Here is a 55,384-nt window from a genome sequence, read left to right as displayed (position 1 = left end):
CAGGCCCAGGCCGGGGCCGTTGCCGTCCACGCCGACGGTGTCGATCAGCGCCTCGCCCAGCATCTGCAGCCCGCCGCACACGCCCAGCACCCGGCCGCCGCGCGCAGCGTGGCGGGCGATCGCGTCGTCCAGCCCCTGCGCGCGCAGCCAGGCCAGGTCGGCGGCGGTGGCCTTGCTGCCGGGCAGGATGACCCAGTCGCAGCCCTCCAGCTGCGCCGGGTTGCGCGCCCAGCTCAGGTGCACGCCGCCGGCGCTGGCCAGCGGCGCGAACTCGTCCAGGTTGCTGATGCGCGGGAAGGCGACCACCGCCACGCGCGTGTGCACCGCGCCGCCGCGGCTGCCGCCCGGGCCGCTGTCGTACACGCCGTCCTCCTCGGGCAGACCGTGGTGGTACTGCATCGGGATGGTGGCGACCACCGGAACGCCGGTGCGCTTTTGCAGCATCTCCGGCGCCGGTGCCAGCAGATCGGGGTCGCCGCGGAACTTGTTCAGCACGAAGCCGTGGATCAGCGCGCGCTCGTCGTCGGGCAGCAGCGCCCAGGTACCGTACAGGTGCGCGAAGGCGCCGCCGCGGTCGATGTCGGCCACCAGCAGGCAGCGCGCGTCGGCATGCCGCGCCACGCGCAGGTTGACCACGTCGCTGGCCGACAGGTTGATCTCGGCCGGCGAGCCGGCGCCCTCGATGACGACGATGTCGTGCTCGGCGCGCAGCTCGTCCAGCGCCTGCGCTATTCGTGGCCACACGCGCTGGCTGCGCCCGCGCCAGGGCAAGGCCGACAGTTCGCGGTCGACCTGGCCGAGCAGCACCACCTGGCTTTTCGTGTCGGCCTCGGGTTTCAGCAACAGCGGGTTCATGCGCACGTCGGGCACGGCGCGCGCGGCCAGCGCCTGGAAATACTGCGCGCTGCCGATCTCGCCGTAGCCGCCCTCGGGCGTGGCGACCACGCGGGCGTTGTTGCTCATGTTCTGCGCCTTGAACGGCGCGACCTTGTAGCCCTGGCGCGCGTACCAGCGGCACAGCGCCGTGGCCAGCCAGCTCTTGCCGGCGCCGCTGCTGGTGCCCAGCACCATGATGCAGCGGGCGGTCATGGCGCGCCTCCGTCGGCGCTCTGCCCGGGACAGGCGCGCAGGATGAGCGGGCGCACCATGCAGTCCATCAGGTGTGCCAGCAGCGCCTGAGCGTCCTCGCAGCGGCCGGTGTGCACTGGCGAGGTCTGGATGATGGCGCTGCGCCGCGCCGTCAGCCAGTGGAAGCGCGCGCGGTGCGGCAGCTGGGCGATGGGGCCGGCGTGCGGCTCGCCGGCGCAGATGTCCGCGAGCGCCTGCAGGTGCCGCGCCACCTGCGCCACGTCGGCCCAGGGGTCGAGGGCGCGCAGCCGCGCCTCGTCCAGATCGATGGCGGCGGCCAGATAGCCGGTGCGCTGGCACGAGACGATGGCGCCGGCGTTGATGAATTCACCCCGCTCCACGCGCGGCACCACGCGCACCAGCGCGTAGTCGTACAGCTGCAGCTCAGGCACGGGCATCGATCGCCCCCTGCAGCCAGCGGCCGCGTTCGCCCAGGCGCGCCTGGAAGTACCGCAGGTAGGCCTGGCGGTGCTGCGCAGGTTCCGCCAGCAGGCCGTCGCCCTGCTGCGCGGCGGCCTGCTGCAGAAAGCCGTCCGGCACGGCGGCCAGCGCGGCCTGCAGCACGGGCGCGGGCAGGCATGCGGCCAGATCGCCATCCACCTCGGCCAGCCGACTGGCGCGCGGCAGCAGTACGTGGTCGGCGATCGGCGCGAAGGGCTTGGCCGGGTCGGCCACGCTGCCGTTCCAGGCGTGGTGGAACGTGAGCGCCGCGCCATGGTCGATCAGCCAGGGGCGGCGGTGCCAGACGAGCAGGTTGGTGTTGCGCGCGGTGCGGTCGACGTTGCCGACCAGCGCGTCGAACCACACCAGGCGCGAGGCGAAGTCCTCGCTGGCTTCGTCGGCCGCCGGGTCGAAATTCACCGCGCCGGGCAGATAGTCCAGCGCCACGTTCAGTCCGTCGCTGGCGCGGATCAGGTCCTGGATTTCCGGGTCGGGCTCTGTGCGCGCCAGCTCCGCATCCAGCGTAGCCAGCACCAGTTCGGGCACGGGCAGCGCCAGCGCGCGCGCCAGCTGGGCACAGACGATCTCGGCGATCAGCGCGCGCACGCCCTGCCCGGCGCCACGGAACTTGAGCACGTACTGGCCCAGGTCATTGGCCTCGACCACGGCGGGCATGGAGCCGCCCTCGCGCAGCGGCGTGACGTAGCGGCGCACCTCGATGCGTCGCAGTGGAACAAGAGAAGGCAAAGTCATGCTGGATGGTAGCCCTGCCGGGACGCATCGGCAGCGCGCTGGTCGGCCAGCCCACACGCCCAGGCCGCGCCTAGCGCCTGTTGCGACGCGGGCGGCAGCACGCCCAGGCGCACATGACCGGCCAACCCGAAGGACGCGCAGTCGCGCAGCTTGACGCCACCCCCGCGCAGCGCAGCCAGCAGCGCCGCCACATCGGTGCCGGCTGGCAGGCGCGCGGTGAAGAAATTCGCCAGGCTGCCCGGCAGCACCTGCCAGCCGAGCGACTGGCACAGCGCGGTCTGGAGCGCCTTCCAGTCGCGCAGCAAAAGCAGTGAATCGGCCAGCCAGCGCTGCGCGTCGGGCCGCACCCAGGCGTCCAGCAGCGCCACGCCGTCGGCGCCCAGCGGCCAGGACGGCGCCAGGGCGCGCAGGCGCGCGGCCGTGCCGTCCTCGGTGGCGGCTTGCGGAGCGATGGCGTAGGCGCCGCGCACGCCGGTCAGGCCCAGCGCCTTGTTGGGCGAGAACAGCTGCCACACGCCGTCCGGCGCCGGGCGCGCCGGCGCGGCCAAGCGCAGGGGGGCATAGGCGCGGTCGAGCACACGCCAGGGGGCATGCGGGTGGTTAGGCCAGGCGTCCAGCGCCGCATCCGGCGTGCCCAGCGGGCTGGCGGGTTCGCACGCCCAGTGCAGCGTGGCGCACGCCGATTCCATGCCTGCGCCGCATCCACCTTTTGCTCCCTCTGCCGCCTGCGGGAGAGGACTGGGGCGAGGGTCTTCCCCGCTGTCCGCCCATTCGGCACACCGCCCGGTGCCACTCGCGTCATCCGCAGGCGCCATCCCCCACAACCGCGCCGCCCGCGCATAGTCGCCATAGCCATGCGCCGGCAGCACCACCTGGCGCACCCCGGCGCGCGCGGCCAGGGCGGTGATGCGGTGGATGAACTCGCTGGCGCTGGCGGCCAGCACGATGCGCTCGCGCGCCACTTCATGGAATGCAGACAGCGCCGCGGTCAGCGCGGTGTAGGCCGGGTCGGGGTAGCGCGCCCGGTTGGCCTGCGCCAGCGCGGCCAGCGCCATCGGGCACGGCCCGCAGGCGTTGGCGTTGGTGGAGAAGTCGTGCCGCGGTACGCCCAGCGCGTCCGGTCCGCCATGCAGCAACGTGCCCATGCCTGAATCTAGATCCATGAATCAAAAACCATAGCTACAAGCTCAATGAATATCAGGGCCAGCACCACATTTCTTGCAAAAAACACGGCCTGGGTCACTTGCGGCGCTTCTGGCGCCTGCCCTGCGGGATTCAACACATACGCCCCCGGCTTGCCCAGCCGCACGCCCAGCAGCTGCGCCATCGCGCCCATCGGCCAGCCGCCATTGGGTGATGGGGTGGCGTGCGCGTCCTGGCGCAGCCGGCGCAGGTACACGCGCCGCCCGGCAGTGGCCAGCAGCAGCAGCGCCGTCAGCCGCGCCGGCAGCCAGCTCAAAGCGTCGTCGGCGCGCGCGGCCCACTTGCCAGCCCACTGCCAGTGGCGCCGGGCCGCACCCGCGCCGCGCCAGCCGGGGTAGCCCCACATGGCGTCCGCCGTGTTGGCGAAGCGGTACAGCGCCGCGCCCGGCAGGCCGGCCACGGCGAACCAGAACACCGGGGCGACCACCGAGTCGCACAGGTTCTCCGCCAAGGTCTCGATGGCGCTTTCGCGCACCTCGGCGGCGCTCAAGGCGGCGGTGTCGCGGCTGACCAGCCAGGACAGGCGCTCGCGCCCGGCGGCCAGCGACTGGGCCAGCGCGCCTTCGACCGCCAGTACCTCGACGCGCAGCATGCGCCAGGCGAGCAGGGGTTTGAGCAGCAGCCCCAGCGCCAGCGCTGCGCCCCAGGGCGGAAGGTAGCGCAAGACCAGCGCCTGCAGCGCCACGGCTGCTATTACCGTGATAGCTGCAAGCGCTGACCAGACAAGGGCTGCAAGGATAAAAGTCTTGTGGTCGCGGTCACGCGCCACGGCCGGCGCCAGGCGCGCGCCCCAGGCGCCCAGCGCACGGCCCATCCAGACCACCGGGTGCAGCGGCGCCGGCGGCTCGCCCCATAGCGCGTCAACGGCCAGTGCCAGCAGCAGCGCCGCGCCGAGCAGGCTCGCCGAGGCGGGCAATGCGGCCTCCGTGCCCCAGCCGATCAGCATGGGCGGTCGCCCCGCAGCGCGGCGCAAACGTCCTGCCTCGCCAGCACTGTCACGCACCGCGCGCTCCCTGCCCTGTTCGCCTTGCCAACCCTCGCCATCGCCCATCCATCCTCACCACGCTAGAGCCGCCAAGCCTAACCGCCCGCGCGCTGCCTACAGGGCGGGCGCGTGCGCGCTGACAGGCCGCCCGGCGCGGCCCTCCTAGATTGACCGCTTCGCCCGGCCGCTGTGCCGCCGTTCCCAGTCCCCACCCCCGTAAGGAGCCTGCCCATGAAAGCCCTGACCTACCACGGCGCCAAGGACGTGCGCGTCGACAACGTGCCCGACCCCTTCCTGTCCGACCCCGAGGACATCATCCTGCGCGTGACGGCCACCGCCATCTGCGGCTCGGACCTGCACATCTACCGCGGCAAGATTCCCGGCATGGAGTCTGGCGACATCCTGGGCCACGAGTTCATGGGCGTGGTCGAGGAGGTGGGCACGGGCGTGACCGCCCTGTCCAAAGGCGACCGGGTGGTCGTGCCCTTCGTGATCGCCTGCGGACGGTGCTTCTACTGCGACAAGACGCTGTTCGCCGCCTGCGAGAACACCAATACCGGCCGCGGCGCCATCCTGAACAAGAAATCAAGCACGCCCGGCGCCGGGCTGTTCGGCTACTCGCACCTGTACGGCGGCTACGCCGGCGGCCAGGCCGAGTATGTGCGCGTGCCCAAGGCCAACAGCGGGCCCATCGTCATCCCGGCCGGGCTGGAGGACGAGCGGGTGCTGTTTCTGTCCGACATCCTGCCCACAGGCTGGCAGGCGGTGGTGAACGCCGAGGTCGGCCCCGGCTCGACGATCGCCATCTTCGGCGCCGGGCCGGTGGGCTGCATGGCGGCCATGTGCGCGCGCCACCTGGGTGCGCAGACCATCTTCATGATCGACCACAACGACTACCGGCTGCAGTACGCGCAGCAGGAGTACGGCGTGATTCCAATCAACTTCGACAAGCACGACGACCCGGCCGAGATCATCCTGGAAGGCACCGGCGGGCATGGCGTGGACGCCAGCATCGACGCCGTCGGCTTCGAGGCCAAGGGCAGCGCGCTGGAGACGCTGCTGACCACCATCAAGGTGGAAGGCTCCAGCGGCAAGGCGCTACGCCAGTGCATCGCCGCCACGCGCCGCGGCGGCATCGTCAGCGTGCCGGGGGTGTATGCAGGCTTCATCCACGGCTTCCTGTTCGGCGATGCATTCGACAAGGGCCTCACTTTCAAGATGGGCCAGACGCATGTGCAGCGCTTCCTGCCCGAGCTGCTGGCGCTGATCCAGGACGGCAAGCTGCGCCCGGAAAACCTCATCACCCACCGCATGCACTTGGCCGAGGCGGCGCGCGGCTACGAGATCTTCGAGAAGAAGGAAGAGGAGTGTCGCAAGGTGGTCCTGGTGCCGTGAGGCCGCGCGCCAGGGCCGGATCCTCTTCGCCGGAAGGCGCCCGAATCGCTGCTACAATCGCGGGCTTCGGAGAGGTGGATGAGCGGTTTAAGTCGCACGCCTGGAAAGCGTGTGTGGGCTAATCCCCACCGCGGGTTCGAATCCCGCCCTCTCCGCCATACACCTGCAAAAGCCCTGTGAGTCGATGACCCACAGGGCTTTTGTTTTGGCTCGGGTCTTGCGAGGGCAACCCGCCAGCGAACGGCATAGCGTTCAGGGCGGCGGATGGTTACTGCCCGGCTCCCTCCACATCGCACAGCGCCGTGCGCTCGCCGGGCTGTTGCACGCGCCGCAGCACGCTGAAGTCGCCATTGGTCTCCAGCACCACCGCCTCCACATCCTCCAGCGCCGCATGGCCGGCGCCCCGGATGGCGGCGCGGATTTCCGAGTGCGTCACCCGCTGCGTGCGCATCGGCCCTTCAAGAAACTCGCCTCGGTCGAACAGCAGCGTCGGGCGTGCCTTGACCACGCCGCGCACCCGCGCGGAGCGCACCATCGTCCAGCTGATGGCGAACTGCAGCGCCACCATCACCACAATGGCCGCCAGGCCCTGTGCCAGCGACACGTCCTTCGACAGGAACGCGCTGGACAGGGTCGAGCCCAGCGCCACGGTGATGACCATGTCGAAGGCGTTCCACTTCGACAGCGTGCGCTTGCCCGCCAGGCGCAGGCTCAGGATCAGGCCGAAATACACCAGCACGCCCACCACGGCGACGTGCAGCAGATCCATCCAGCTGTTGAAGAACATGGCGCTTGCCTCGAGGAACCGAATGGGTGGAAAGGAGGGTGTATCGCCTGCGCGGGGCCCTTCAGCCAGTGCGCGCATCGGCGCCGTGCGCTGGCAGCACGGCGCGCACCACACGCCCGATGCTCAGGCCCTGCACCAAGATCGAGAACACCACCACGCAGTACGTCAGCGCCAGCAACGTCTCGCGCAGCGGCCCCAGGGGCAGCGACAGCGCCAGCGCCACCGAGATACCGCCGCGCAACCCGCCCCAGGCCAGCACGTGTGCAGCACCATCCGGCAGCGCCTGGGCGCCCGCGCGCGCCGGCACCGCGACGGTGAGCCAGCGCGCCAGCAGCGTCACCGCGATCGCCAGCGCTCCACCTGCCAGCAACGCCGGCGAGAAGGCAATCAGGATGACCTCCAGCCCGATCAGCACGAACAATACCGCGTTCAGGATCTCGTCGAGCAGCTCCCAGAACATGTCGATGTAGCGCTGGGTGTGGTCCGACATGGCCTGCGCCCGGCCCCGGTTGCCGATCATCAGCCCGCTGATCACCATGGCCAGCGGCCCGGACACGTGCAGGTGGCTGGCCAGCGCATAGCCGCCCATCACGGTCGCCAGCGTCAGCAGCACCTCGACCTGGTAGTGGTCGATGCTCTTGAGCAGCCGGAAGGCGATATAGCCCAGGATCAGCCCGAAGGCCAGGCCACCGCCCGCCTCGCGCAGCAGCAGCATGCCGGCCTGCGCTGCGTCCGGCACCTCGCCCGTGGCCAGCACGCCCACCAGCAATGCGAACAGCACCACACCAACGCCGTCGTTGAACAGCGACTCGCCAGCGATGACCAGCTCCAGCTCCTGCGGCGCGCCGGCGGACTTGAGGATGCCCATGACGGCGATCGGGTCGGTGGGCGAGATCAGCGCGCCGAAAACCAGGCAGTGCAGCAGCGGCAGCGGCAGGCCGACGAGCGGCAACGCCAGCCACATCGCCGCGCCCACGACGAGCGTGGACACCAGCGTACCGCCGATGGCCAGCGCCGCCACCTGCCAGCGCCAGCGCCGCAGCGCGCTCAGATCGACCTGCAGGGCGCCGGCAAACAACAGGAACGACAGCATGCCCTGCATCAGCACCTCGGAAAAATGCACCGAGCGCACGAACGACGCCTCGTATTCGCGCAGGCCCGACGCGATGCCGGCGGCGTCCAGCGCCACCAGGGCCAGCGACAGCGCCAGGGCGATGACCATCACCCCGATGGCCGTGGGCAGACGCACGAAACGATGGTTCAGGTAGGCCAGCAGCGCCGTGACCACCAGGCACAGGGCGGCGATGTCGAACGTGGTCATCGGTCTGGCTCCTGCCCGGCCGTGGATCGGGCTGCAGCGGGCCGGACGCCCGGCGGCTGCGCCAGCGCGCGCTGCAGCGCCTGGTAGCGTCGGCCGATGTCCTGCACGTCCGACGGGTTGGGCACGCTGCGCTGCGCGTCCGCCCAGACCAGTGCGGCATGCCGGGCCAGCGCGGCGCGGCGCGCTGCGTCACCCTCGCAGTGCAATACAGCGGTCAGCACCTGCAGCAGGCGCAGCAGCACGGCCGGGCTGGTGCTGGCGTTTTGCCGCACCATGTGGAACATGGCGTCCACCAAGCTGGCGTAGCGCAGCACCGGCACCACCAGCGCCACGCGCCCCTCACGCTGCCATACGCCGGTGGGCAAGGAACGGCCCGCCAGATCGCACAGCGCCGCGCCCAGCTGATCCAGCACGCCCAGTGCGGTGTGCGGGTCGTTGACACCGGGCGAGAGCGCGCGCACCGCTACCTCCACCAGCTGGCGCACCGCGTGGCCGGCGTCGCCGGCGCTGCCGCGCACGTCCTCCAGCGCGGTGGCGCCGCGGATGGCCTCGGCCGCGCCGGGCACGTCACGTGCGAGCAGCGCGATGGGGGCGCCGGGAAATACATAGTCGCCCTGGCGCACCAGCAGTCGCAGCGCGGTGCCGTGCTGCGCCGCCCAGTCGGCCAGCGCATCCGCGTCCAGCTGCTGCAGATAGCCGCGCCGGGCGTCGCACACCGGTGCAGCGTGCGCCCAGAAGGCCTCGGCGGGAGGCTCGGGATGCGGCTCGTCCCGCACCAGGGCCAGCACTGCGGCGCGCATGTCCTCGCTCACCAGGTTGACCACCGTGCCGACGTTGATGCGGCTGGCCATGTGCGCGACGAAGTACACCAGCGTGCCGATGCAGCCGAACGCCAGCACGATCCCAAAAGTGAGCGCCAGGTGTGGCGTGAACACGCCCTCGTCCTGCGTGCGCACGGTGCGCAGCACCATCAGCGCATAGGAGAAGGTGCCGAGGAAGGCGCCCAGCGTGCACTGCACGCCCCGGTCGCGCGTGAAGTTGCGCAGCAGGCGCGGGCCCATCTGCCCCGCGGCCAGGGACAGGGCCGCGATGGTGATGGAAAACACCGTGCCGGCCACGCCGATGGCCGATGAGGCGATGGCGCCCAGCAGCGTGCGTGCGCCGGTGCCGCCGCCGTTGTAGAACCAGTCGCTGGCCGTCAGCCAGTGCGGCAGCTGGCCGCCGCGGTCGAGCTGCACCAGCAGCACCGCCAGCACGCTGGCACCGGCGACCATGGCCGCCGGCACCAGCCAGAAGGCGTCGGCCAGGGCGTTCAGGAAGTAGCGCAGTCGGGCTTTCATGGGCGGCAGGGCACGGGATTGGCGGCCATCATGCCGTGCCAGAGCGGCGCCGGGGCCGCCCTGTACCGATCGCCAGACAGAACCAGCGCCTGTCCGGGGTGCAGGCGCGCGTCGCGCTTACGCAGGTACGGCTGCTGCGCCGGCGTGCCGGCCGGTGGGCAAGGCGATGCGTTCCGCCTCGAAGGCCAGGACCTGCTGCAGTTCGTCGCCACGCCGCTCGGCCGGGTGCAGGGCGTGCTCGCTCCAGCCCTCCAGCGCCAGCAGCGCCCGCTTGCGGTTCAGCCCGCCGGTGAAGCCGGTCAACCGCCCGTCGCTGCCGATCACGCGGTGGCAGGGCACGACGATGCTGACCTTGTTGCGCCCGTTGGCGCCCGCCACCGCGCGCGTCGCCGTGGGCTGGCCGATGGCGCGTGCATGGTCGGCATAGCTGCGCTGCTGTCCGAAGGGGATGGCCAGCAGCGCGGCCCAGGCGCGCTGCTGGAACGGCGTGCCGACCAGATCGAGGGAGATCGAAAACGCGCGCCGCTGACCGCCGAAGTACTCCGCCAGTTCGCGCGCCGTCTGCTGCAGCAGCGCCTGCGCGCCCTGCCCGCCCATCCCCATGCGGGCGGCATGCACTTGGGCCAGTTCGCGCTCCAGGCCGTCTTGGCCGACGAATTCGAGCAGGCACAAGCCGTGGCTGGAGGCCACGGCCAGCATCTCGCCCAGCGGCGTGGCGATGTGCAGGGATGGCAGGGTCATGGCGGCGCTCCGGCTTCAGGCGATGGATGGGGCATTGTGCGCCCGGCCGTGGCCAGGGCCCGGCGCTGCGCGGCCGTCAATCCTCAATGCCGCGCTGCGCCGGCACGCCGGCCTGGAAGGCGTGCTTGACCATCTTCATCTCCGTCACCGTGTCCGCCAGGTCGATGAGCTCCTGCGGGCAGCGCCGGCCCGTCAGGCACACATGCACGTCCTTGGGCCGCTGCGCCAGCGTGTCCAGCACCTCCTGCAGCGGCAGCCAACCGTAGATCAGCGGATAGGTCACCTCATCAAGTACCACCAGGAAGTACTCGCCCGACAGGATGGCCTCGCGCGCCTTGGCCCAGCCATCGCGCGCCAGCTGGGCGGACTGTTCCAGGTCCTTGCTCTTCCAAGAAAAGCCGTCGCCCAGGCCCTCCACGGGCAGGCCGACCTGCTCGGCCAGGCGGTGCTCGCCGAAGCGGGCGGTCGGCACCTTCATGAACTGGAACACCTTGACCGTCTTGCCCCGGCCGGTGGCGCGAAACGCCAGGCCGAAGGCGGCCGTGCTCTTGCCCTTGCCGTCGCCAGTGTTGACGATGACCAGGCCGCGCCGCTCGCCCTCGGGCTTTTCATAGGGCTTGGCGCTGGGTGGGGTTTCGATCTGCATGGCGAAGGGTTCTCCTGAAAGGCAAACCGGCGACGATACAAGAATCGCGAGGGGCGGCCGGCGGGCGAGGCATGGGCCATTCCCGCTGGCCGCCCGTACGGCGGCTGGGCCGGGGCGTCAGAACGCCACGCGCATGCCCAGCACCACGCTGCGCCCGGCCAGCGGGGCCGCGTCCTTGACGAAGGAGACGTGCGAGTACGCCAGCCGGTCGGTCAGGTTGCGCGCCTTCAGGTAGACCTGCCACGGCGTGGCCGTGCTGGTGCCGCCGTGGTAGGCCAGGCCCAGGTTCAACATGCCATACCCGGGCGTGGCGCTCTCGAACTGCGCCACGCGGCTTTGCCGCGCCACCTGCAGCCACTCGATGTCGCCCTGCCAGGACTGCCACTGCGCGTCCAGCTTCAGGCCGACGCGCGCCGGCGCGATGCGCGGCAGGCGTCCGCCGCCGTCCAGCCGCGCGCGCACGCTGTCGCCCCACAGCGTCAGGCCGATCTGGCGCGTCAGCGCCTGGCGTACGCGGCCTTCGATGCCGGTGAAGGTGGCGTCAGCCTGGCTGAACTGCAGCAGCTGCAGGCCATCCAGCTCGTCCAGCGTGCGGCCATGGATGTAGTGGCGGATGCTATTGCGGTACACCGACACGTCGAAGGTGGTCGGGCCGCTGGTCTTGCGCAGCGTCAGATCGACGTTGCGCGAGATCTCCGAGCGCAGCTCGGCGTCGCCGCGCTCGTAGGTAGCGGTGGCCATGTGCAGGCCGCGCGCATACAGCTCCTCGGCCGTGGGCGCGCGGCTGGCGCGGGTGACGGTGGTGCCCAGCGAATAGCCCGGCGCCACGCGCCAGACGGCACCTAGCGAGGCCGAGGTGCCGTGGTGCGAGCGCTCCACATCGCTGTCCAGTGCGCGGGCGCTCTGCCGGTCGTGGCGCAGCGCGCCCTCGATGCGCCAGTCGCCCAGGCGGTATTCCTCCAGCAGGAACAGGCCGGTCGAGCGCGTGCGCGTGGGCTGCACGTAGGCCTCCTCGCCCACGGCGCTGAACTTGCGCTCGGCGGTGCGCACGCCCACCAGGCCGCGCAGGCCGGCGATGGGCTGGTGCTGCAGCTCCACACGCAGGTCATGCGCCTTGTTCTTGAAGGTGGTGGCGACTTCGCCGCCCTCGATCTCGTCGTGCACGTAGTCGGTGAAGCCGCCGCGCAGGCGTAGCGCGGCCACGCCGGCGAATGGGTTGCGCAGCTCGCCGCGCAGGTCGATGCGCTCGCTGCGCAGGTCCACCACGGGCACCGCGCCGTGGTCGTGGTCGTTTTCGTGATGGGCATGGTCGTGCTCTTCGTGCCCCTCGCCATGATCGTGGTCGTGGTCGTGCGCGCCGCAGTGCAGATGGTTGCCGTGCGTGTGGCAGCCCTCGAAGCCGTGGCTGTGCCCGGGCAGGCCATAGCGCGCTGTCTGGCGCGTGAAGGCCAGGCCCAGGTAGCCGCTCTCGCCGACCCACGACAGGCCCAGGCTGGCGCTGCGCGTGTCGTTGAAGCTGCCGGGCACGCGGCGTCCGCCCTCCCAGCCGCTGCCGACCCGGTAGTCGCCCGCGTCGCGGCCCGCGGCCTCGACGTGGACGGCGAATGGCCCGGTGCCACCGGTGACGGCCACGGCACCGGCCTTGTCGCGCGCGGCGCTGCCGGCGCGCACCTCGGCGCTCCCTTCGTAGCCCTTGGACGGCACGGCCGTCGGCACCTTGCCGTCCAGCACGTTGACCACGCCGCCCACCGCGCCCGCGCCATGCACCAGCGCCGAGGGGCCGCGCAGCACCTCGATCTGCGTGGCCAGCAGCGGCTCGGCGACCACGGCGTGGTCCGGGCTGATGGTAGAGGCGTCGTGCAGCTCGGCGCCATCGGTCAGCACGCGCACGCGCGCGCCGTCCATGCCACGGATCACCGGGCGGCTGGCGCCGGCGCCGAAATGGCTGCCGGTGATGCCGGGCTCGCCCTCCAGCGTCTCGCCCAGCGTGGCGCCCCGCTGTCGCACCAGCGCGTCGCCTTCGAGCACCGACACGGGCTGCGTCATCTCGGACACGCCCAGCTGCAGGCCGCTGGCGGAAACGGTGACCGCAGGCAGGCTGGCACCGACGCCCGTGGTGGATGCCGCCGGCCCGGGCGCGGGCGCCGCATCGGGTTGCGCCGAAGCAGCGCCGGACGCCAGGAGGGCCAGCAGCGCGCAGGCCAGGGGACGGAATGCGCCCGGGGCGGTGGAGGGAAAAGCCATGAGAGAGGTCATGTGTCGACTCGATCAGGAAGGCGCGCCATGCCGCCTGCCGCTCGCGGCACAGGCAAGGCGCTGCACGCGACGCAATCGGCGTCGCGGCGGGGATGGATGAATAGGGGTCAAACAGGCCACCAGCCCTTGCAGAACAAGGGCGAGCAGCTGTCAAAAATGATGTCTGGAGCGTGCGTGGCGGCCCGGCAGCGGCCAGCGGCGCAGCGGCACGCAGGTGCCCCAGCGCTGCGCTCCGGGCGCGGCGCAGGCACCCGGCCGGGCCGGGCAGCGCCCGATCAATGCACGCTCAGGCGGCGTTGGGCGGGGCGCGCGCCTGGAACGGCGCCGCCCGGCGCGGCGCGGGCGCGGCGGCAAGCGGTGCGGCCGGCGCCGGCTGCGGCGCCGCGTGCGCCAGCGCCAGCAGCGGCGCGGGCGCGGGGCCGCCCAGCGTCTGCTGGTCCAGCACCTGGCAGTCGGCGCTGCCGTGGCCGGCAAAGAGCGCGTGCAGCGTGTCCAGCGCACGGCCGGCGGAACCGTGTGCGCTGGTGTGGGCAGTGGCCTGCGCGCCCCCCGTGCCCAGACCGTGGACGATCTGGTGCACCCGCCCCAGCGCCGGCGCCAGGACCAGCGCCAGCAGCAGCCAGCCGAGCGCGCAACGGCGCGCGCGGTCGGCAAGGCGGGTGGAGGGCTGAAGGGGGCTGGTCATGGGGCGAACCGGCAAGCGTAACCGAGACAGCCGCACGGTTCATGCAAGCCGCGCGCGGCGTTCGCACCGCGCACGCTGCGATGCAGCGCCCTGCCCCGTCCTCTGCCGGTGCGGCTTACACGCACGGCAGCGCCATCCACACGCCGTCGATCTGGCGCACGCGGATGCGCCGGTCGAACACCCGCTCCAGTGCCGCGTGCGTGGCCGGATCGGCGCAGGCGCCGTGGTGCGCCACGCACCCGCCGGCCATGATCAGCAGGTCGTCGGCCTGCAGCGCGATCGAGATCTCGTGCAGCACGCTGACCACCGTGCGTCCGCCGGCCACCAGGGCGCGCACGGTGCGCACCCAGTCGGCCTGGTGCGGCGGGTCCAGGTTGGCCAGCGGCTCGTCCATCAGCGTGATCGGCGCCTGCACCGCCAGCGCGCGCGCCAGCAGCACGCGCTGGCGCTCGCCGCCCGAGAGCTGCGACAGCGGCCGCGCGCGCCAGTCCCATGCCTGAGTAGTGACCAGCGCCTCGCGCACGGCGACGTGGTCGGCGGCGGACGGCGGCGCCATCCAGGCGCGGTGCGGCAGGCGGCCGAGCATGGCCACGTCGTAGGCCGGCAGGTCGTCGGCGACGCTCTCGTTCTGGCCCAACCACGCCAGCTGGCGCGCACGCGCGCGCGCGGGCCATGCGTGCAGCGGCCGGCCCAGCAGCTGCACCTCGCCCTCGACGCGGGCGTGGCGCAACAGGCCAGCCAGCACCTTCAGCAGCGTGGACTTGCCGGCGCCGTTCGGCCCGACCACGCTGGTCCAGCGCCCGGCGGGCAGCTGCAGGTCGATGCCGTGCAATATCAGGCTGTTTTGCACGCCAGCCCTGATGCAGCTTGCGCCGACAGCTATCGAATCCGCAGCTACCGCGCTCACGCCCCGCCCCCGAATCCGCGTCGGTGCATCAGCCACAGCAGGTAGCTGCCGCCCAGCGCGGCGGTGAGCACGCCCACCGGCAGCTCCTGCGGCGCGACCAGCCAGCGCGCCAGGATGTCGGCCGCCAACAGCAGCACGCCGCCCATCAGGCTGGCCAGCCAGACCTGCCAGGGGTGCGTGGCGCGCGCCAGCGAGCGCACCAGGTGCGGCGCGGCCAGGCCGACGAAAGCGATCAGCCCGGTGTGCGCCACCGCGGTGCCGGTGGCCAGGGCGAGGGCCAGCACCAGCCCGGCGCGCATCGGCCCCAGCGGCAGGCCCAGGCTGGCAGCCGTGGCCTCGCCCAACACCAGGCCGTCCAGCAGGCGCGACAGCGCCCAGGCCGCCAGCACGCACACCAGCCACAGCACGGCCATCAGCAGGCACGCCTGCCAGCCGACAAAGGCCGAGCTGCCCAGGGTGAAGACCTGCATCGCCTCCAGGATGTTCGGATGCGCCACCTGGATCAGGTCGCGCGCGGCGCTCAAGACCACCCCGACCACCACGCCCGCCAGCAGCAGGCGCAGTGTGTGCTGCACGCCGCGCGCCAGCACCAGGGTCAGCAGCACCGCGCCAGTGGCGCCGAGGAAGGCCGCGCCGGTCATGCCCAGCCGGGCCCACCAGCCGGCGCTGGACAGCGACACGCCCATCAGCGCCAGCGCCAGCGCGCCGCCCAGCGCCGCGCCCGAGGCGCTGCCGAGCAGGTACGGATCGGCCAGCGGGTTGCGGAACAATCCCTGCGCGATGGCGCCGGCCAGGCCCAGCAGCGCGCCGGCCAGCCACGCTCCCAGGGTGCGCGGCAGGCGGATGTCCCAGACGATCTGCCACGCCAGGGCATCGCCGCCCATGTGCAGCGCGCTCTCGAAGCCGGTGCTGCCGACGCTGGCGCCCAGCAGCGCGAGCAGCAGCGACAGCGCCAGCAGCCAGGCCAGCAGCGCGGCGGCGCGGCGCCGGCCGGTGGCGGGCGCAGCGTCGTCAGGCAGGTCGGCGGTGGGCAGCACGGCGCTCATGGGGCAGAGAATTTCTCGCCCAGGCAGCGGGCCATGATGCGCGCCGCCTCGGCCATGCGCGGGCCGGGGCGCACCAGCACGTCGGCCTGCTCGGGGCCGAACACGCACAGCCGTCCCGCCTGGATGGCGGCCAGATTGTTCCAGCCGGGATAGGTCGCCCGCGGCTGGCCGCTGCGGTTGGACACCATGACCAAGTCCGGCCGTGCGCGCAGCACGAATTCCGGACTGAGGCGCGGAAACGGCCCCAGCTCAGCCGGCACCACGTTGCGCACGCCCAGGCGCGCCAGCGTCTCGCCGATGAAGGAATGCTGCCCCGCGACATAGGGCCCGCGGCTGACCTCGAAGTACACGCGCGCGCCGCGCGCCGCTGGGGGCAGCGACTGCGCCGCCGCCTGCACCGAGGCGTCGATCACGCGCCACACGCGGTCCACGCCTTCGGCACGGGGCACGGCAAACAGGTCGCCGATGGTGGCCAGGATGCGGCGCACGTCGGCATGCGTCTTGGGCTCGAGCGCGACCACCTTCACGCCCAGCGCCTCCAGCCGGTCGCTGACGCGGCTGGCGGTGGACAGCAGCACCACATCGGGCCTCAAGGCGACGATGGCCTCGATGTTCGGATCCAGCCCGCCGCCCACGCGCGGCAGCGCCTGCACCGACGCGGGCCAGTTGGAATAGCGGTCGACCCCGACCAAGCGATGGCACTGCTGCATCTCGCACAGGCTCTCGGTGCTGGACGGCAGCAGGCTGACGACGCGCTCGGGCGGGCGCTCGAAGTGCAGCGTGCGGCCGCGGTCGTCGGTGATGGTGATGGCGGCGTGCGCGGCGCCGGCCGCCAGCAGCAGGGCCAGCGCGGCGCTGGCGGGGCGTGCGAACGCGCGGCTTGTGCCCGGCCCGGCTTTTCCAGGGGCCGCACAGGACAGCAGCCACGCAGCAGCGCGGCACAACAGGCTCAGCATGGCGAATCCTTCAAGGTCAGCGGCAGGCCAGCGGCCATCAGCGTGACGCGCTGGCAGGCGGCGGCGGCGCGCTGGTTCAGCAGGCCCAGGGCATCGACGAAGGCGCGCACCTCGCGGCCCAGGGGGATGACGCCCAGCCCGATCTCGTTGCCGACCAGCACCACCGGGCCCGGCGCCTGCTGCAACACTGCAAAAAAGTGAGCTGCCTGCCCTTGCCAATCAAGGGCTGGAGGCGGTTTTTCCCCCAAATCGGGCTGCCCGGCCTGCTGCTCGGCGCCCTCTCCCGCTCCTCCATCCAACGGCATCAGCCAGTGCGTCAGCCACAGTGTCAGGCAATCCACCACCAGCAGGGTGTCGGCCCGGCCATGCCGCGCCAGCGCGCCGGCCAGGTCGCGCGGTTCCTCGACCAGGGCCATGCCGGGCACGCGCTGCGCGCGCTCGCGCTGGTGGCGCTCGATGCGCGCGCGCATCTCGGCGTCGTGCGCCTGGGCGGTGGCGATCAGCGTGGCGCGGTGACCGGGCGTGGCCAGCCAGCTGCGCGCCAGCAGCTCGGCGCGGCGCGACTTGCCGCTTTTCTGGCCGCCCAGGATGAGTTCGCTGCGTGCAACGTGCAGGCTCATGGCGTTGCGCCCAGCAGCCGTGCCACGGCGCGCGGCGCGGACGGAAACCAGGCGTGGAAATAGCTGGCATGGACGCTGCCGTGGCGATACACCGGCTCGGCCCCGGCCTGCGCCTCCTCGGGCGCCGGGCGCACGGCGTGGCCGGTAATGGCCAGATCGGGCGCATCCACGCTGGAGTAATGGAAGGTGTGGCCGCGCAGTGCGCCATCGGCCACCGGCGCGGCCGGAGTGGCATCCGGCAGCCGGCGTGCGGCAGTCGGCGCCTGTTTTTTTGCCAGCGACTGCGCGCCATCAGCAACCGGCTGCCAGCTGCGCGGCCCCAGCCCCTGCAGACGCTGGCGCAGCGTGGCATGACCGGGCAGCAGGTCCCACAGCGGCAGGCAGCAGCCATCGGCCAGGGTGACGGACTGCAGCAGGGCCAGCATGCCGCCGCCCTCGGCCCAGACCGGCCGGCCGGCGGCGATGTGTCGGCGCAGCTGTTCGCGCAAGTGCGTCAGCGACGCCAAGGCACTGGCGTGCAGTTCCGGAAAGCCACCGGGCAGCCACAGCGCGTCGCATGCCGGCAGCGGCTCGCCCTGCAGCGGCGCGAAGATCTCCACCTGCGCGCCCAGCTGGCGCAGGGTCTGCAGGTTGGCCTCATAGACCAGGCAGAAGGCCGCGTCGCGCGCCACCGCCACGCGCCGGCCCGCCAGCAGCGGTGCGGGCGCCGCGGGCGCGTCGGGCGGCGCAGCGAAATCCACCGCCCAGCGCTGCCAGTCTCGCGGCGACAGCATGCCCAGCGGCGTGGCGGCCAGCGCATTGGCGGCGGCGTCCAGGCGCACCAGCGCGTCCGGCAGCTCGCGCGCCGCCACCAGTCCCAGCTGCCGCTCGGGCAGGAGCCCACCAGGCTTTCCCCTGCCCTCGCCAGCGATGGAAACCGGTGGCAGCGCGCCCAGCCAGTCGCTGGCAGAGCGCAGGCCGTCCTGCAGCATGCGCGCGTGCCGCTCGCCGGCCACGCGGTTGGCCAGCACGCCGGCCCAGGGCAGGTCCGGCCAGTAGCTGCGCAGGCCCAGCGCCAGCGCGCCGAAGGTGCCCCCCATGGCATGGGCGTCGATGACCGCCAGCACCGGGATGCCGAGGCGGCGCGCCAGCGCGGCCACGCTGGCGTCGCCGTCGAACAGGCCCATCACGCCCTCGACCAGGATCAGGTCCGCTTCAGCGGCGGCGGCATGCAGGCGCTGGCGGCAATCGGCCTCGCCGGTCATCCACAGATCCAGCGGATGCACCGGCGCGCCGCTGGCCAGCTCGTGCCAGTGCGGGTCCAGGTAGTCGGCGCCGCACTTGAACACGCGCACGCGCCGCCCGGCGCGCGCGTGCAGCCGCGCCAGGGCGGCGACCACGGTGGTCTTGCCCTGGCCGGAGGCCGGCGCGGCGACGACCAGCGCCGGGCAGCGAGCGGATGGCGCGCTCATGCCAGCGCCATCAGTATTGCGGCGCCCACTTCAGGCCGACGAAGACGCTGCGGCCCGGCGTGGCATAGGTGCGAGCGACTTCGTACTGCTTGTCCGCCAGGTTGTCCACGCGGGCAAAGACCTGCCAGTCGCGCGCCACGCGGGTGCTGGCATGCAGGTTCACCAGCGTGTAGCCGCCGAGCACGTTCTTGTTGGCCGCGTCGTCGAAGCGGCGGCCCGACAGCTGCGCCTCGGCGCCCAGCGTCCACTGGCCCAGGCGCGTGTCGGCGCCGAGCGTGGCATGGCGCTTGGCGCGGCGCGCCAGCTGTTTGCCGGTGTCCAGGTTCTCGGGGTTCTGGAAGTCCAGCGAGCCGCGCAGGCGCACGCTGCCCAGCTGGTGCGCGCCGGCCAGCGTCAGGCCCTGGTAGCGCGCCTTGCCGACGCTGGAGTAGCAGCCCGGATAGGGGCCGGAGCCGCCCGGGCACGGCCCGGGGCCGCTGACGTAGGTGACGAGGTTGCGCACGTCGTTGCGGTAGGCGGTGGCGGAGAAGCTGCTGCCGTCCCGCAGCCACTTCACGCCCAGCTCGACGTTGCGGCTGGTCTCGGGCTTGAGGCTGTCATCGCCGTACATGCTGAAGCGCTGGTACAGCGACGGCACGCGAAACGCCGTACCCATCGAGGCAGTGGCCCGCCACTGCGGCGCGAACTGGTAGCCGTAGGCGGCGCTGCCGGTGGACTTGTTGCCGAATTCGCTGTCGCGGTCATGCCGGGCGTTGAGCTGCAGCGTGTGCGCGCCCTGGTGCAGGCCGTAGCCCAGCGCCAGCGCGTTCTGCGAGCGCGAACGGTCGATGGGTGCGTTCTCCAGGTGGTCCTCGCGCCGCTCCAGGGCTGCGGTGAACTGGTGCACGCCCAGGCGCCATTCGTTGTGCAGTAGGTAGTTGCGCAGCCGCGTGTCCGTCAGGTAGGGGCTGGGGGTGGTCTGGTAGCGGTCCTTGGACTCGGTGACCGACAGGCGCGTCTTGTACTGGCTGCTCCACTGCGCGTCCCAGTGCAGGCCCAGCGCCTGCAGACGGTGCAGGCTGCGGTCGTCGGCGGCGCTGGTGTCGTAGCCGCTGTTGGACTCGTTGTGCAGCAGCGTGCCTTCCAGGCGGTGCGCGGCGTTCAGCTGCCACCCCAGCCGGCCGCTGACCGAGCTCTGGTGGTAGCCGTCGCGGTCGGGGTTGCTGCCGGCCTTGGTCGTGGCGTCAAAGCCGCGGCTGCCCTCGCGCGTGGCGCCGAGGGCATAGTCCACGGTGCCGCTGGCGCCGCTCACGCCGGCCTCGGCGCGCCAGGTGCGGTGGCTGCCGACACCCACGCCCACATACGGCGCCACGCCGGCCTCGCCCTTTTTGGTGAAGATCTGGATCACGCCGGCCACGGCATCCGAGCCATAGATGGCGGCGGCCGGGCCGCACAGCACCTCGATGCGGTCGATTTGCGACAGCGGGATCGCCTCCCAGGTGGCACCGCCGCTGCCGGACTGCGAATCCACGCGCACGCCATCGACATACACGGCGGTGAAGCGTGTCTCGGCGCCGCGCAGGAACACGCTGCTGGTGGTGGCAGGGCCGCCGTTGCGCGAGATCTCGATGCCGGGCAGGCGCGCCAGCACGTCCGCCAGGCCGGTGGCGCCGCTTTGCTCGATGGTCTGGCGATCCACGATGGACACGTCGGCCAGAACGTCGGTCAGCGGCTGGGCGGTGCGGGTGGCGGTCACCACCATCTCGTTCAGCGCCGGTGCGTGCAGGTTCTGTGCCACCAGCACGGCGCCATCCTGGGCATGCACGGCACCGGCCAGCAGCGCGGCCACGGCAAAAGCGCTGGGGCGCAGACGCAGGCAGGCGCCGGCAGCCGACGTGCTCGCGCGGGACAGGGAATTCAACATGGGAAATATGGATCAGCAAACTGCCCGTGCCGGCCTCCCCGCCGGCGATGGGTGACATGGCGGCCCGCTGTGTAGCAGGCAGCCTCCTTGTTGGCCGGTATCCGGGCTGGCGAAACGCTCTCCAACGCCTTCCCAGGCGCTTGTTCAAGGCGCCCAGTGGCTTGATGGTTGGAAAGGCAGCCGCATTGCGGCTGGTTCGCTGACCGTTGCGGGGGCAGCGCAGGCCCGGGTTGCGCCTTCATGGCGAAGGCACCCTCCCTGCTTCCCGTTGAACTGCGGCATGTGAACCATGCAGCGAGCACCAACAGCCGCAATTCTATGCGCAGGGCCGACGCACTCTCTACAATCGCCTGCCTATGCCCGCCACCTCTCCCATCGACCAGATCGCCGAGCGCGTGGAGCGGTTGCTGCTGCTGCACGAGCAGCTCGCCCACACCAACGCCCTGCTGGCGCAGCAGGTCATGACGCTCACCCAGGAGCGCGATTCGCTGAAGTCGCGCCTGCAGGCGGCGCGCGCCCGTGTGGACGCACTGCTGGACCGCCTGCCCGCCAATCAACCCTCTACCGACGACGCGCCATGAAGCAGATCGAAGTCCAGATACTGCAGCAAAGCTACGTGCTGGGCTGCCCCGAGGGACAGGAGCGGCGCCTGCTCGAAGCCGTGGAGCGCGTGGATGCAGCGATGACCAGCATCCGCGATGCTGGCAGGGTGCGCGCACGCGAGCGCATCGCGGTGCTGGCTGCGCTCAACCTGGCGTTCGAGATCGCCGACCGCGACGCCGCTACCGCCGCGCAGGCAGATGTTATGGCGCCGGCGTTGGATGCGCAGCAGCAGGAACGCCTGCAGCAGCTGGTGCAGCGCCTGGACGAGGCACTGGAAGAGTGCGGCGCCGCCGTGTTGTAAGCATTCGCGAACCAGCTGTCTTGCACCGCACGAGCGGCCTTACAATGCAGGTGTCTGCGGTGCTGCCGGGCTTTATAGTTCCTTGAACCAATGCTCTTTGAGCACGGGCTTGGTACATTGCCTGGCAGGCGTGATCATCTCGCGTCAGATGAACCCAATGCCACGCTGCCCTTGCCCCCCTGAACCCTCGGTTCAGGATGACGGCCTGGTGGCACTTGCAGACACCTCTTTCTCCTCGTCCCTGTTCTGTTCCTCCAGCAGGACGCGCAGGCCCGGCGCAGGCAGTGCCGGCGCACACAGATACCCCTGGTAGAAGTCACACCCCATGTCCTGCAGTGCCTGGCGCTGCAGCTGGGTTTCCACCCCTTCGGCAACGACCTGGATACGCAGCGCCCGGCCCATGCTGATGATCGCCTGCACGATGGCAGCGTCGTGCTCCTGGTCTGGCAGGCCATCGACAAAGGACTTGTCGATCTTGAGACGGTGGATGGGCAGCTTCTTGAGGTAGGCCAGGCTGGAGTAGCCGGTACCGAAGTCGTCAATCGACAGACGCACGCCCAGCCGTCCCAGCGCGGTCAGCAGTTGTGCCATGTCCTGCGCATCCTGCAGCAGCACGCTCTCCGTCAGTTCCAGTTCCAGCCCTTGGGGCGGCAGGCGGTATTCGGCCAGCAGGCGCGCCACCCGGTCGACGAAGCCGGCCTGGCGCAGCTCCAGCGCCGAGACGTTGACCGACACCGTGAGCGGCCGCCCGTGGCTGTGCCAATACACTGCCTCCTGTACAGCCTGCTCCATCACCCAGGCGCCCAGCGTGACGATGTAGCCGCAGTCTTCCGCCAGGGGAATGAAGGTGGCGGGTGACACGGCGCCGAGCTGCGGCTCGTTCCAGCGCAGCAGCGCTTCCATGCCGATGATGCGCCCGCTGGCGCAGTCCACCTGTGGCTGATAGTGCGCCTGCATCTGCCCGAGGCTGAGCGCCAGGCGCATGGCGTGTTCCATCTTGATGCGCGACAACAGATTCACGCTCATCTGCGGACGATAGAAGTCGTAACTGCCGCGCCCACGCTCCTTGACCCGGTACATGGCCGTGTCGGCCTGCTTGATCAGGTCATCCAGCGTCAGGCCATCGTGCGGATACAGCGCGATGCCGATGCTGCTTTGCACCGAAAACCCGAGCCCGTCGAGCGTGAACGGGTTCATCATTTCGTCCAGCACACGGCGCGCGACAGACTCGGCCACGGGCCTGCCGGCGCCGTGCAGATAGATGACGAACTCATCGCCGCCAAGCCGGCACAGCATGTCCGACTGCCGCAGGCAATCCTGCAGGCGTTGCGCCACAAGCTTCAGAACCCGGTCGCCAAAAGGATGACCCAGGGAGTCATTGACGATCTTGAAGCGGTCCAGGTCCAGGAACAGCACGGCAAACTCGGTGCTGGAGCCGCGCGCATTGTCAATGGCCGATTCGACGCGCTGCGCCAGTTGCAGCCGGTTGGGCAGGCCGGTGAGCGCATCGGTGAACGCCAGTTCCTCGATGCGGCGCTGGGCAGCATGTTGTGGTGCCAGGTCGCGCATGAACCCGATGCTTTGTCTTTCTTGCCCGTGCTCGTCGCGCAGCAGCACCCATGACAGGTGCACGGGTGCATCCGCGCAACCTTGGCGCCGCAGCCGCGCATCGCCGGCCCAGAACCCATCGGCCTGCCACGCAGCCTGCACCTGGTCCAGCAAATCGTTTTCTGGCGTGGCCGAAGACAGAACATCGGTTGCCGCCTGACCCACCATGGAAGCGTGACCACTTCCCAGCAGCGCATCGCAGGCCGGGTTGGCACGTATCACGGTCCGCTGTGCGTCAGCGATGAAAATTGCATCCAGGCTGGAGTCGAAGACCTGCGCCGCGAGTTGCAAGCCCGCCTGTGCCTGCAACTGGGCCGAGATGTCACGAAAGACAAATACCCGCCCGGTAGGCCGACCACGTACCAGCTGGGGTACCGATCGCTGCTCCACTACCAGCCCATTGCGCAACGCAAATACCTCGGTGGATTCCAGCAGTGGCTCGCGCCGCAGCGTCGCCATGCACTGGCGATAGCGCTCCGGCTCCTGCACCTGTGCCTGCAAATGCGCCTGGATGGCTCCGTCGTCACGCCGCGTGAGCAGCGCATCCGGCAGCTGCCAGATCTGCACCAGCCGGTGATTGAAAGCGCGGATATTGCCCTGCAGGTCGCAGCTCAGGATGCCGTCGGCGGCCGAGTCCAGCGTGGCCCGCAGCTCGGACAGCAGCGCTTCCAGCTCGCGGGTGGATGCCTCACACTCCGAGCGGTCGAGCATGCTCATAAGCAGCAGCGTGGCACCGTCTTTTTCTGGTAATGCCTGCACCCAGCGCTCAACCGGGATTGCCATCCCGCGCTGTGGATTCCAGAGGGTGGTGCAGGAATTGACACCATTGGCGATCTGCTCGGGAGCCTGCTGCCAGAAGATTCTGTCCTGGGGCGCGCTGGCAAGCTCCAGCACGGCCTGGCCTTGCATGGCAGACGCGGCGCGCCCGGACAACCGTACCGCTGCTTCATTGGCATGCAGCATCTGAAGCGTATCAGCATGGATCAGCCACACAGCCTGCTGCAGGCCGTCGACAACCGCCTGCCACGTGCCAGCAGGAATGACTGGTTGCATCATCCCGGACCGCCCTGCTCCTGCGCGGCGGCTGTTGCGCGCTCGAAGTAATACTGGATGCGCGAATGCGGCAGCAGCGTCCGCAAAGCCGCCGCCGGCAGCTGTGCCGGACGCAGGCTGCGGCGTATGCCAGTGCCTTCGGCCCGCGCCAGATCGAGGCGCTGCAGTCCACTGCCATCCTCAAGCACCAGTACTACCGGCCGCAGCGGGTGCATGGCATCCACGCTGACGACCAACCCGAGACGGCCATCCACCAGTTCAACCAGTGAACCCGGCGGGTATACGCCCATCATGCGAATGAATGACTCCAGCACTACAGGATCGAAGCAGCCTTTCCGCTGCGCGTAGAGCTGTGACACGGCCTCGTGGGGCGTCAGCGGTTCGGCGCCCTGCAGTGGATTGCACAGTCGGTCATAGACATTGACCAGCGCAAGAATACGCCCTGCAACACTGAGATCCTCCCCCAGCAGCTGCAATGGGTAGCCGCTGCCATCCGCCATTTCATGGTGCTGCGCAATGGCGATGAGCACATCGCTGGGCAAGCCCATCGCCTGCCCCAGAGCCACCGATTCACCCACGTGCGAGCGGTAGCGCTGCAGCTCTGCCGCCGACAAGGGTGCTCCGGACTCGCCGATATGTGCCGGCATCGTGACCTTGCCGATGTCATGCAACAAGGCGGCCAGCCCCAGGTCGTGCAAGCCGCTGCCCTGCAGCTGTAGCGTGCGGCCCAGCAGCAATGCCAGCACCATGACATTCACCGCATGCGCAGCCTCGCCGCCCGACTGCGTGTCGGACAGCAGGCGTATGGCACAGGCTTCCTTTTCCACCAGTTCCTCGACGCAGTCACGAACCAGGCACTCCGCCCGTTCGCGTGCCGCCACTGCTTGCTGCTGCACCTCATCGGCCACGGCGTCGTAGGTCGCGGCTGCCAGGCGATAACGTCCCAGGCAATGCTCACTGGCGGAAACGCCCTCTTCCCCTGCTGAATTGTCGTCAGTAGCAGACCCGGATCGCTCTTCCTGCCCGTTTGGCGTTGGTGCCGGAGTAGAGCCGGCAGCGACATCCAACCCGGAAGACAGGCCCTTGCCGGGCAGATAGCTCAAGGTGGACAGGCCGAGCTGCCGCAGGGTGCTGATCTGCTCCTGGGAAGTGATGCGAAAACTGCTGGTCGGAAAAGGGTGATGCAGCCAGCTCAGCGGCAGCTGTATGAACATGCCGACGCGGATCTCGTCGATGGCAATCGGGATGGGTGAGTTCACGGTGGCAGGCCAGCGGGCGAAGGCCGCGCCGACGGGAGGGACCATTGTGGTCCGATTATCGCCAGCACGGGACGGTGCAGCATGAAGGGAAAGCGTACGCGAGATTGCCGATTGACATGCAGCCGTGCCTCAGGTGACGCACCAGGGTGCCGGCTGGCCGTGGACCAGATTCATCCACAACGCCCAGCCCCCCAATACGCACAGCACCACCCCCGCCGCGCGCGCACCCCACTCCTGCGCCGTGCCGGGCAATCCGCTGCGCAACCGGCGCCAGGCCCATGGGCCCAGCACCAGCCACAGCCCGCTGCCAATGCCGAACAGCACCATGCACAACGCGCCCGCCGCAGCGCTGCCGCTGAGCGCAGCCGTCATCAAGGCCGTGTAGAGCAAACCGCAAGGCAACAATGCCCAGGCCATGCCGACCATGAACACGCCGCCCGGACGGACCACGGCGCTGCGCGCACGGACCCACACCCTGCGCCCGGCAGCTTCCAGCCATGCGGGCTGTCGCGCCTGCGTCAGCATGACCAGCCCCCATCCCATGATCAGCACGTGGGTCAGCGCCCAAAGCGGCTTGAGCGCGGCGCTTTGCGAGCCGGCCCAGGCCAGCTTGTCGATGGCGAATGCCGCAACAGCCCCGGTCGCACCATATCCCAGCAGCCTTCCCGCATGAAACGCCAGCATACGCCCGCTCACGCTGGACTGTGCCGGTTGCCAGTGGACCACCTGCTCGCCGGCCGATCCCGCAGCTGGGCGCGCCGCGCCCGTCAGCGCTCCGCATGGGGCGGCGCACATCGCCAGGCAATGTGTGCCGCCGAACAAGCCCATGAGAAAAACCGTGGTGGCCAGCGCCAGGAACATGGATCAGATGATCCGTGAAAACCGCGCGCGGTTGCGATTGGCCTGCAAATACCTGTCGAACACCATGGCCACCGCACGCACGAAATACCAGCCCATGGGGGTGACGGTGATGCCTTCATCGCTCAGCGCGACCAGGCCCTGCTGCTCCAGTGTTTGCAACTCCTGCAACTCTGCGCTGAAGTGCTGGCGGAAGTCGATCAGCCAGGATTCCTCCATCGGCTGGTACAGCAGTTCACCCTGGCACATCAGCGCCATGATCACCGCACGCCTGACCAGATCGTCACGCGTCAGTGCCAGGCCACGCACGACCGGCAGGTTGCCCTGGTTGATCGCGTCGTAGTATTCGTCCAGCGTCTTGACGTTCTGGCTGTAGGTGGCTCCGATGCGGCCGATGGCCGACACGCCCAGGCCGATCAGGTCGCAGTCAGGCTGTGTGCTGTAGCCCTGGAAGTTGCGGTGCAGCCGGCCCTGGCGCTTGGCCACCGCCAGTGCATCGTCAGGCAGGGCAAAGTGGTCCATGCCGATATAGGTGTAGCCGGAATCGGCAAACACTTCCAGGGCCCGCGCCAGCATCGCCACCTTGGCAGAGGCCTGCGGCAGCTCGGCGGTGACGATGCGCCGCTGAGGCTTGAAGCGCTCGGGCAGGTGGGCATAGGCGTACAACGCGATCCGGTCGGGGCGTAGCTCTGCCACCTGCGCCAGGGTTCGGTCGAACGACTCGGGCGTCTGGCGCGGCAGGCCATAGATCAGGTCCACGTTGACCGATTCGAAGCCCAGCCGCCTGGCGCTGTCCACCAGGGCAAAGACCTTTTCCGCCGGCTGGATGCGATGCACCGCCTTCTGCACCTCCGGATCGAAGTCCTGCACACCGAAGCTCAGGCGGTTGAAACCCAGCTCGGCCAGCAGCGCCAGGCGCTGCTCATCGACCGTGCGTGGATCGATCTCGATGGAGTACTCGCCACCCGGAACCAGCGTGAAGCTGCGCTTGATCATCGCCATCAGGTCGCGCAGCCCGGCATCGGACAGGAAGGTCGGCGTGCCGCCCCCGAGGTGCAGCTGGCTGACCTGCTGCCCTATACCGCAGTGCGCGGTATGCAGATCAATCTCCCGGCTCAGGTAGCGCAGATACACCTCGGCGCGTTCCGGGTGCCGGGTGATGATTTTGTTGCAGGCGCAGTAGTAGCACAGCGATTCGCAGAAGGGGATGTGCACGTAGAGCGAGAGCGGCGTTGCCTTGCCGACCGAACCGATCTTGCGCTGCTGCAGTGCCAGGACGTATTCCTGCTCACCGAACGCCTCCACGAAGCGGTCGGCAGTGGGGTAGGACGTGTAGCGGGGCCCGGGAACGTCGAAGCGGCGCAGGAGGTCGGGGGTGACAACGGTCATGGTGAAAAAATCCTTGCGTGATCGGCGACTGTGCCGCAAGCATGTAGGGCCACACTTGATTTCAATCAAGCCAGCTGCATGTGTGCAACTGACAATGGCGTACGATCAAGCCATCGTTTTGCCGCTTCTGGCAAAGCCTCAGACGCCTTTGCATTCGGATGTAAGCTTACGTCATGACCAGGGAAACCACGCCCCCTCCACTGCAGGCCATCAAGGTCGCCTGCTCCAACTGCAATCTGCGCGAGTTGTGCATGCCGGTCGGACTGGAGGAGCAGCAGCTCAAGCGTATCGACGAGATCGTCGCCACGCGCCGAAAGATCAAGCGGGGCGGCACGCTGTTCCGCAACGGCGAGCCTTTCACCTCGCTTTTTGCCATTCGCACCGGGTTTTTCAAGACCTGCGTAGCGACCGAGGATGGGCGCGACCAGGTGACCGGCTTCCAGATGGCCGGCGAGATCATCGGCCTGGATGGCATCGTGCATGACCACCATACCTGCGACGCAGTGGCACTGGAGGATGCCGAGGTCTGCGTCATGCCTTTTGATCGGATCGAGGAGCTCTCGCGCGAGGTCACGGCGCTGCAGACGCACGTGCACAAGATCATGAGCCGCGAGATCGTGCGCGAGCATGGCGTGATGCTGCTGCTTGGCAGCATGCGAGCCGACGAGCGCCTGGCTGCGTTCCTGCTCAACCTGGTACAGCGTCTGCACGCGCGCGGTTTCTCGCAGTCCGAGCTGATCCTGCGCATGACGCGCGAGGAGATCGGCAGCTATCTGGGCCTGAAGCTGGAAACCGTGAGCCGGACCTTTTCCAAGTTCGTGGAGGACGGGATTGTCGAGGTCAAACAGCGCCATGTACGTATCCTCGACACGGCAGCACTCAAGCGCATCGTCAATAGCCACCAGGGTTGCCATTGAACTGAGCATGGCTTGCCTGCCAGCAACTTGCCCGGCACCAAAAAAGAAGGCGATGTGCAATGCACATCGCCTTTTGCATGGGCACTCTTCCCACGCTGCGGGACCAAGCCGGCCCCGCGGCGCTCAGTTGAGCGGTGTCTTCTTGCCGTCGACGTAGTTGTACAGCGTGATGGCCGGATTCTTCATTTCGCCATTGGGCTCGAACGCGATGTTCGCCGTCACGCCCTTGTAGTTGGACTTCAACAGTTCGGGGATGTAGACCTTGGGATCCCACGAGCCGGCACGCTTCATGGCATCCGCCAGCAGCATGGTGGCGTCATAGGTATACGGGCTGTAGATCTGGTACTGGTTGGGGTACTTGGCGTCGTACTTGGCCTTCCAGGCAACGCCGCCGGGCATTTTCGCCAGCGACGAACCGCCCTCGGCGCAGACCACGTTGGACAAGGTCTTGGCACCCGCAGCCAGCTTGGCGATTTCGGTGGTGCAGACGCCATCGCCGCCAAAATACTTGACGTTGCTCATGCCCAGCTGCTCCATCTGGCGCAGCATCGGACCGGCCTGCGGATCCATGCCGCCAAAGAAGATGGCATCCGGGTTCTTGGCCTTGATGGCCGTCAGGATGGCCATGAAATCCGTAGCCTTGTCGGTGGTGAATTGTTCGTCCACCACCTTCATGCCTTTCTCGGCGGCGACTTTCTTGAACACGTTGGCCACGCCCTGGCCATAGGCCGTACGGTCGTCCACGATGGCCACGGATTTCAGCTTCAGCGTGTCGGCTGCGTAGGAAGCCAGACCTGCGCCCAGCGCATTGTCGTTGGCGATGATGCGGAAGGTGGTCTTGTAACCAGGCTTGGTCAGGCTGGGGTTGGTGGCGGCGCCGGTGACGTGCGGAATCCCGCAGTCGTTATAGACCTTGGAGGCCGGAATGGTGGTGCCGGAGTTCAGGTGACCGACCACGCCGGCCACCCTTGCGTCACACAGCTTCTGCGCTGCCGCGGTGCCCTGCTTGGGATCGGCCGCATCGTCCTCGGCCACCAGTTCGAACCTGACCTTCTTTCCGCCTATGGTCGGCCCCTGGGAGTTCAGCTCCTCGATGGCCATGCGTGCGCCGTTTTCGTTGTCCTTGCCGAAGTGCGCCTGCGCCCCTGAAATCGGCGCGACATGTCCAATCCTGACCACTTCCTGGGCGGAGGCTGCAGCAGCAACAGTAGCGATGGCGGCAACCACGGTCAATTTCAAGTTCAAGTGCATAGAGTTCTCCGGTGAGTGTGCTGAAAAGCTTGGGTTGTGGCACGACGCGACGAAACTTAAGCTCAATTCACCGGGTCCAGCACTAGGGAACACGCGGAGGTCGGCAGGATGCGACACCGGGAAATACCCGGTGGCCGGATCAGCCCCGGGAACGCTCCGCTGCCAACTCCTGCGCCATTGCCTCGTAGACCGACTGCCGCACGACGGATTCCACCTCTTCGCGCAAACGCGGTATCAGCGATCGCGTCTGTTCCTGCGTTACCTGTGCAATGCAGCTGCGCAGACGCTGCTCCAGCACCATGTCCACGCGCTGCAGTACACGGTGTACCAGCTGTTCTTCCAGATCGCCAGCGGAGAGCGGGAGCGCGGGAGCGTCCGGCAGACCAGCTTGCTCGCTTGCGGCCAACAGCGGTTCCTGATCGGCCTGTACCACATCCGTCAGCGTCGGGACGTAGCGCGGCGGAGTACGCGGTGCGGTGGTCATCGCGTCTCCGGCATGGCCGCCAGATCGAAACGCACGATAGCGTGGCCGCCGGCCGCATATTGCTTCCAGCGCTGCCGGGCATGTCTGCGGTCGGCCTCGTCGTCCTGGCTGACGACTTCTATCACCCGCTGGAACGCTGCATGCAGGGGCGGCAGCTCCCACCCCAGGTTGACCAGTACGTCCCGGTGCACGCAGGTGGCAGGATCGGGCGCCAGCACGACACGCGATGCCGCCAGGGCCGCCGGCTCCGCATCCGCCATGCAATGGCCCACGAAATCGGTAGGCTCCAGCTCCCACAGCATCCGGTCCAGCGCCTGCAGCTGGTCATCGTCGCCGGTCACCACCACGCGCAGTTCGTGCCGGTCCACCTTGCGCACCAGGCGGCAGGCATAGGCCAGCTTGTCCGGCACGTTGAAATGGAAGGCGACCTCGGCCATACGAGCCTGCCCTTCGTTCAGCGCGTGGCCCTGCTGGCCTTGCGGACAGCCTTGGCGGCTGCCTGCGGCCGCGCTGCAGCCGCCTGCGCCAGCAGATAGCGCGTCAGCAGCGGCACCGGCCGCCCGGTGGCACCCTTGGCAGCGCCGCCCTTCCAGGCCGAACCGGCGATGTCCAGGTGCGCCCAGGGCGTGTCACCCACAAAGCGCTGCAGGAACTTGGCCGCCGTCACCGCCCCGGCGGGACGGCCGGCCACGTTGGCCACGTCGGCGAAGTTGCTCTTCAGGCCTTCGGCATAGTCGTCATCCAACGGCATGCGCCAGCACGGATCGAGCGCGGCCGCGCCGGCATCGTGGATGTCGGACGCCAGCGCATCGTCGGTGGAAAACAGACCGCTGCGCACGCCACCCAGGGCGATGACGCAGGCGCCGGTGAGCGTGGCGATGTCGATGATCGCCGCGGGCTTGAAGCGCGCCGCATACGTCAGCGCATCGCACAGCACCAGCCGCCCCTCGGCGTCGGTGTTCAGCACCTCGATGGTCTGCCCGCTCATGCTGGTGACCACGTCGCCGGGCTTGAGGGCACGCCCGTCGGGCATGTTCTCGCAGGCCGGGATCAGGCCGACCACGTTCACTGCCGGGCGCAGCTCGGCCAGGGCGCGGAACACTCCCAGCACGCTGGCCGCGCCGCCCATGTCGAACTTCATCTCGTCCATCTCGGGTGCCGGCTTGAGCGAGATGCCTCCGGTGTCGAAGGTGATGCCCTTGCCGACCAGCACGATGGGCGCCTGCGTCTTGCCGGCGCCGTCGTAGCGCAGTTCGATGAAGCGCAGCGGCTCGGCCGAGCCCTGCGCGACGGCCATGAAGGCACCCATGCCCAGCTTGGCCACCTCGGCCGGGCCACGCACCGTGCAGCGCACAGGGCCCAGCTTGGCCAGGGACTTGGCGGCCTCACCCAACAGCGTCGGCGTGGCGTGATTGGCCGGGCGGTTTGCCCACTCCCGGGCGAACTCCACGCCCCGCGCCACAGCCCGTGCCGCGTCGAATTCGCCGCGCACGGCGTCCGCCTTGGGTACGCCGAAAGTCAGCTTGCGCAATGCCGGCAGCTCGACTTGGCTCTTGGTGGCCGCGTAGACATAGAGGGCATCTGCCGCTGCGCGCAGCGCGGCGTCGACGGCACCCGCCGCGGGCTCTGCCATGAACAGCACGGCCGCTTGCCGCACGCCGGCATCCTTCAGCGCCGGACCCAGGGCCTGCACCGCCTTGCGCATGGCCGCTGGCGAGCCATCGCCGCAGGGCGCCAGCAGCACGCGCCGCGCTGCGACGCCGGCGGGCGCATACAGCTGCAGCTGCTTGCCGGGCTTGCCCTCCAGATCGCCGGCAGCGATGGCGCGCGTGGCCAGTGCACCCAGCACATTGTCCTGCCCCGCCACGCCTTCGGGCACCAGCACCGCCAGCAGGTCGCACTTGAATTTTGTGGCCGCCGCCGGGGCGAGCGTCTTGAGTTCGAAGTCCATAATCGTCGTTTTCCTTCCGACCAATGTTATTCGATTCGTCTATCCGCAAGGAGCTGGCGCGCTCGTTCGGCGCGACGCTGGTGGTGCTCATCACCGTCGTTATGACCATGATGCTGATCCGCACCCTGGGCCAAGCGTCGCGCGGCAGCGTGGCGCCCACCGACGTGCTGCTGGTCATGGGCTTCACCGTGCTCGGGCAACTGCCCACCATCCTGAGCCTGAGCCTGTTCGTGGCCGTGGTCAGCGTGCTGTCGCGCATGTACCGTGACAGCGAGATGGTGATCTGGTTTGCCGCCGGACGCGGCCTGGCCAGCCTGCTGGCGCCGCTGCTGCGCTTTGCCTGGCCGGTGATGCTGGCGGTGGGGGCGCTGTCGCTCGTCGCCTGGCCGTGGGCGAACCGCCAGGTGCAGGACCTGAAGACGCGCTACGAGCAGCGGGCTGATGTGGATCGCATCGCGCCGGGACAGTTCCAGGAATCGGCCGGCGGCACACGGGTGTTCTTCATCGACAAGGAAACACCGGATGCCACTTCCGCCAGCAACGTCTTCATCGCCACCCAGGAAAACGACCGCGAGACCGTCACCTCGGCCCAGGGCGCGCAGCTGCAGGTCGTGGAAGGCGAGCGCCTGGTGGTGCTCAGCCAGGGACAGCGCCTGGAGACCTTCCACGACCAGCCGCGCCTGCGCCTGAGCGAGTTCGTCGAATATGGCACGCGCATCGGTTCGGCTTCCGGCGGCAGCGCCGAAGAAGCAGCCGTCAAGACGCGCGACACGCTGGAACTGATGCGACGGCCCGAGCCGCTGTTCCGCGCCGAGCTGGCCTGGCGCGTGGGTCTGGTCGTCGCGGTGTTGAACTTCGTGGTGCTGGGGCTGGCGCTGGCGGTAGTCAACCCGCGCGCCGGGCGCAGCGTCAGCCTGTTGCTGGCGCTGTTCAGCTTCGTCGTGTACTACAACCTGATGACCATGGGCCAGAGCTGGGTGGGCGGCGAGCGCTTGGCCGCGCTGCCCTTCATGGCCGCGCTGCATGGCGGCACGCTGGCCCTGGCACTGCTGGCGCTGGCCGCGCGGCACAACCACTGGTCGCTGCGTGCGCTCCTGCGCCGCCCTGCAACGCCATGAAGACCCTGCGCCGCTTCCTCTACCGCGAGATTCTGACCAGCGTCGGTTTCGCCACGCTGGCCTTCCTGGCGCTGTTCTTCCTGTTCGACCTGATGGACGAACTGCGCTGGGTCGGGCGCAGCGGCGGCGGCTACACCATTTCGCGCGCCGTGCTGTTCGTGGCACTGGGCCTGCCGCAGCATCTGTACGAGCTGCTGCCTATCACCGTGCTGATCGGCACCATCTTCGTCATGGCGCGGCTGGCGCAGAGCTCGGAATTCACTATCCTGCGCACCAGCGGGCTGGGCCCGGGGCGGGCCCTGGGCACGCTGCTGCTGCTGGGCAGCGCCTTCGTGGTGGTCACCTTCGCCATCGGCGACTACATCGCTCCCGCCAGCGAGCGCGCGGCGCAGCTCGTCGGCGCGCGGCACGTGGGCCAGCTGACTACCGGCGCCACCGGCGCCTGGCTGAAGGAGCGCCAGGGCGATCACTCGCGCGCCATCAACGTGCGCGGGCTGGATCCGGAGGCGCGCATGCACGGCATCCGGGTGTTCGAATTCGACGAGCACGGCCAGGTCGCGGCCACCATCACCGCCGACACCGGAGCCTTCAGCGAGGATGGCGAAGCCTGGCTGCTGCACGGCGTGCGGCGCAGCCTGTTCGAGCGCACCGCTGAGGACCGGGTGCTGGTGCAGCGCAGCGTCGATGCCGAACTGCGCTGGCCGACGCGCATCACCGCCAGCATGGTCTCGGCCGCGGTGCTGAAGCCCGACAAGATGCCCACGGTCGAGCTGTTCCGCTACGTGCGCCACCTGGAGGCCAACGGCCAATCGGCCCAGCGCTATGAGATCGAGTTCTGGCGCAAGGTGTTCTATCCCTTGAGCTGCCTGGTGATGGTGGTGCTGTCGCTGCCCTTCGCCTACCTGCATTTCCGCTCGGGCGGCATCGCCGGCTATGTGTTCGGCGGCGTCATGGCCGGCATCAGCTTCTTCATGCTGAACAACGTCTTCGGCTTCGCCGGCAACCTGCAGAACTGGTCGCCCTGGCTCACCGCCGCGGCGCCGGGGCTGATCTACACCGCGCTGTCGCTGGCGGCCTTCGGCTGGCTGGTGCTCAGGCGCTAGGAACCCCTCGCCATGTCCCCATCCCACGCCATCATCCTGCTGGCCCACGGCTCGCGCGACCCGCTGTGGCGCCGGCCCGTCGAGGCAGTGCAGGCCCGCCTGCAGGCGGCGCAGCCGGATGCCGTCGTCCGCTGCGCCTACCTGGAGTTGTGCCCGCCGACGCTGCACGACGTGGTGCAGGAGCTGGCCACGCAGGGCATCCGGCGCATCGCCGTGGTGCCGCTGTTCCTGGGCGCCGGCCGGCATGTGCGCGAGGACCTGCCGCTGACGGTGGAAGCGCTGGCCCGCGCCCATCCGGCCTTGCAGCTGCGGCTGGCGCCCCACGTCGGTGAAGACGAGCGCCTGCTGCAGTTGATGGCCGACATCGCGGCGGAAGCCGCCATAGATCAATAAGGCATAATTTCACCAATCTTTATTGGGGAAAAGCATGAACCTGCACCAGTTCCGCTTCGTCCAGGAAGCTGCGCGGCGCAACCTGAACCTGACCGAGGCCGCCAAGGCGCTGCACACCTCGCAGCCGGGCGTGTCCAAGGCCATTATCGAGCTGGAGGACGAGCTGGGTGTGGACATCTTCGCGCGCCACGGCAAGCGCCTGAAACGCATCACCGAGCCGGGCCAGCACGTGCTGCGCAGCATCGAGCTGATCCTGCGCGAGGTCGGCAACCTCAAGCGCATCGGCGAGCAGTACAGCCAGCAGGACAGCGGCACGCTGTCCATCGCCACCACCCACACCCAGGCGCGCTACGTGCTGCCGATGCCCGTGGCGCGGCTGCGCGAGCACTACCCCAAGGTCAACATCAGCTTGCACCAGGCCACGCCGCACGAGGTGGCGCGCATGGTCATCGACGAGGTAGCCGAGATCGGCATGGCCACCGAGTCGCTGGCCGCCTACCCCGACTTGGTCACCCTGCCCTGCTACGAATGGCAGCACGTGCTGGTGCTGCCGTCCGGCCACCCGCTGGCGCAAAAGGAGCGCGTCGGCCTGGACGACCTGGCGCACGAGCCGCTGATCACCTACCACCCCTCCTTCACCGGCCGCGCCAAGATCGACCAGGCGTTTGCCGCGCGCAAGCTGCAGCCGCGCATCGTGCTGGAGGCCATCGACTCCGACGTGATCAAGACCTACGTGCGTCTGGGCCTGGGCGTGGGCATTGTCGCCGAAATGGCCATGCGCGACGATCCGCAGACCGACCTGGCGGTGCGCCCCATGGGCCACCTGTTCGGCCAGAGCGTGGCGCGTGTGGCCTTCAAGCGCGGCGCCTACCTGCGCAACTTCGTGTACCGCTTCGCCGAACTGGTCAGCGACCGCCTGAGCCGCGACCTGGTCGACCGGGCCATGACCGGCCACGTGAACGACTACGAACTCTGAATTCCCCCATGCCGACGCCCACGTTCCCGAGCAAGCTGCCCCAGGTGGGCACGACCATCTTTTCCGTCATGTCCGCCCTGGCTGCCAAGCACGGCGCCGTCAACCTGGGCCAGGGCTTCCCGGACTTCGCCTGCGACCCGGCACTGCTGGACGCGGTGGCCGAGGCCATGCGCGCCGGCCACAACCAGTACCCGCCCATGCCCGGCGTGCCCGCGCTGCGAAACGCTGTCGCCGCGAAGATCGAGGCACTGCACGGCCGCCGCTACAGCCCCGACAGCGAGATCACCATCACCGCCGGCGCCACCCAGGCGATCCTCACCGCCATCCTGTGCTGCGTGCGCCCGGGCGACGAGGTCATCGTGCTGGAGCCGTGCTATGACAGCTACGTGCCGAACATCGAGCTGGCCGGCGCCACGGTGGTGCGCGTGCCGCTCACCCCCGGCAGCTTCCGGCCCGACTTCGACAGGATCGCCGCAGCCCTGTCGCCGCGCACGCGCCTGCTGATCTTGAACAGCCCGCACAACCCCAGCGCCACCATCTGGAGCGCGGCCGAGATGCGCCGGCTGGAGGAACTGCTCGCCCCCACCGACGTGCTGCTGGTCAGCGACGAGGTGTACGAGCACATGGTGTTCGACGGCGAGCAGCACCAGAGCGCAGCGCGCTTTGCCGGCCTGGCCGAGCGCGCCTTCGTCGTCTCCAGTTTCGGCAAGACCTTCCACGTCACCGGCTGGAAGGTCGGCACGGTGGTCGCGCCGGCAGCACTGACGGCCGAGTTCCGCAAGGTGCACCAGTTCAACGTGTTCACCGTGAACACACCCATGCAGCACGGCCTGGCGCAGTACCTGCAGGAGCCACAGCATTACCTGCAGCTGCCGGCCTTCTACCAGGCCAAGCGCGACCTGTTCCGCGCCGGCCTGGCGGGCTCGCGCCTGAAGCTGCTGCCCAGCGCGGGCAGCTACTTCCAGTGCGTGGACTACTCCGCCGTGAGCGACCTGCCCGAGCAGGCCTTCAGCGAATGGCTGGTGCGCGAGATCGGCGTCGCCGCCATCCCGGTGTCGGCGTTCTACGGCGACAACTTCGACCAGCGGCTGGTGCGCTTTTGCTACGCCAAGCGGGACGAGACGCTGCACACGGCGCTGCAGCAGCTGCGCCGACTTTAGGCATCAAAATGGCTGCAATCCCATACGATGCATGGGCTTCAAGCTATTATTACGATAGCATCCAAACGGCTACAGCAGCACGATGTCGTACTGCTCCTGCCCCATGCTGCTTTCCGCCTGCAGCGAGATCGGCTTGCCGATGAAGTCCGACAGCCCGGCCAGGTGCTGGCTCTCCTCGTCCAGGAACAGCTCGACCACCTTGGGGGACGCCACCACACGGAACTCGCGCGGGTTGAACTGGCGGGCTTCCCTCAGCACCTCGCGCAGGATGTCGTAGCAGACGCTGCGCGCGGTCTTCACCTGGCCCACGCCGGTGCAGGTCGGGCACGGCTCGCACAGCATGTGCGCCAGCGACTCGCGCGTGCGCTTGCGCGTCATCTCCACCAGGCCCAGCTGCGAAAAGCCGCCGATCATGGTCTTGACCCGGTCGCGCGCCTGGTGCTTCCTGAACTCGGCCAGCACCGCCACGCGGTGGTCGTCGCGCACCATGTCGATGAAGTCGGCGATGACGATGCCGCCCAGGTTGCGCAGGCGCAGCTGGCGCGCGATGGCGCCGGCCGCCTCCAGGTTGGTCTTGAAGATCGTGTCATCGAAGTTGCGCGCGCCGACGTAGCCACCGGTGTTCACGTCGATGGTGGTGAGCGCCTCGGTCTGGTCGACGATCAGATAGCCGCCGGACTTCAGGTCGACGCGCCGGCCTAAAGCGCGGGCGATTTCCTCGTCGATGGCGTACAGGTCGAAGATCGGCCGCTCGCCCTTGTACAGCTGCAACTTGGGCACCGCCGAGGGCATGAACTCGCGCCCGAATGCGGCCAGCAGCTCGAACTGCTCACGCGAGTCGATGCGGATGGACTGCGTCTGCTCGCCCGCCAGGTCGCGCAGCACGCGCTGCAGCAGGTTCAGGTCCTGGTGCAGGAGCGACCCTGCCGGCAGCGTCACGGCCGCTTGGCGAATGCGCGCCCAGGTCTTGCGCAGGTAGGCGATGTCTTCCGAGAGCTCGGCGTCGCTCGCGTCCTCGCCGTTGGTGCGCAGGATGAAGCCGCCGCCCGCCCCACCGTGCTCCTTGTCACCCACCAGGACCTGCAGCCGCGCGCGCAGCGCGTCGCGCTCGTGCGACGGGATCTTCTGCGAGATGCCGATGTGGTCGTCCTGCGGCAGAAACACCAGCAGCCGCCCGGCGATGCTGATCTGCGTGGATAGGCGCGCGCCCTTGGTGCCGATGGGGTCCTTGATGACCTGCACCATCAGCGGCTGGCCCTCAAAGACCTGCTTTTCGATGGGCACCGGGGGCTCGCCCTTGCGCGCGAACATCGGCGCCTCGCCGCCCTCCTGGCGCTGCCAGACGTCGGCCACGTGCAGGAAGGCGGCGCGCTCCAGCCCGATGTCGATGAACGCCGACTGCATGCCCGGCAGCACGCGCGAGACCTTGCCCAGGTACACGTTGCCGACCAGCCCGCGTTCCAGCGTGCGCTCGACGTGCAGCTCCTGCACGGCGCCGTTTTCGATCACCGCCACGCGCGTTTCCTGGGGTGACCAGTTGATGAGGATGTCTTGTTGCATACGGCTTTCATGATGCCTGAAAGCCGCCCGCCGGACAGTCGCCGCCAGGGCCCTCAGCCGGCCTGCGCCGGCACCGCCATGCCGCGCAGGATCTGCGGCTGCAGCGCCACCACCTCGCCGATGACGATCAGCGCCGGCGCGCGCACGTCGTGCTGCTGCGCCAGCGCCGGCAGCCCGGCCAGCGTGCCGGTCACGCAGCGCTGCTGCGCCAGGCTGGCGCGCTCGACCAGCGCCGCCGGCGTGCCGCCCGGCAGGCCGTGCGCCTGCAGTTCGCGGCAGATCAGCGCCAGCGTGGCGATGCCCATGTAGATCACCAGCGTCTGGCGCGGCCGGGCCAGCGCCTGCCAGTCCAGCGCCACCTCGTCACGGCCGCACAGGTGGCCGGTGGCCAGCACCAGCGTGCCGGCGTGCTCGCGGTGCGTGAGCGCGATGCCGGCGCAGGCGCCCGCGGCCTGCGCGGCGGTGATGCCGGGCACCACGTCGTACGGGATGCCGTGCTCGGCCAGCGCCAGCACCTCCTCGCCGCCGCGCCCGAAGATGAAGCAGTCGCCGCCCTTCAGCCGCACCAGGCTGCGCCCGCTGCGCGCCAGGCGCAGCATCAGGTCGATGATGGACTCCTGCGGCAGCGTGTGTTGCGAGGACTGCTTGCCCACATACACCAGTTCCGCCGCCGGGTCCACGTACTGCAGCACCTCGCGGCTGACCAGGTGGTCGTACAGCACCATGCGCGCGCCCTGCAGCGCCCGCAGCGCGCGCACAGTGAGCAGTTCCGGGTCGCCCGGGCCGGCGCCCACCAGGGTGACATGGCCGGGCGCCACGGGGGCTGACGGGTCCTGGGCCGGGGGCGCCTGGAACCAGCGGGCTTCTTCGACAAAGCTCATGTCTGCGTCTTTCCGGCGTGCTGCCGTGGTTGCGTGGCTGCATTGTTCGCAGCGCCCCGCGCTGCGTCCTTGACACTTCTCAAGGACGACACACGCCCCACCGGCCAGCATGGGAACACCTGCCGCAACCGGATTAACCCTGAGAAGCCGTGGACGCATTCCCAGCTTCTGAAAGCGTGTGCATGCCGTCGAACTTCTTTCCCCTGCTGGCCGCCGCCCTGGCCGCATCCGGCGCCCTGGCGCAGGACGCCGCGCCGCCGCCGCCCGAGCGCGCCGCACAGCTGATCCGCATGGTGCGCCAGGACTGCGGCTCGTGCCACGGCATGCGCCTGACCGGCGGCCTGGGGCCGGCGCTGACGCGCGAGGCGCTGGCGCACAAGCCGCCCGAATTCCTGGCCGCCGTCATTACCCACGGCATCGCCGGCACCCCCATGCCGCCCTGGAGCGCGCTGCTGGACGGCGGCGAGGCGCTGTGGATCGCGCGCCAGCTGGCCCAGGGCTTTCCTGAAGAAGCGCCACGGAGCACCACCCCATGAAACGCCGTTCCCTGCTGTCGCTGGCCTCCAGCGCCCCTTTGCTGGCCGCTGGCTGCGCGGCACCACCCCGCGCTGTGGATGCCGACGCGCCCCTGCCCGCCACGGGCGACCTGGGCGTGGTGGTGGAGCGCGCGCGTGGCGCGCTGACCGTGGTCAACACCAGCCGGCGCGAGGCCGTCGGCCGCGTCGAGGGCCTGGGCGACCTGTCGCACGCCTCGGTGGTGTTCTCGCGCGATGCGCGCTTCGCCTACGTCTTCGGCCGCGACGGCGGCCTGACGCAGGTGGACCTGCCGGCGCGGCGCATCGCGCGGCGCGTGCTGCAGGCCGGCAACTCCATCGGCGGCGCCATCAGCGCCGACGGCCGGCTTGTGGTGGCGCAGAACTACCAGCCCGGCGGCATCAAGGTCTTCGACGCCGCCACGCTCGCGCTGCTGGCCGACGTGCCGGCGCTCACCCCGGACGGCGCGCGCTCGCGCGTCGTCGGCCTGGCGGACCTGCCGCAGCAGCGCTTCATCTACAGCCTGTTCGACGCCGACGCCATCTGCATCGCCGACTGCGCCGATCCGCGCCGCCCGCAGGTGCAGACCCTGCCGGCCGTCGGCCGCCAGCCCTACGACGCGCTGCTGTCGCCCAACGGCCGGCATTACATCGCCGGGCTGTTCGGCGAGGACGGGCTGGCGCTGGTGGACCTGTGGCAGGAGCCGGCGCGCGCCCGCCGCATCCTGTCGGGCTACGGGCGCGGGCAGCAGCCGCTGCCGGTGTACAAGATGCCGCACCTGCGCGGCTGGGCGCTGGCCGGGCGCCATGCCTACCTGCCGGCCATCGGCCGCCACGAGGTGCTGGTGGTGGACACCGACAGCTGGCAGGAGGTGGCGCGCATCCCCGTCGCCGGCCAGCCGGTGTTCGTCATGGCCCGGCCCGACGGGCGCCAGGTGTGGGTCAACTTCTCGGTGCCCGACTACCACCGGGTGCAGGTCATCGACACCCCCAGCCAGCAGGTGGTGCAGACCCTGCAGCCCGGGCGCGCCGTGCTGCACATGGAGTTCACCCCGCGCGGCGAATCGGTTTGGATCAGCTGCCGCGACGACAACCGGGTGCAGGTCTATGACACCCACAGCCTGCAGCCGCAGGCGCGGCTGGACGTGGACGCGCCCAGCGGCATCTTCTTCACCGCGCGCGCCCAGCGCATGGGTTTCTGAGCCATGCACCGGCAGCACCCGGCCGACCTGGCCCTGCTGAACGACTGGCAGCGCGGCTTTCCGCTGTGCGCGCGCCCCTTCGCGGCCATCGGCCGGGCGCTGGGCCTGGAGGAAGACGCGGTGCTGGCGCACTACGCCCGGCTGCAGCGCGCCGGCGCCGTCAGCCGCATCGGCGCGGTGTTCGCGCCCGGCGCGGGAGGCGCCTCCACCCTGGCGGCCATGGCCGTGCCGCCGGCGCGGCTGGCGCAGGTGGCGCGGCAGGTGTCGGCGCACCCGGGCGTGAACCACAACTACGAGCGCGAGCACGCGCTGAACCTGTGGTTCGTCGCCACCGGCGCCGATACGCCGGCAGTCGAGGCGCTGCTGCGTGCCATCGAGGCGCAGACCGCCCTGCCCGTGCTGCGCCTGCCGATGCTGCGCCCCTACCGCATCGACACCGCTTTCGACCTGCGCGTCGGCCCGTGCCAGGCACGCCCGACCCGCGCCGCCGGCGCCGCGCTGGCGCCCACCGACTGGCCGCTGGCGGCGCTGGCCGAGCAGGGCCTGGCGCCCTGCCACCAGCCCTACGCCGACTGGGCGCGCCGGCTGGGCGTGGACGAAAGCGCGGTGCTGGCCGACCTGCGGCGCTGGCTGGCGGCCGGCACGCTGGCGCGCTTCGGCGTGGTGGTGCGGCACCACGAGCTGGGCTTTGCCGCCAACGCCATGGCCGTGTTCGACGTGCCCGACGCACAGGCCGACGCCTTCGGCCAGGCGCTGGCGCACCGCCCCGGCGTGACCCTGGCCTACCGGCGCGCGCGCGCGCCGGGCTGGCCGTACAACCTGTACTGCATGGTGCACGGGCGCGACCGCGCCGCCGTGCAGGCGCAACTGCTGGCCGCGCGCGCCGGCGCCGGGCTGCTGGGGCATCCGTACGCGGTGCTGTTTTCCGCGCGGCGCTTCAAACAGACCGGCGCGCGCCGCTTCGCCGCCAGCGCGCCGGCACCGCTGGCGGAGGCGCTGAATGCGTGAAAAATCCTGTTTTGATAGCGGCAGGCCCATGATTTACAAGGGCTCAGGCCGTTTTTCGCTTGAAAAGCCCAGGTGTGGCGTAAAGATTCTGCCTGCGCGCTCCGTTTTTCATAGCTGCAAGCCTTTGCCGATTAAGGGCTGGATCCTGTTTTTGCTTGAAAAGCGCGGCTTTCGCCCGTCGCGCGGCACCGCTGCGGAGGCCGCATGCTGAGCCGCGCCGACGCCCGTCTGATCGACCACCTGCACGGCAGCTTCCCGCTGGTGGACCAGCCCTACGCCGCCGTCGGCCAGGCCCTGGGCATGACCGAGGACGAGGTCATCGCGCGCCTGCAGCGCCTGCTGGCGCAGGGCGTGCTCACGCGCTTCGGGCCGCTGTTCCAGATCGAGCGCGCCGGCGGACAGTTCGTGCTGGCCGCGCTGGCCGTGCCCGAGGCGCGCTTCGACGCCGTCGCCGCCTGCGTCAACGCTTTCGCCGAGGTGGCGCACAACTACCGCCGCGCGCATGCGCTGAACATGTGGTTCGTCGTCGCCGCCGAGACGCCGGCGCTGGCGCAGGACGCACTGGCGCGTATCGCCGGCGCCACCGGCCTGGCCGTGCACGCCTTCCCCAAGGAGGCGGAATACCGCGTCGAGCTGCGCCTGTCGGCCCTGGCCGCGCTGCAGGACGAGGAGCAAGCGCCATGGCGCTGACGCCGCTTGACCGCGCCCTGATCGCCGCCACCCAGGGCGGCCTGCCGCTGGTGCCGCGCCCCTACGACGCCGTGGGCGCACCGCTGGGCCTGAGCGGCACGCAGGTGCGCCAGCGCCTGCAGCAGATGCTGGCCGACGGCCTGGTGCGGCGCATCGGCGCCGTGCCCAACCACTACCGGCTGGGCTATGTGGCCAACGGCATGAGCGTCTGGGACGTGGACGACGCGCGCCTGGACGCGCTGGCGCCGCGCGTGGCCGCGCTGGCGTTCGTCTCGCACTGCTACCGCCGCCCCCGCCACCTGCCGCACTGGCCCTACAACCTGTTCGCCATGCTGCACGGCACCAGCCACGCGGCAGTGCGCGCGCAGGCCGACACCGTCGCCGCGCTGCTGCAGGATGCCTGCCGTGGCCACGACATCCTGTATTCCACCGCCATCCTGAAAAAAACCGGCCTGCGCCTGAAGGAGTGAACGCCCATGTTCCGCATCAGCCAGTACCTGCGCGAGCTGGCGCAGGCCCAAGCCACCGGCCACTGGCCCGCCGTGCGCGAGCGCGCCGCGCGCGGGCCGGTCGTCATCTGGAACCTGATCCGCCGCTGCAACCTGACGTGCAAGCACTGCTACGCGCTGTCAGCCGACCACGACTACGCCGGCGAGCTGTCGCTTCAGGAAGTGTTCGCCGTGATGGACGACCTGAAGGCGTTCGGCGTGCCGGCGCTGATCCTCTCGGGCGGCGAGCCGCTGCTGCGCCCGGATCTGTTCGAGATCGCCGCGCGCGCGCGCCAGCTGGGCTTCTATACCGGCCTGTCCACCAACGGCACGCTGATCGACGCGCCCATGGCCGGGCGCATCGCGCGCGCCGGCTTCGACTACGTCGGCATCAGCCTGGACGGGCTGCGCGCCACGCACGACCGCTTCCGCCGCCTGGACGGCGCCTTCGACCGCAGCCTGGCGGCCATCGGCCACCTGGGCGCGGTGGGCGTGAAAGTGGGCCTGCGCTACACCATGACCGCGCTGAACGCGCACGATCTGCCGGCGCTGCTGGCGCTGATGCGCGAGGTGGGGGCGCACAAGTTCTACTTCTCGCACCTGAACTACGCCGGGCGCGGCAACATCCACCGCGACCAGGACGCGCAGCACCAGGCCACGCGCGCCGCCATGCAGCTGCTGTTCGACCATGCCTGGGCCGCCGCGCAGGCCGGCAGCCTGGACGACTACGTCAGCGGCAACAACGATGCCGACGGCCCGTTCCTGCTGCAGTGGACGCGCCAGCACCTGCCGCGGTGGGAGGACGCGCTGCGCCAGCGCCTGGTGGCCTGGGGCGGCAATGCCAGCGGGCAGATGGTGGCCAACATCGACAACCTGGGCCATGTGCACCCCGACACCATGTGGTGGCACCACGACCTGGGCAGCGTGCGCGCGCGGCCGTTCTCGCAGATCTGGAACGACACCGGCGATGCGCTGATGGCCGGGCTGAAGGCGCGCCCGCGCCCGGTGCAGGGGCGCTGCGCCGGCTGCCGGCACCTGGCGATCTGCAACGGCAACACCCGCGTGCGCGCCCAGCAGCTGACCGGCAACCCCTGGTTCGAGGACCCGGGCTGCTATCTGCGCGACGACGAGGTTGGGGCCGCCAGCACGCCGCTGCCACCCGCCAGACGCCAGCGCCGCATCGAGGTGACCCATGCCTGAACGCTTACACCGCCCCTGGCTGCACGCCGCCCTGGCGCTCTGGACGCTGACCGCCGGCCTGGCATTCGCCCAGGCGGCGCCTGCCGCCACGGCGGCCACCGATGCAGCCGCCACCGCCCCTGTGCCCGCTGGTAGCCGCAGTCCGGCCCTGCTGTACCAGCAGCACTGCGCCGCCTGCCACGGCGCGCAGCGCACCGGCCTGATGGGCCCGGCGCTGCTGCCCGAGAGTCTGGAGCGCACCCGCCCCGCCGAGGTGCTGCGCGTGATCCGCGAGGGCCGCCAGGCCACGCAGATGGGCGGCTTCGCCGAGGTGCTGTCGGACGCCGAGAGCGCCGCGCTGGCCGACTGGGTGCGCGCCCCAGTGCAGCCCGCGCCGCGCTGGGGCGAGGACGACATCCGCGCCTCGCGCAGCTTCACGCCGGCGCCGCCGGACGAGCCGGCGCGCCCGCTATGGAACGCCGACCCGATGAACCTGTTCGTCGTCGTCGAGGGCGGCGACCACCACGTCTCGCTGCTGGACGGCGACCGCTTCGAGGTCATCGCCCGCTTTGCCAGCCGCTACGCGCTGCACGGCGGGCCGAAGTTCACGCCCGACGGGCGCTATGTCTTCTTCGGTTCGCGCGACGGCTGGATCACCAAGTACGACCTGTGGCGCCTGCGCGTGGTGGCCGAGGTGCGCGCCGGGCTGAACATGCGCAACGTGGCGGTGAGCGGCGACGGCCGCTGGGTCATGGCCGCCAACTACCTGCCGCGCACCGTGGCGCTGTTCGACGCCGAGCTGAACCTGGTGAAAACCTACGCCGCCGCCACGCTGGACGGCAAGGCCAGCTCGCGCGTGTCGGCGGTGTACGACGCCGCGCCGCGCAAGAGCTTCGTGGTCGCGCTCAAGGACATCCCCGAGCTGTGGGAGATCTCGTACGACCCGCAGGCCGCGCCGATCCACGATGGCCTGGTGCACGACTACAAGATGGGCGAGGCCATTGCCACCCCCGGCTACTTCGGCGTGCGCCGCACGCCGCTGCGCGAGCCGCTGGACGACTTCTTCTTCGACCAGTCCTACCGCCATGTGCTGGGCGCCACCCGCCCGCAGGGCCGTGCCGCAGCCGGCGCCGCACCCGAGCGCGCCAGCGCGCAGGTGGTCAACCTGGACGCGCGCGTCAAGGTGGCCGACCTGCCGATCGCCGGCATGCCGCACCTGGGCTCGGGCATCACTTTCGCCTGGCAGGGCACGACGGTGCTGGCCAGCCCCAACCTGGGCGGCGGCGCAGTGGATGTGATCGACATGCAGACCTGGAAGACCGTGCGCACCATCCCCACGCCGGGGCCAGGCTTTTTCATGCGCAGCCACGAGGCCACGCCATACGCCTGGACCGATTCGATGATGAGCCCCACGGCCCGCGACACGCTGACCATCATCGACAAGCGCACGCTGCAGCCCGTGGCGCAGGTGCGCGAGCCGGGCCGCACGCTGGCGCACATCGAGTTCACGCGCGACGGCCGCTACGCGCTGGCCAGCGTCTGGGAGGACGACGGCGCGCTGGTGGTGTATGACGCGCAGACGCTGCGCGAGGTCAAGCGCCTGCCGATGCGCAAGCCGGTGGGCAAGTACAACGTCTGGAACAAGATCACACGCAGCGAGGGCACCTCGCACTGAGCGCGCCGGGACAGCGGCTGCTTTAGCTCGGCGCTAGCCCCGCCGCACCCAGCAGCTGCGCGGTCTCGAACAGCGGCAGGCCCATGATGCCGGAGTAGCTGCCCTCGATGCGCTCGACGAACGCCGCCGCGCGGCCCTGGATGCCGTAGGCGCCGGCCTTGCCCTGCGGCTCGCCGCTGGCGACATAGGCGTCGATCTGCGCAGCGCTCAAGGGCGCGAAGCGCACGCGCGAGCACGACAGCGCCGCCTGGCGCCGACCGGCCCAGGCCAGCTGCACGGCGGTCAGCACCTGGTGCTCGCGCCCGGCCAGGCGCGCCAGCATGCGCGTGGCGTCCTGCGCGTCCTGCGGCTTGCCGAGGATGGCGCCGTCCAGCGCCACGGTGGTGTCGCAGCACAGGATGGGCGCCGCGGGCAATGCGCGGCGCGCTTGCCGGGCCAGCGCCGCGTCGGTTTTCAGGGCGGTCACGCGTTGCACGTAGTCCTGCGCATCCTCGCCCGGCAGCGGCGCCTCCAGCGCCTCAGCGTCCTCGGGCGCGTCGCCCGCGGCGTTGGGCAGCAGCAGCACGTGGCGCACGCCGATCTGCTCCAGCAGCTGGCTGCGCCGCGGGCTTTGCGAGGCAAGGTAGATGAAATCGGGCATTTTCAAGCCAAAACAGCCTCTGGCCCTTATAAATCAAGAGCCATTAGCTATCAAAAATGAAGCAAAAGCTATTCCCGGTGGTACGGGTGGCCGGCATTGACCGACCAGGCGCGGTACAGCTGCTCGACCAGCAGCACCCGCACCATGGCGTGCGGAAGCGTCAGGTCGGACAGGCGGATGCGCTCGTGCGCCGACTGGCGCAGCGCCGGGTCGAGCCCGTCAGGGCCGCCGATGACCAGCGCCACATCGTCGCCCGACAGCTGCCAGTCCTGCAGCCGCTGTGCCAGCGCCTTGGTGGTCAGGGCCGTGCCGCGCTCGTCCAGCGCCACCACGCGCGTGCCACGCGGGATGGCGGCCTCGATGCGCTCGCGCTCGGCGGCGTACAGCGCCTCCAGCGTCTTGGAGCCGCGCGGCTCGGTCTTCACGGCCTTGAGCTCGACTTTGAGCTCATGCGGAAAGCGCTTGGCGTAGTCGTCCCACGCCGTCTGCGCCCAGTCGGGCACGCGCTGGCCGACAGCGACGATCAGCAGCTTCATCGCGCGCTAGCCCGGCAGGGTCAACCGGCGCGGCCGGCGGCCTTCTTCGCCGGCGCCTTGCGCGGCGCGGCGGCCTTTTTGGCTGGGGCCTTCCTGGCGACGGCGGCCTTCTTGGCGACGGCGGCCTTCTTGGCCACCGGCTTGTTCACCACCACGGTCTTGGCGGCCGTCTTGGCGGCGGTCTTGCGCGCAGCGCTGCCTGTCTTGCTAGCCACCGCGGTGGCCGTGCCCGCCGTCTTGCGCACGGGGGCCTTCTTGGCGGGCGCCGCCTTGGGCGTGGCGGCCTTGGCCACGCCGGTGGCGGCCTTGCGCGCCGGTGCCTTGCGCGCGGCAGTGGCGGGCGCCGCGTCCTCGAACGCTGCCGCCGTCTTACGCGCCGGTGCGCGGGTCTTCTTCGCGGCCGGCTTGGCCTCGGCCGAGGCATCCTCAGAGGCCATGGTCTTGCGCGGCTTGGCGGCGCCTAGCTTCAGGCGCACGGGCTTCTCGCCCCAGATCTCCTCCAGGCGGTAGTACTGGCGGATGGCCGGCTGCATCACGTGCACCACGGCCGGGCCGCAGTCCACGATGATCCATTCGCCATTGTCCTCGCCCTCGGTGCGCGGCTTGGCAAAGCCGGCCTCGCGCACGGCATCGCGCACGCTGGCGGCCAGCGCCTTAGTCTGGCGGTTGGAAGTGCCGGTGGCGACCACGACGCGCTCGAACAGCGGCGACAGGTGCTCGGTGTTGAAGATCTGGATGTCCTGGGCCTTGACGTCCTCCAGGCCATCGACGATGGCGCGTTGCAGCTTGGTGACGTCGCGCTTGGCTGCGGTTTCCGATTTCGTGGAAGTGCTCATCGGTCTAAGGTGTGGGGTGGAGATGGGGGGCACTATAGCGTTGCGTGCCCGCAAAGGGATGTAGTCCGCGTCCTGCCTGCGCAGGACGCTATCGAAAGGTGAGCTGAAGGCGGCTTCAGAGCCAGTCGCGGCGCTGCAGGTAGCGGGCCGTGAGTTCGGCTTCGCGCGAACCGGGCTCGGCCTCGCGCCGGTAGCTCCAGGCCGCCAGCGGCGGCATGGACAGCAGGATGGACTCGGTGCGCCCGCCCGACTGCAGGCCGAAGTGCGTGCCACGGTCCCAGACCAGGTTGAACTCGACGTAGCGCCCGCGCCGGTACAGCTGCCAGTCGCGCTCGCGCGCGCCGTATGGCATGTCCATGCGGCGCTGCACGATCGGCAGGTACGCCGGCAAAAATGCATCGCCCACGCTTTGCAGCATGGCGAAACTGCGCTCGAAGCCCAGTTCGGCAAAATCGTCGAAGAAGACGCCGCCCACGCCGCGCTGTTCGTCCCGGTGCTTGAGGTAGAAGTACTCGTCGCACCATTGCTTGAAGCGCGGGTACAGCTCCTCGCCGAACGGCGCCAGCGCGCCCTGGCAGGCCCGGTGGAAGTGCGCCGCGTCCTCGTCGAAGCCGTAGTACGGCGTCAGGTCCATGCCGCCGCCGAACCAGCACACCGGCTCCTGGCCCGGCTGCCCGGCGGCGATCATGCGCACGTTCATGTGCACCGTGGGCACATACGGGTTGCGCGGGTGGAAGACCAGCGACACGCCCATGGCCTCGAACGGCGCGCCGGCCAGCTCAGGCCGGTGCTGCGTGGCCGAAGGCGGCAATTGCGGGCCGCTGACGTGCGAGAAGCCGCAGCCGGCGCGCTCAAACACGCGCCCGCCCTCCAGGATGCGGGTGATACCGTCGCCCTGCAGGGATGAATCGGCCGGACGCTGCCACGCATCCTCGCGGAAGCGCGCACCGCCCTCGCCTTCGGCGTCTTCGATGGCGCTCGTGATGCGGTCTTGCAGGTTCACAAGGTAGCTACGTACTTCTTCGCGCATGGTTGCAGTCGCCAGTCATTCAAAAGGGCATGGCGCACGAAACCGCGCCGTGTCAGACGCGCGGATGCCGCGGATCTGGCTCCGCCAGGCCGCTGGCATCGTCCCCCTTCCCAGCGAAGCGCCAGAGCAGAGGGAAGCCGCGCAGCGGCTCAGGGGGTTGCGCCTCATTTCACGGCCCGGTGGCCGATGTCGCTGCGCCACTGCGCACCGTCGAGGTGGATCTGGCGCACCACGTCATAGGCACGCTGCTGCGCCTGGCGCACGTTGTCGGCCAGCGCCGTGGCGCACAGCACGCGCCCACCGGTGGCGCGCAGCGTGCCGTCCTCGTCCAGCTGCGTGCCGGCGTGGAACACCACGGCGTCGTCCGCCTCGGGCGGGATGCCGGTGATGGCATCGCCCTTGCGCGGGGCCTCGGGGTAGCCGTGCGCGGCCAGCACCACGCCCAGGGCGGTGCGCCGGTCCCATTGCAGCTCGACGTCGCCCAGGCGGCCGTCGGCGCCTGCCGCCAGCAAGTCCACCAAGTCGCTTTTCAGGCGCATCAGGATGGGCTGCGTTTCCGGATCGCCCATGCGGCAGTTGAACTCCAGCGTCTTGGGGTGGCCCTGCGCGTCGATCATCAGGCCGGCGTACAGGAAACCGGTGTACGGGATGCCGTCCTTTTCCATGCCGCGCACGGTAGGCAGGATGACCTCGCGCATGGCGCGGGCGTGCACGTCGGCGGTGACCACGGGCGCGGGCGAATACGCGCCCATGCCGCCGGTGTTAGGGCCCTGGTCGCCGTCTTTGAGGCGCTTGTGGTCCTGGCTGGTGGCCAGGGCGACGACGTCCTTGCCGTCGCACAGCACGATGAAGCTGGCCTCCTCGCCTTCCAGGAATTCCTCGATAACGACGCGCGCGCCCCCTTCGTTGTGCGCCACGCCCAGCGTGTTGCCCTGCAGCATGTCGTCCACCGCGGCGTGCGCCTCGTCCGTCGTCATCGCCACCACCACGCCCTTGCCGGCGGCCAGGCCATCGGCCTTGACGACGATGGGCGCACCCACGCGGTCGATGAAGGCGTGCGCCGCCTGCGGCTCGGTGAAGGTGTCGTAGTCGGCTGTGGGAATGCCGTGGCGACGCATGAAGGCCTTGGAGAACGCCTTGGAGCTTTCCAACTGCGCGGCAGCCCGCGTCGGACCGAAGATGCGCAGGCCGTGCGCGCGGAACTCGTCCACCACGCCGGCGGCCAGCGGCGCCTCGGGGCCGACCACGGTCAGGCCGACCTTGTGCTCCTGCGCCCACTCGCGCAGGGCGCGCACGTCGGTCAGGGGCAGGTTTTCCAGTTTGGCGCCGTGCGCCGTGCCGCCGTTGCCCGGCGCCACGTACACGCGCGTGGCCTTGGGCGACTGGGCCAGCTTCCAGGCCAGCGCGTGCTCGCGCCCGCCGCCGCCGATGACAAGAATCTTCATGGGGTGATTTACAGCTCGGCGTTGTGGTAGACCTCCTGGACGTCGTCCAGGTCTTCCAGCACGTCCAGGAGTTTTTGCATGCGCGCGGCGTCGTCGCCCTCCAGCGCTATGGTGTTGTCGGCGCGCATGGTGACCTCGGCCAGCTCCGGCTGCAGGCCGGCAGCGGCCAGCGCGTCCTTCACGGCTTCGAAGTCGCCGGGCGAGGTCAGCACCTCGATGGCACCCTCGTCGTCGCTGATCACGTCCTCGGCGCCGGCTTCCAGCGCCACCTCCATGACTTGGTCCTCATCGGTGCCCGGGGCGAACACCAGTTGGCCGACATGGCGGAACTGGAACGCCACCGAGCCCTCGGTGCCCATGTTGCCGCCGTGCTTGGAAAACGCATGCCGCACCTCGGCCACGGTGCGCACGCGGTTGTCGGTCATGGTGTCGACGATGATGGCCGCGCCGCCGATGCCGTAGCCCTCGTAACGGATTTCCTCGTAGGTCACGCCGTCCAAATTGCCGGTGGCCTTGTCGATGTTGCGCTTGATGTTGTCGGCGGGCATGTTGGCCGCGCGGGCCTTCTCCACCGCCAGGCGCAGGCGCGGGTTGGTGGCGGCGTCGCCACCGCCCTGGCGCGCCGCGACCATGATCTCGCGGATCAGGCGGGTCCAGATCCTGCCGCGTTTTTCATCCTGCCGGCCCTTGCGATGCTGGATGTTGGCCCATTTGCTGTGTCCTGCCACGGCACCCGTCCTTGTTTTCGTGTGAGTTGATTTAACCTAGCGGGCGATTCTACTTTTCCCGCCTAGGCGGTTTCCCTGATATGGCCGAACCCCTGCTCCTGGCGCGCAACGCCCATGCCGAGTGCCTGCTGCTGCCGGCGCTGGCGAATCGTCACGGTCTTGTCACCGGTGCCACCGGCACCGGCAAGACGGTGACGCTGCAGGCCCTGGCCGAGCAGTTCTCCGGCATCGGCGTGCCGGTGTTCATGGCCGACGTCAAGGGCGACCTGACCGGCATCAGCCAGCCGGGCCACATTGGCGTGAAGCTGGCCGCGGTGCTGGCCGAGCGCAGCATCAACCCGCCCGCGCCCACGGCCTGCCCGACTACGTTGTGGGATGTGTTCGGCGAGCAGGGCCATCCGGTGCGCGCCACCATCTCCGACATGGGGCCGCTGCTGCTGGCGCGCATGCTGGCGCTGAACGAGACGCAGGCGGGCGTGCTGACCCTGGTGTTCAAGATCGCCGACGACCAGGGCCTGCTGCTGCTGGACCTGAAAGACCTGCGCGCCATGGTGCAGCACGTGGGCGACAACGCGAAGCAGTTCACCACCGAGTACGGCAACGTCAGCAGCGCCAGCATCGGCGCCATCCAGCGTGCGCTGCTCGGCCTGGAGCAGCAGGGGGGCGACCGGTTCTTCGGCGAGCCGATGCTGGACATCGACGACCTGCTGCAGACCGTCGATGGGCGCGGCGTGGTCAACATCCTGGCGGCCGACCGGCTGATGAACGCGCCGCGCCTGTACGCCACCTTCCTGCTGTGGCTGCTGTCCGAGCTGTTCGAGCGCCTGCCCGAGATCGGCGACCCGGACCGCCCCAAGCTGGTGTTCTTCTTCGACGAGGCGCACCTGCTGTTCACCGACGCGCCCAAGGTGCTGGTCGAGCGCATCGAACTGGTGGTGCGCTTGGTGCGCTCCAAGGGCGTCGGCGTGTACTTCGTCACGCAGAACCCGCTGGACATCCCCGACAGCGTGCTGGCGCAGCTGGGCAACCGCGTGCAGCACGCGCTGCGCGCCTTCACCCCGCGCGACCAGAAGGCGGTAAAGGCCACGGCCAGCACCATGCGCCCGAAGGCCGGGCTGGACATCGAGGCCGCCATCACCGAACTGGCGGTGGGCGAGGCACTGGTCAGCCTGCTGGACGCCAAGGGCCGCCCCAGCGAGACCGAGCGCGCTTTCGTCATTCCCCCTGGCAGCCGCATCGGCCCGGTGACTGAGGAAGAGCGGCACACGCTGCTGGCGGGCTCGCTGGTGGCCGGGCGCTATGACCAGACGGTGGACCGCGAATCGGCCTACGAGCGGCTGCGCGGGCGTGCAGAGGCGACGGCGGCCCCGCCGGCCGCTGGTGCAGATACGCCCCCGGGCGGCCTGAAAGGCGAGCTGAACGACCTGCTGTTCGGCACCACCGGCCCGCGCGGCGGCAAGAAGGACGGGCTGGTGCAGACCATGGCCAAGTCGGCGGTGCGCACCATGGGCACCGGCCTGGGGCGCGAATTGCTGCGCGGCGTGCTCGGCAGCTTGCTGGGCGGTGGCAACCGGCGGCGCTGAAGCGTTTTTGCATCTTTCAGGCTTGCAGCCCTTATTCTTCAAGGGCCTGAAGCTATTGAAAAAATAGCAGATCAAATGACTGGGAATACGTACAGAATCAGTTTCGCTTGATTGTGGTCATGGAATTGGGGTTAACCCTGAGGTTGAATCACGCCATACACACGATGGAAAGCAAGGTGATCCCCATGTTCGTCACTCGCCGCCACTTGCTGGGAATGGGCGCCGCCGGCGCACTCGGCGCCATGGGCGCAGGCATGAAACTCTCGCCCCTGTCACAGGCGCTGGCCGCCGCGGCCGACCCCGACCCGGCCGCGCAGCTGGCCGCGCTCAAGGCGTTCAGCGGCCAGGTGCCGCACGCCACGCACTACGGCCCGCTGCTGGCCACCGTCAAGAACGGGCGCATCGTGGACGTGCGCCCGCAGGCCAGCGACAAGCGCCCCACGCCCATGCTGACCGAAGGCGTGCTGGACCGCACCTACGACCAGACGCGCATCACCGGCCCGGTGGTGCGCAAGTCCTATCTCGAATGGGAGCAAAACGGCCGCAAGGGCAGCAACAAGCCCGAGCTGCGCGGCAAGGACGAGTGGGTGGAAGTCAGCTGGGACACCGCCCTGGGCCTGACGGCCAAGGCCATCCTGGACACCATCGAGAAGCACGGCAACGAGGGGTGCTTCTCCAGCTCCTACGGCGGCTGGTCGCACGCTGGCATCTTCCGCCCGAACGTGCTGCAGGGGCGCTTCTTCAACCTGCTGGGCGGCTGCTCGATGACCACCGGCGACTACTCCGCCGGCGCCGGCCAGATCATCATGCCGATGGTCATCGGCGACATGGAGGTGTACTCGGCCCAAACTGCCTGGGAGGTGATGCGCGACAACACCGAGCTGGTGGTGTTCATCGGCTGCGATCCGGACAAGAACAACCGCATCGAGTACACCGTGGCCGACCACGAGATGTTCGCCGGCTGGGACGCCATCAAGGCCGCCGGCTGCAAGTTCATGTCCATCAACCCGCAGGTCACGACCACCGACGAGAAGATGGGCTCGGAGTGGGTGCGCATCATCCCCAACACCGATACCGCGCTGTTCCTGGCGATGGGCTACCACCTGCTGAGCACCAAGAAGCACAACCAGGCGTTCATCGACAAGTACACCGTCGGCTTCGACCGCTACCGCGCCTACCTGGAGGGCAAGGACGGCGACGGCAGCCCGCCCAAGACGCCCGAGTGGGCCGAGAAGATCACCGGCATCCCGGCGGCCAAGATCCGCTCGATGGCCGAGCTGATGGCGTCCAAGCGCACGCAGCTGTGCGGCAGCTGGGCGATCCAGCGCGCGCACCACGGCGAGATGCCCTACTGGGCCATCGTCAACTTCGCCTGCATCCTGGGCAACATCGGCCTGCCCGGCCAGGGCGTGGGCTTTTCCTGGCACTACGGCGGCGGCGGCATGCCGCAGTCCGGCGGCGTGGCGCCCACCGGCATGTCGCAGGGCCGCAACCCGGTCAAGAAGATCTGCCCGGCCTCGCGCATCAACGAGATGCTGCTCAATCCCGGCAAGGCGTTCAGCTACAACGGCAGCCAATACACCTATCCCACGGTCAAGCTGATCTACAACGCCGGCAACAACGTGTTCTCGCACCAGCAGGATCTGAACGAGCTGGCGCGGGCGCTGAAGAATGTCGACACCTACATCTGCCAGGAGCCGTGGTGGAACGGCTCGGCGCGCTGGGCCGACATCGTGCTGGCCGCTACCACGACCATCGAGCGCAACGACCTGTCCACCGCCGGCACCTACAGCATCGACAAGGTCTTCGCCATGAAGCAGGTGGTGGCGCCGCAGCACAACGCACTGGACGACTTCGAGATCTTCCGCCGTCTGTCCGAGCTGTGCGGCATCGAATACGCCTTCACCGAGGGCAAGACGCAGATGGACTACGTGCGCGCGGCCTACGAGGGCAGCACCGCTGCCAAGACCACGCCGTTCGACAAGTTCTGGGCCGAAGGCATGGCGCCGATTCCGGTGCCCCAGCAGGCGCACCGCTGGACGCGCCACGGCGAGTTCCGCGAGGACCCGAAGAAGCACGCGCTGCACACGCCCAGCGGCAAGATCGAGATGTATTCCTCGACCATCGAGAAGATGAAGATCGCTGACATGCCGCCCATGCCCAAGTGGCAGGAGCCGGGCGAGTACCTGGGCAACGCACGCAAGGGCCAGGTACACGTGGTCAGTCCCCACCCGTACTGGCGCCTGCACTCGCAGCTGAATAACTCGGCGAGGCTGCGCAAGCGCTACGCCATCCAGACGCGCGAGCCGCTCACGCTGAGCGTGGAGGACGCGCGTGCCAACGGCATCAAGGACGGCGACTTGGTCGAGCTGTTCAACGACC

Annotated in this window: 52 protein-coding genes, 1 tRNA gene, 1 other RNA gene, 1 pseudogene and 1 riboswitch (2 of these 56 running past the window's edge); of the genes and pseudogenes, 21 read left to right on the top strand and 34 right to left on the bottom strand. The window is 69.7% G+C overall.

The window, feature by feature from the left end; genetic code table 11:
• The 5 genes in view from BLQ61_RS01745 to cbiB are tightly spaced (at most 20 nt apart) and all read right to left on the bottom strand, a layout consistent with a single transcriptional unit that may run on beyond the window.
• On the bottom strand, positions 1–1,089 hold the 5' portion of the coding sequence (locus BLQ61_RS01745) for a cobyric acid synthase (protein WP_091565930.1). The gene continues 369 nt to the left of window position 1, outside the view; only the first 1,089 of its 1,458 coding nucleotides appear in the window; the start codon lies at positions 1,087–1,089; its stop codon lies off the left edge, out of view.
• Positions 1,086–1,526 (bottom strand): DUF3037 domain-containing protein, encoded by a 441-nt coding sequence (locus BLQ61_RS01740; RefSeq protein WP_091565927.1) that lies wholly within the window; start codon positions 1,524–1,526, stop codon positions 1,086–1,088. The genes BLQ61_RS01745 and BLQ61_RS01740 overlap by 4 nt, the downstream gene beginning before the upstream one ends.
• Positions 1,513–2,298: a HipA family kinase gene (locus tag BLQ61_RS01735; protein ID WP_091566459.1), complete on the bottom strand. Its 786-nt coding sequence runs from the start codon at positions 2,296–2,298 to the stop codon at positions 1,513–1,515. The genes BLQ61_RS01740 and BLQ61_RS01735 overlap by 14 nt, the downstream gene beginning before the upstream one ends.
• A 20-nt stretch (positions 2,299–2,318) precedes the next feature.
• A complete protein-coding gene (locus BLQ61_RS01730; RefSeq protein WP_245703769.1) occupies positions 2,319–3,485 on the bottom strand; it encodes an aminotransferase class I/II-fold pyridoxal phosphate-dependent enzyme in 1,167 nt (388 codons plus the stop codon).
• The gene (cbiB, locus tag BLQ61_RS01725) at positions 3,476–4,471 is read right to left on the bottom strand and encodes an adenosylcobinamide-phosphate synthase CbiB (protein WP_091565922.1); all 996 of its coding nucleotides are present in this window, start codon (positions 4,469–4,471) and stop codon (positions 3,476–3,478) included. The genes BLQ61_RS01730 and cbiB overlap by 10 nt, the downstream gene beginning before the upstream one ends.
• A gap of 270 nt (positions 4,472–4,741) precedes the next feature.
• Between cbiB and BLQ61_RS01720 the strand changes: the two genes are divergently transcribed.
• Together BLQ61_RS01720 and BLQ61_RS01715 are read left to right on the top strand one after the other, a co-directional pair.
• Positions 4,742–5,905 carry a zinc-dependent alcohol dehydrogenase gene (locus BLQ61_RS01720; protein ID WP_091565920.1) on the top strand — a complete coding sequence of 388 codons (1,164 nt, stop codon included), beginning with the start codon at positions 4,742–4,744 and terminating at the stop codon, positions 5,903–5,905.
• 68 nt (positions 5,906–5,973) lie between these two features.
• Positions 5,974–6,063: transfer RNA gene (locus BLQ61_RS01715), tRNA-Ser, on the top strand.
• A gap of 110 nt (positions 6,064–6,173) precedes the next feature.
• Here the strand turns inward: BLQ61_RS01715 and BLQ61_RS01710 are convergent.
• From BLQ61_RS01710 to BLQ61_RS01650, 13 genes are all read right to left on the bottom strand, one after another.
• A complete protein-coding gene (locus BLQ61_RS01710; RefSeq protein ID WP_091565917.1) occupies positions 6,174–6,692 on the bottom strand; it encodes a DUF421 domain-containing protein in 519 nt (172 codons plus the stop codon).
• Positions 6,693–6,753: 61 nt separating this feature from the next.
• Positions 6,754–8,013 carry a cation:proton antiporter gene (locus BLQ61_RS01705; protein ID WP_091565915.1) on the bottom strand — a complete coding sequence of 420 codons (1,260 nt, stop codon included), beginning with the start codon at positions 8,011–8,013 and terminating at the stop codon, positions 6,754–6,756.
• On the bottom strand, positions 8,010–9,353 hold the full coding sequence (locus BLQ61_RS01700) for a DUF2254 domain-containing protein (RefSeq protein WP_091565912.1): 1,344 nt from the start codon (positions 9,351–9,353) through the stop codon (positions 8,010–8,012). The genes BLQ61_RS01705 and BLQ61_RS01700 overlap by 4 nt, the downstream gene beginning before the upstream one ends.
• A gap of 117 nt (positions 9,354–9,470) precedes the next feature.
• Positions 9,471–10,094, bottom strand: a complete 624-nt coding sequence (locus tag BLQ61_RS01695; protein ID WP_091565910.1) for a methylated-DNA--[protein]-cysteine S-methyltransferase — start codon at positions 10,092–10,094, stop codon at positions 9,471–9,473.
• A 76-nt stretch (positions 10,095–10,170) separates the two neighbouring features.
• Positions 10,171–10,740 (bottom strand): cob(I)yrinic acid a,c-diamide adenosyltransferase, encoded by a 570-nt coding sequence (cobO, locus tag BLQ61_RS01690; RefSeq protein WP_091565907.1) that lies wholly within the window; start codon positions 10,738–10,740, stop codon positions 10,171–10,173.
• 117 nt (positions 10,741–10,857) lie between these two features.
• Positions 10,858–12,996 (bottom strand): TonB-dependent receptor domain-containing protein, encoded by a 2,139-nt coding sequence (locus BLQ61_RS01685; RefSeq protein ID WP_091565904.1) that lies wholly within the window; start codon positions 12,994–12,996, stop codon positions 10,858–10,860.
• Between the two features lie 286 nt (positions 12,997–13,282).
• Entirely contained in the window at positions 13,283–13,681 is a 399-nt protein-coding gene (locus BLQ61_RS01680) for a hypothetical protein (RefSeq protein WP_091565902.1), read from the bottom strand.
• Between the two features lie 115 nt (positions 13,682–13,796).
• A complete protein-coding gene (locus tag BLQ61_RS01675) occupies positions 13,797–14,531 on the bottom strand; it encodes an ABC transporter ATP-binding protein (RefSeq protein ID WP_245703767.1) in 735 nt (244 codons plus the stop codon).
• Positions 14,532–14,584: 53 nt separating this feature from the next.
• Positions 14,585–15,634, bottom strand: a complete 1,050-nt coding sequence (locus BLQ61_RS01670) for a FecCD family ABC transporter permease (RefSeq protein WP_091565896.1) — start codon at positions 15,632–15,634, stop codon at positions 14,585–14,587.
• Complete coding sequence (locus tag BLQ61_RS01665; RefSeq protein ID WP_091565894.1) at positions 15,631–16,590, bottom strand: ABC transporter substrate-binding protein; 960 nt, start codon at positions 16,588–16,590, stop codon at positions 15,631–15,633. The genes BLQ61_RS01670 and BLQ61_RS01665 overlap by 4 nt, the downstream gene beginning before the upstream one ends.
• Entirely contained in the window at positions 16,584–17,210 is a 627-nt protein-coding gene (locus BLQ61_RS01660; protein ID WP_091565891.1) for a bifunctional adenosylcobinamide kinase/adenosylcobinamide-phosphate guanylyltransferase, read from the bottom strand. Before BLQ61_RS01660 ends, BLQ61_RS01665 begins: the two co-directional genes overlap by 7 nt.
• A complete protein-coding gene (locus BLQ61_RS01655; protein ID WP_091565888.1) occupies positions 17,207–18,661 on the bottom strand; it encodes a cobyrinic acid a,c-diamide synthase CobB in 1,455 nt (484 codons plus the stop codon). The genes BLQ61_RS01660 and BLQ61_RS01655 overlap by 4 nt, the downstream gene beginning before the upstream one ends.
• A gap of 10 nt (positions 18,662–18,671) precedes the next feature.
• Positions 18,672–20,564 (bottom strand): TonB-dependent receptor domain-containing protein, encoded by a 1,893-nt coding sequence (locus BLQ61_RS01650; protein WP_091565886.1) that lies wholly within the window; start codon positions 20,562–20,564, stop codon positions 18,672–18,674.
• Between the two features lie 75 nt (positions 20,565–20,639).
• A riboswitch (cobalamin riboswitch) is annotated at positions 20,640–20,885 on the bottom strand.
• 35 nt (positions 20,886–20,920) lie between these two features.
• On the opposite strand from BLQ61_RS01650, the gene BLQ61_RS01645 reads away from it, so the two are divergent.
• From BLQ61_RS01645 to ssrS, 3 genes are all read left to right on the top strand, one after another.
• Entirely contained in the window at positions 20,921–21,145 is a 225-nt protein-coding gene (locus tag BLQ61_RS01645; protein WP_091565883.1) for a DUF904 domain-containing protein, read from the top strand.
• Positions 21,142–21,468 (top strand): cell division protein ZapA, encoded by a 327-nt coding sequence (locus tag BLQ61_RS01640; protein WP_091565880.1) that lies wholly within the window; start codon positions 21,142–21,144, stop codon positions 21,466–21,468. The genes BLQ61_RS01645 and BLQ61_RS01640 overlap by 4 nt, the downstream gene beginning before the upstream one ends.
• A 48-nt stretch (positions 21,469–21,516) precedes the next feature.
• Positions 21,517–21,696, top strand: a non-coding RNA gene (gene ssrS / locus BLQ61_RS17765) — 6S RNA.
• 18 nt (positions 21,697–21,714) lie between these two features.
• Here the strand turns inward: ssrS and BLQ61_RS01635 are convergent.
• The 4 genes and pseudogenes from BLQ61_RS01635 to hemN form a co-directional block, all read right to left on the bottom strand.
• Positions 21,715–24,129 (bottom strand): annotated as a pseudogene (locus BLQ61_RS01635) (putative bifunctional diguanylate cyclase/phosphodiesterase); the annotation flags it as partial.
• Positions 24,129–25,388 carry a cyclic di-GMP phosphodiesterase gene (locus BLQ61_RS01630; RefSeq protein ID WP_245703765.1) on the bottom strand — a complete coding sequence of 420 codons (1,260 nt, stop codon included), beginning with the start codon at positions 25,386–25,388 and terminating at the stop codon, positions 24,129–24,131. The gene BLQ61_RS01630 and the pseudogene BLQ61_RS01635, both read right to left, overlap by 1 nt.
• Before the next feature lie 129 nt (positions 25,389–25,517).
• Positions 25,518–26,249, bottom strand: a complete 732-nt coding sequence (locus tag BLQ61_RS01625) for a sulfite exporter TauE/SafE family protein (RefSeq protein ID WP_091565876.1) — start codon at positions 26,247–26,249, stop codon at positions 25,518–25,520.
• A 3-nt stretch (positions 26,250–26,252) separates the two neighbouring features.
• Entirely contained in the window at positions 26,253–27,635 is a 1,383-nt protein-coding gene (gene hemN / locus BLQ61_RS01620; RefSeq protein ID WP_091565874.1) for an oxygen-independent coproporphyrinogen III oxidase, read from the bottom strand.
• Positions 27,636–27,808: 173 nt separating this feature from the next.
• Here hemN and fnr point away from each other — a divergent pair, with 173 nt between their 5' ends.
• Entirely contained in the window at positions 27,809–28,552 is a 744-nt protein-coding gene (fnr, locus tag BLQ61_RS01615; protein WP_091565871.1) for a fumarate/nitrate reduction transcriptional regulator Fnr, read from the top strand.
• Between the two features lie 123 nt (positions 28,553–28,675).
• Here the strand turns inward: fnr and BLQ61_RS01610 are convergent, their stop codons facing one another.
• The 4 genes from BLQ61_RS01610 to BLQ61_RS01595 form a co-directional block, all read right to left on the bottom strand.
• Positions 28,676–29,803 (bottom strand): branched-chain amino acid ABC transporter substrate-binding protein, encoded by a 1,128-nt coding sequence (locus tag BLQ61_RS01610; RefSeq protein WP_091565869.1) that lies wholly within the window; start codon positions 29,801–29,803, stop codon positions 28,676–28,678.
• A gap of 139 nt (positions 29,804–29,942) precedes the next feature.
• Positions 29,943–30,287 (bottom strand): hypothetical protein, encoded by a 345-nt coding sequence (locus tag BLQ61_RS01605; protein WP_091565867.1) that lies wholly within the window; start codon positions 30,285–30,287, stop codon positions 29,943–29,945.
• Positions 30,284–30,724, bottom strand: coding sequence for a DNA polymerase III subunit chi (locus BLQ61_RS01600; RefSeq protein WP_091565864.1), 441 nt, complete (start codon positions 30,722–30,724; stop codon positions 30,284–30,286). Before BLQ61_RS01600 ends, BLQ61_RS01605 begins: the two co-directional genes overlap by 4 nt.
• Positions 30,725–30,741: 17 nt before the next feature.
• Positions 30,742–32,238, bottom strand: coding sequence for a leucyl aminopeptidase (locus BLQ61_RS01595; RefSeq protein WP_091565861.1), 1,497 nt, complete (start codon positions 32,236–32,238; stop codon positions 30,742–30,744).
• Positions 32,239–32,261: 23 nt separating this feature from the next.
• On the opposite strand from BLQ61_RS01595, the gene lptF reads away from it, so the two are divergent.
• Genes lptF through BLQ61_RS01570 form a run of 5 tightly spaced genes read left to right on the top strand, consistent with a single transcriptional unit; the run spans position 32,262 to position 36,988 of the window.
• Positions 32,262–33,356, top strand: coding sequence for an LPS export ABC transporter permease LptF (lptF, locus tag BLQ61_RS01590; RefSeq protein ID WP_091565858.1), 1,095 nt, complete (start codon positions 32,262–32,264; stop codon positions 33,354–33,356).
• Positions 33,353–34,459, top strand: coding sequence for an LPS export ABC transporter permease LptG (gene lptG, locus BLQ61_RS01585; RefSeq protein WP_091565856.1), 1,107 nt, complete (start codon positions 33,353–33,355; stop codon positions 34,457–34,459). The genes lptF and lptG overlap by 4 nt, the downstream gene beginning before the upstream one ends.
• Positions 34,460–34,471: 12 nt before the next feature.
• Positions 34,472–34,852, top strand: coding sequence for a sirohydrochlorin chelatase (locus BLQ61_RS01580; protein WP_091565854.1), 381 nt, complete (start codon positions 34,472–34,474; stop codon positions 34,850–34,852).
• Between the two features lie 34 nt (positions 34,853–34,886).
• Positions 34,887–35,828: a CysB family HTH-type transcriptional regulator gene (locus BLQ61_RS01575; protein ID WP_091565852.1), complete on the top strand. Its 942-nt coding sequence runs from the start codon at positions 34,887–34,889 to the stop codon at positions 35,826–35,828.
• A gap of 8 nt (positions 35,829–35,836) precedes the next feature.
• A complete protein-coding gene (locus tag BLQ61_RS01570) occupies positions 35,837–36,988 on the top strand; it encodes a pyridoxal phosphate-dependent aminotransferase (RefSeq protein WP_091565849.1) in 1,152 nt (383 codons plus the stop codon).
• A 69-nt stretch (positions 36,989–37,057) separates the two neighbouring features.
• Here BLQ61_RS01570 and rng read toward each other — a convergent pair whose 3' ends face one another.
• The gene (rng, locus tag BLQ61_RS01565; protein WP_091565845.1) at positions 37,058–38,548 is read right to left on the bottom strand and encodes a ribonuclease G; all 1,491 of its coding nucleotides are present in this window, start codon (positions 38,546–38,548) and stop codon (positions 37,058–37,060) included.
• A 53-nt stretch (positions 38,549–38,601) separates the two neighbouring features.
• Positions 38,602–39,429 (bottom strand): uroporphyrinogen-III C-methyltransferase, encoded by an 828-nt coding sequence (cobA, locus tag BLQ61_RS01560; protein ID WP_091565843.1) that lies wholly within the window; start codon positions 39,427–39,429, stop codon positions 38,602–38,604.
• Between the two features lie 182 nt (positions 39,430–39,611).
• Between cobA and BLQ61_RS01555 the strand changes: the two genes are divergently transcribed.
• The 8 genes from BLQ61_RS01555 to BLQ61_RS01525 are packed head-to-tail and all read left to right on the top strand — an operon-like array spanning position 39,612 to position 46,204.
• The gene (locus tag BLQ61_RS01555; protein ID WP_091565840.1) at positions 39,612–39,965 is read left to right on the top strand and encodes a c-type cytochrome; all 354 of its coding nucleotides are present in this window, start codon (positions 39,612–39,614) and stop codon (positions 39,963–39,965) included.
• Positions 39,962–41,164, top strand: a complete 1,203-nt coding sequence (locus BLQ61_RS01550) for a cytochrome D1 domain-containing protein (protein ID WP_091565838.1) — start codon at positions 39,962–39,964, stop codon at positions 41,162–41,164. The genes BLQ61_RS01555 and BLQ61_RS01550 overlap by 4 nt, the downstream gene beginning before the upstream one ends.
• Before the next feature lie 3 nt (positions 41,165–41,167).
• Positions 41,168–42,172: a siroheme decarboxylase subunit beta gene (ahbB, locus tag BLQ61_RS01545; RefSeq protein WP_091565835.1), complete on the top strand. Its 1,005-nt coding sequence runs from the start codon at positions 41,168–41,170 to the stop codon at positions 42,170–42,172.
• Positions 42,165–42,383 carry a hypothetical protein gene (locus tag BLQ61_RS17160; RefSeq protein WP_139182704.1) on the top strand — a complete coding sequence of 73 codons (219 nt, stop codon included), beginning with the start codon at positions 42,165–42,167 and terminating at the stop codon, positions 42,381–42,383. The genes ahbB (BLQ61_RS01545) and BLQ61_RS17160 overlap by 8 nt, the downstream gene beginning before the upstream one ends.
• Positions 42,377–42,862 carry an Lrp/AsnC family transcriptional regulator gene (locus BLQ61_RS01540; protein WP_091565833.1) on the top strand — a complete coding sequence of 162 codons (486 nt, stop codon included), beginning with the start codon at positions 42,377–42,379 and terminating at the stop codon, positions 42,860–42,862. Before BLQ61_RS17160 ends, BLQ61_RS01540 begins: the two co-directional genes overlap by 7 nt.
• The gene (gene ahbB / locus BLQ61_RS01535; protein WP_091565830.1) at positions 42,853–43,332 is read left to right on the top strand and encodes a siroheme decarboxylase subunit beta; all 480 of its coding nucleotides are present in this window, start codon (positions 42,853–42,855) and stop codon (positions 43,330–43,332) included. The genes BLQ61_RS01540 and ahbB (BLQ61_RS01535) overlap by 10 nt, the downstream gene beginning before the upstream one ends.
• Before the next feature lie 6 nt (positions 43,333–43,338).
• A complete protein-coding gene (nirJ, locus tag BLQ61_RS01530) occupies positions 43,339–44,550 on the top strand; it encodes a heme d1 biosynthesis radical SAM protein NirJ (RefSeq protein WP_091565827.1) in 1,212 nt (403 codons plus the stop codon).
• Complete coding sequence (locus BLQ61_RS01525; RefSeq protein ID WP_091565825.1) at positions 44,543–46,204, top strand: nitrite reductase; 1,662 nt, start codon at positions 44,543–44,545, stop codon at positions 46,202–46,204. The genes nirJ and BLQ61_RS01525 overlap by 8 nt, the downstream gene beginning before the upstream one ends.
• Positions 46,205–46,226: 22 nt before the next feature.
• On the opposite strand, the gene BLQ61_RS01520 is transcribed toward BLQ61_RS01525, so the two are convergent.
• The 6 genes from BLQ61_RS01520 to BLQ61_RS01495 form a co-directional block, all read right to left on the bottom strand.
• Positions 46,227–46,844 carry a Maf family protein gene (locus BLQ61_RS01520; RefSeq protein ID WP_091565822.1) on the bottom strand — a complete coding sequence of 206 codons (618 nt, stop codon included), beginning with the start codon at positions 46,842–46,844 and terminating at the stop codon, positions 46,227–46,229.
• Between the two features lie 68 nt (positions 46,845–46,912).
• Positions 46,913–47,380 carry a 23S rRNA (pseudouridine(1915)-N(3))-methyltransferase RlmH gene (gene rlmH, locus BLQ61_RS01515; RefSeq protein WP_091565820.1) on the bottom strand — a complete coding sequence of 156 codons (468 nt, stop codon included), beginning with the start codon at positions 47,378–47,380 and terminating at the stop codon, positions 46,913–46,915.
• Positions 47,381–47,400: 20 nt separating this feature from the next.
• Positions 47,401–48,216, bottom strand: a complete 816-nt coding sequence (gene rsfS / locus BLQ61_RS01510) for a ribosome silencing factor (RefSeq protein ID WP_091565818.1) — start codon at positions 48,214–48,216, stop codon at positions 47,401–47,403.
• A 115-nt stretch (positions 48,217–48,331) separates the two neighbouring features.
• A complete protein-coding gene (gene hemF, locus BLQ61_RS01505) occupies positions 48,332–49,246 on the bottom strand; it encodes an oxygen-dependent coproporphyrinogen oxidase (RefSeq protein ID WP_091565816.1) in 915 nt (304 codons plus the stop codon).
• 164 nt (positions 49,247–49,410) lie between these two features.
• Positions 49,411–50,691 carry a phosphoribosylamine--glycine ligase gene (gene purD, locus BLQ61_RS01500; RefSeq protein ID WP_091565813.1) on the bottom strand — a complete coding sequence of 427 codons (1,281 nt, stop codon included), beginning with the start codon at positions 50,689–50,691 and terminating at the stop codon, positions 49,411–49,413.
• An 8-nt stretch (positions 50,692–50,699) separates the two neighbouring features.
• Complete coding sequence (locus tag BLQ61_RS01495) at positions 50,700–51,419, bottom strand: YebC/PmpR family DNA-binding transcriptional regulator (RefSeq protein ID WP_091565810.1); 720 nt, start codon at positions 51,417–51,419, stop codon at positions 50,700–50,702.
• Positions 51,420–51,499: 80 nt separating this feature from the next.
• Between BLQ61_RS01495 and BLQ61_RS01490 the strand changes: the two genes are divergently transcribed.
• Together BLQ61_RS01490 and BLQ61_RS01485 are read left to right on the top strand one after the other, a co-directional pair.
• A complete protein-coding gene (locus BLQ61_RS01490; RefSeq protein WP_091565807.1) occupies positions 51,500–53,002 on the top strand; it encodes a helicase HerA-like domain-containing protein in 1,503 nt (500 codons plus the stop codon).
• 185 nt (positions 53,003–53,187) lie between these two features.
• Positions 53,188–55,384, top strand: the 5' portion of a protein-coding gene (locus BLQ61_RS01485) for a molybdopterin-dependent oxidoreductase (protein ID WP_217629366.1). 515 nt of this gene lie beyond the right edge of the window; 2,197 of the gene's 2,712 nt are visible here — the first part of the coding sequence; the start codon lies at positions 53,188–53,190; the stop codon falls past the right edge of the window.

Origin of the sequence: Oryzisolibacter propanilivorax (assembly GCF_900103645.1) — a bacterium.
GTDB classification, from domain to species: domain Bacteria; phylum Pseudomonadota; class Gammaproteobacteria; order Burkholderiales; family Burkholderiaceae_C; genus Melaminivora; species Melaminivora propanilivorax.
This window is presented reverse-complemented; position numbering and strand designations above follow the sequence as displayed.

Bases quoted from the DNA above. Each gene is read 5' to 3' on its own strand.
- BLQ61_RS01740 (WP_091565927.1), bottom strand. From the start codon at position 1,526: ATGCCCGTGCCTGAGCTGCAGCTGTACGACTACGCGCTGGTGCGCGTG.
- BLQ61_RS01730 (WP_245703769.1), bottom strand. From the start codon at position 3,485: ATGGATCTAGATTCAGGCATGGGCACGTTGCTGCATGGCGGACCGGAC.
- cbiB (WP_091565922.1), bottom strand. From the start codon at position 4,471: ATGCTGATCGGCTGGGGCACGGAGGCCGCATTGCCCGCCTCGGCGAGC.
- BLQ61_RS01720 (WP_091565920.1), top strand. From the start codon at position 4,742: ATGAAAGCCCTGACCTACCACGGCGCCAAGGACGTGCGCGTCGACAAC.
- BLQ61_RS01710 (WP_091565917.1), bottom strand. From the start codon at position 6,692: ATGTTCTTCAACAGCTGGATGGATCTGCTGCACGTCGCCGTGGTGGGC.
- BLQ61_RS01705 (WP_091565915.1), bottom strand. From the start codon at position 8,013: ATGACCACGTTCGACATCGCCGCCCTGTGCCTGGTGGTCACGGCGCTG.
- BLQ61_RS01700 (WP_091565912.1), bottom strand. From the start codon at position 9,353: ATGAAAGCCCGACTGCGCTACTTCCTGAACGCCCTGGCCGACGCCTTC.
- BLQ61_RS01695 (WP_091565910.1), bottom strand. From the start codon at position 10,094: ATGACCCTGCCATCCCTGCACATCGCCACGCCGCTGGGCGAGATGCTG.
- cobO (WP_091565907.1), bottom strand. From the start codon at position 10,740: ATGCAGATCGAAACCCCACCCAGCGCCAAGCCCTATGAAAAGCCCGAG.
- BLQ61_RS01685 (WP_091565904.1), bottom strand. From the start codon at position 12,996: ATGACCTCTCTCATGGCTTTTCCCTCCACCGCCCCGGGCGCATTCCGT.
- BLQ61_RS01680 (WP_091565902.1), bottom strand. From the start codon at position 13,681: ATGACCAGCCCCCTTCAGCCCTCCACCCGCCTTGCCGACCGCGCGCGC.
- BLQ61_RS01670 (WP_091565896.1), bottom strand. From the start codon at position 15,634: ATGAGCGCCGTGCTGCCCACCGCCGACCTGCCTGACGACGCTGCGCCC.
- BLQ61_RS01665 (WP_091565894.1), bottom strand. From the start codon at position 16,590: ATGCTGAGCCTGTTGTGCCGCGCTGCTGCGTGGCTGCTGTCCTGTGCG.
- BLQ61_RS01660 (WP_091565891.1), bottom strand. From the start codon at position 17,210: ATGAGCCTGCACGTTGCACGCAGCGAACTCATCCTGGGCGGCCAGAAA.
- BLQ61_RS01655 (WP_091565888.1), bottom strand. From the start codon at position 18,661: ATGAGCGCGCCATCCGCTCGCTGCCCGGCGCTGGTCGTCGCCGCGCCG.
- BLQ61_RS01650 (WP_091565886.1), bottom strand. From the start codon at position 20,564: ATGTTGAATTCCCTGTCCCGCGCGAGCACGTCGGCTGCCGGCGCCTGC.
- BLQ61_RS01645 (WP_091565883.1), top strand. From the start codon at position 20,921: ATGCCCGCCACCTCTCCCATCGACCAGATCGCCGAGCGCGTGGAGCGG.
- BLQ61_RS01640 (WP_091565880.1), top strand. From the start codon at position 21,142: ATGAAGCAGATCGAAGTCCAGATACTGCAGCAAAGCTACGTGCTGGGC.
- BLQ61_RS01625 (WP_091565876.1), bottom strand. From the start codon at position 26,249: ATGTTCCTGGCGCTGGCCACCACGGTTTTTCTCATGGGCTTGTTCGGC.
- hemN (WP_091565874.1), bottom strand. From the start codon at position 27,635: ATGACCGTTGTCACCCCCGACCTCCTGCGCCGCTTCGACGTTCCCGGG.
- fnr (WP_091565871.1), top strand. From the start codon at position 27,809: ATGACCAGGGAAACCACGCCCCCTCCACTGCAGGCCATCAAGGTCGCC.
- BLQ61_RS01610 (WP_091565869.1), bottom strand. From the start codon at position 29,803: ATGCACTTGAACTTGAAATTGACCGTGGTTGCCGCCATCGCTACTGTT.
- BLQ61_RS01605 (WP_091565867.1), bottom strand. From the start codon at position 30,287: ATGACCACCGCACCGCGTACTCCGCCGCGCTACGTCCCGACGCTGACG.
- BLQ61_RS01600 (WP_091565864.1), bottom strand. From the start codon at position 30,724: ATGGCCGAGGTCGCCTTCCATTTCAACGTGCCGGACAAGCTGGCCTAT.
- BLQ61_RS01595 (WP_091565861.1), bottom strand. From the start codon at position 32,238: ATGGACTTCGAACTCAAGACGCTCGCCCCGGCGGCGGCCACAAAATTC.
- lptF (WP_091565858.1), top strand. From the start codon at position 32,262: ATGTTATTCGATTCGTCTATCCGCAAGGAGCTGGCGCGCTCGTTCGGC.
- lptG (WP_091565856.1), top strand. From the start codon at position 33,353: ATGAAGACCCTGCGCCGCTTCCTCTACCGCGAGATTCTGACCAGCGTC.
- BLQ61_RS01580 (WP_091565854.1), top strand. From the start codon at position 34,472: ATGTCCCCATCCCACGCCATCATCCTGCTGGCCCACGGCTCGCGCGAC.
- BLQ61_RS01575 (WP_091565852.1), top strand. From the start codon at position 34,887: ATGAACCTGCACCAGTTCCGCTTCGTCCAGGAAGCTGCGCGGCGCAAC.
- BLQ61_RS01570 (WP_091565849.1), top strand. From the start codon at position 35,837: ATGCCGACGCCCACGTTCCCGAGCAAGCTGCCCCAGGTGGGCACGACC.
- rng (WP_091565845.1), bottom strand. From the start codon at position 38,548: ATGCAACAAGACATCCTCATCAACTGGTCACCCCAGGAAACGCGCGTG.
- cobA (WP_091565843.1), bottom strand. From the start codon at position 39,429: ATGAGCTTTGTCGAAGAAGCCCGCTGGTTCCAGGCGCCCCCGGCCCAG.
- BLQ61_RS01555 (WP_091565840.1), top strand. From the start codon at position 39,612: ATGCCGTCGAACTTCTTTCCCCTGCTGGCCGCCGCCCTGGCCGCATCC.
- BLQ61_RS01550 (WP_091565838.1), top strand. From the start codon at position 39,962: ATGAAACGCCGTTCCCTGCTGTCGCTGGCCTCCAGCGCCCCTTTGCTG.
- ahbB (WP_091565835.1), top strand. From the start codon at position 41,168: ATGCACCGGCAGCACCCGGCCGACCTGGCCCTGCTGAACGACTGGCAG.
- BLQ61_RS17160 (WP_139182704.1), top strand. From the start codon at position 42,165: ATGCGTGAAAAATCCTGTTTTGATAGCGGCAGGCCCATGATTTACAAG.
- BLQ61_RS01540 (WP_091565833.1), top strand. From the start codon at position 42,377: ATGCTGAGCCGCGCCGACGCCCGTCTGATCGACCACCTGCACGGCAGC.
- ahbB (WP_091565830.1), top strand. From the start codon at position 42,853: ATGGCGCTGACGCCGCTTGACCGCGCCCTGATCGCCGCCACCCAGGGC.
- nirJ (WP_091565827.1), top strand. From the start codon at position 43,339: ATGTTCCGCATCAGCCAGTACCTGCGCGAGCTGGCGCAGGCCCAAGCC.
- BLQ61_RS01525 (WP_091565825.1), top strand. From the start codon at position 44,543: ATGCCTGAACGCTTACACCGCCCCTGGCTGCACGCCGCCCTGGCGCTC.
- BLQ61_RS01520 (WP_091565822.1), bottom strand. From the start codon at position 46,844: ATGCCCGATTTCATCTACCTTGCCTCGCAAAGCCCGCGGCGCAGCCAG.
- rlmH (WP_091565820.1), bottom strand. From the start codon at position 47,380: ATGAAGCTGCTGATCGTCGCTGTCGGCCAGCGCGTGCCCGACTGGGCG.
- rsfS (WP_091565818.1), bottom strand. From the start codon at position 48,216: ATGAGCACTTCCACGAAATCGGAAACCGCAGCCAAGCGCGACGTCACC.
- hemF (WP_091565816.1), bottom strand. From the start codon at position 49,246: ATGCGCGAAGAAGTACGTAGCTACCTTGTGAACCTGCAAGACCGCATC.
- purD (WP_091565813.1), bottom strand. From the start codon at position 50,691: ATGAAGATTCTTGTCATCGGCGGCGGCGGGCGCGAGCACGCGCTGGCC.
- BLQ61_RS01490 (WP_091565807.1), top strand. From the start codon at position 51,500: ATGGCCGAACCCCTGCTCCTGGCGCGCAACGCCCATGCCGAGTGCCTG.